Source organism: Micromonospora sp. NPDC049900 (assembly GCF_044461025.1).
GTDB lineage: Bacteria > Actinomycetota > Actinomycetes > Mycobacteriales > Micromonosporaceae > Micromonospora.
Genome location: NZ_JBITKM010000001.1, coordinates 56471 through 113361 on the forward strand (window position 1 = coordinate 56471; position 56891 = coordinate 113361).

Here is a 56891-nt window from a genome sequence, read left to right on the forward strand (position 1 = left end):
AGGCGCCCTCGTGCACGGCCCGGACCTTGTGCAGGAGTGGCGGGAACGCAGGTCGAAGTCACCGGAACCGGCGGACCGGGTACTGCGGCACTACCCCAAGTGGTGGTGACCACGACCGTCAGAGGTATTCCGACGAGGCTGGCCCCGAGAGCAGCATCCGGTGATCGGGCGATCACGGTCGAGAGGTGCGGCGTCGACTGTCCGGTTGACGAACCGCCGCAGAGGCAAGCGAGTGAGGCGTGATTGCCGAATGAGATCTAATGATCTCGTGCCCAAACTCTTCGATTCTTCACTCAGCAACCACCTGCGCTATCCGCTGTGGCTCTTCGCGTTGCCGGTGGTCCTCTACGGGGTCTTCATCGCCTATGTGCTGGTTGAACGCGGCGACATCATTCCGGCTGTGCTGTTGATGCTCAGCTACGTGCACGCGATCCTGCTGGGGCGGGTTCGTCTGGCGAAGAGTCTTGTCACCCGGGGAAAGGTGAGACCCGAGGACCTGGGCTGAGTCGCACCGCTCGCGGCGCGACTCAGCACGACGTCCCGTCCGTCAGCTCCCGAAGATCGGCTGGCGGTACACCTTGTGCTGGGCGGCTTGGGCGACCGGGCGGACGACGAGACGATCCACGTTGACGTGGCCGGGAAGCGCCACCGTCAGGGCGATGCACTCGGCGACGTCCTCGGCCACCAGCGGTCGGTCCACGCCCGCGTACACGGCGGCGGCCTTGTCCGCGTCGCCGTCGAACCGGTTGACCGCGAACTCGTCCGTGCGGACCATGCCCGGTGCGATCTCGATGACCCGCACCGGTTCACCGCAGAGTTCCAGCCGGAGCGTCTCCACCAGCGCGTGTTCCGCGTGCTTGGCGGCGGTGTAGGTGCCGCCGGACTCGTAGGTCACGTGCGCGGCCGTCGAGGTCACGGTCACGATGGTCGGTGCGTCGGAGGCGCGCAGCAGCGGTAGCAGCGCCTGGGTCACGTACAGCATGCCCAGAACGTTGATCTCGAAGCTCCGCATCAGGTCGGCGGGCGAGGTGGTGGCCAGTGGGTCGGCGCCCACCGCCCCGCCCGCGTTGTTGACCAGGAGGTCGCAGCGGTCCAGCCCGGCGGCGAGGGCCTGGACGGACGCCTGGTCGGTGACGTCGAGCGCGACGGCCCGCCCACCGATCTCGGCCGCCAGTGCTTCGAGTCGGTCCAACCGGCGGGCCGCCACCACGACGAAGAATCCGTCCTTGGCCAGTCGGCGTGCCGTGGCCGCCCCGATCCCGCTGCTGGCGCCCGTCACCACCGCGGTGCGCTTCATGGTGTTCTCCTTCATCAACCGGTGACGAAGTCTATCTTCGCGTTGATCGCCTCGGCCTTGGCGATGGCGTCGAGCGCGTCCGTGCCGGAGGCCAGGATGTAGCCGTTGCTACAGTCCGCGACCGTCAACAGCGGTGCGACCTCGTCGCCGGGGTTCTTGGTGATGACCACGGCGGTGTCCTCGGCGCCCAGCTCGAACAGGTACGGCATGAAGACCCGGGCCGACTCGCCGGGCGGGATGCGGCGTACCGTCGCCGGGATGTCCTCGCTGACGGCGATCGACGTGATCGGTCCCGGTTTCGGGGTCAGGAAGAGTGCGACCGCGCCCCCGATTGGTGCGGGCGATTCGAGCGGAAGTTCGTCGATGCCCAGCGGCACCGTCAGGAACATGCGGTTGAGGTCCAGGCCGAACGCGCGTCGCACCAGCTCCGGCGCGCCGCTGCCGGCCAGGCGCGCGTGGGATTCGAGCACCCGGGGTCCGTTCGGGGTGAGCACGAACTCGCTGTGCGACGGCCCCTCGGTGACGCCGACGGCGTCCAGGAGCTTCGCGGTGAGTTCCCGGAGTTCCGCGAGGTAGGGCACGGCGACCCGGCTCGGCGTGCTGACCTCCCACTCGACGAACCGGTCGTTCATCCGGTATTCGGAGTAGCCGATGGTGAGGTGCCGGCCCTCGAAGGAGAACGAGTCGACGCTCACCACCGGGCCGGAGAGGAACTCCTCGGCCATCGGGGCGGTGATGCCGGCGGCGGCCAGCTCCGACATGGCCACGGCCACCTGTTCCGGGGTGCCGACCTCCTTGATGTGCAGGCTCGCCGCCCCGTCGATCGGCTTGAGGACGATCTTCCCGCCGACCTGCTCCAGGAACGCGACCGCCTCCTGGACCGAGTTGACCACCTGGTAGCGGACGTGCTCGACGTCGGCCTTGGCCAGGCACTCCCGGGTGAGCGACTTGTCCTTGAGCGCGCGGGCGGTGAACTCGGTGACGCCGGGCAGGCCGAACCTGTCCACCACGTAGCCGGAGGAGATCGCGGCGACCTCGGTCGTGGTCATCACGCGGTCGAACGGGCGCTCGGCGTGCAGTGGGCTGAGCGATGCGTGGATGGCCGGACCGTCGTCCAGCGGGGCGTGGACGACCCGCTCGGTGTGCGCCAGGATGGACGGCTCGTACTTGCCCTCCTCGTGCACCAGCACGACGTCGATGCCGAGTTCCTTGGCGCCGTGGATCGGCGCGGGCATCCCACCGATGACGGCGACGCGATACTTGCCCATGATCGTCCTCCTGGTGTCCGGGTCAGCTTGCATAGCAGCGGCGCAGCCAGCGGGCGGTGTCCGCCGGACCGGGTCGGAACGCCCGACGGCGGTGCAGCACCCGGTAGTTGTCGAAGATCAGGAAGTCGCCGGGGCGCAGCACGAACGCCTCGGACCGCGCCTGGTCGAGGGCTCGTACCCACCGGTCGAGGGCGGCGGTCGCCGCGGGCGTGGTCGGGGAGACCGTGCCCCGGTCGAACCGGGCGCGGGTGCCCTCGTAGCTCTGCTCCAGCAGCGCGGTGTCCCGTAGCGGTGCCGTCTCGTCGTTGGAGGCGGGCGGGCCCACGGTGAACTGGGCCGACTGCAACTCCTGGACGGTGGCCCCGTCCAGCGCGGCCACGGCCTCCTCGATGGCGAGCACCTCGGTCGGCACCTGCTCGTCGTTGCGGACCGCATAGAAGCTGAGGTAGCGCGGGACGTACCGGCGCGGGTCGACGCCCTTGCCGCCGAAGGGCAGGTGCGGGTTGTCGGTGTGCCAGGAGAACTCCGAATCCGCCCCCCACGAACTGGTGGTGCCCGCCGCCGCCGGGTTCGGGGCCACGTTGCGGATGTATCGGCCGGTGTTCTCGTAGTCGACCGCGAACGGCGTCAGCGAGAGCAGTTGCAGCAGACCGAAGTGCAGGGCGTTGGTCACCGCCATCGCGGGTTCGGCGGTGAAGCCGTCGCGCGGCGTGGCCGGGAACTCCTGCTGCGGCAGGTTGCCGATGGTCAGGACGTGTGAACCGGTGGCCGGGTAGAACGTCAGTGCCTGGAGGATCTCGCCGGGCAGGTGGGTCTGCAGGGCGTGTGCGCCGATACCGGCGAGGATCGCCTCGTGGGCGTCCGAGTCCAGTTCGATGTCGCAGACCGCAGCCGTGAGTTCCTTGGCGAGCAGGTCACGGGTCCGGTCGTTGAGATGGTGACGGGCCACCCGGAGTGCGCGGGTCATCTACGGCTCCGATCATGAGGGGTCGCCGCGAATCCCCAGCTCGCGGTCGGATCGGGTGCCACGCCCAGTCGTCGGGCACCCGAGACCTCACGATGCCGCACGGCGACAGGGGGTAACAACGCCGTCGCGGAGGCCAGAAGTGGCCAGGCACCTTGCTGCCGTCTCCGGCCACCGGCAGGAGACGGGGAGTCCTACGGAGCGCCGTCGCCCGGCACGACCGGGGAGCGTACGGCGCCCCAGCGGACCGACAACCGTGTCGCCGCCCGCTCCGCGCGGATCTCCATGGCGTCGCCGACGACCACCGCGCGGTCCACCACCACGGCGGTCCCGTCGAGGGCGATCGTCGTCCGTTCGCTGACGAAGACCGGGCTGCCGGCAGGCTGGCGCAGGTGCCCGGCAGCCGGCGCGGCGAGCAGGGACGGCACGATCCGTTCCGAGGCGCGCAGGATGGCGACCCCGGCGTCGGCCAGCGCGGCGTAGAGCGACGTCCGGACGAAGTCGCGGTCCCGGATCGCCGTCCCGTACGGCGGCCGGACCCAGGAGACCTGGTGGATGGCGGGACGACCGTTGAGCAGGCGCAGCCGTTCCAACCGCAGTGCCCGCTCGCCGCCACCGTCGCCGAACCGATCGACCACCCAGGCCGGCGGTCGGCGCATCGCACCGGACAACACCTGGGTCACCACGTCGTGGCCCTGCTCGCGCAGGTCCTCGGTGAAGCTGCGCAGCGTGTCCACGCGATAGGCGGCCTGGACCGGGGTGACGTAGGTGCCCCGCCCGGCCTGCTGCACGATGAGTCCCTCGTCGGACAGCTCCTGGAGAGCCTGACGCAACGTCATCAGCGTGACGCCGTAGTGCGCGCTCAGGTCACGCTGCGCCGGCAGCGCCTCGCCGGGCTCGTACTCGCCCTGCCGGATCCGGGCCGCCAGGTCGGCCGCGATCTGCCGGTAGCGCGCGGACGGTCGACCACCCACCGTCGCCTCACCCATGGGCGTCTCCCGTCCCTGCGGCCGTACCGGTGCCCAGTGTGGCCCACGGTCGACGACCGGCCGCAGCGGGCACCGGCCCGGCGCGCGGTCACCCGGGGATCGGTACGCCCACGCCGTCCAACGCCGCCCGGAACTCCGCGACCACGGCCCCGACCTGTGCGGGGTCCGCGCCGTCGAGCACCATCCGCATCAGTGCCGAGGCCACCACGACACCGTCGGCGGCCTCGGCCGCCTCCACCGCGTGTGCGGGCCGCGAGATGCCGAAGCCGAGCAGCACCGGCAGGTCGGTCAGGGCCCGCAGGTCGCGGGCGAGCCGGGCGGCGTCCTCGGCGAGCCGGTCGCGCTCGCCGGTGGTGCCCATCACCGAGACGGCGTAGACGAAGCGGCGACTGCGCCGCGCGATGGTGGCCAGCCGAGGGGCGGGGGTGGTGGGCGCGGCGAGCAGGACCAGGTCCACCCCGGCCGCCGTGGCACCGGCCGCCAGCTCGTCCACCTCGTCGATCGGCACGTCGGGCACGATCAGCCCGCTGACCCCGGCCGCCGCGAGGTCCGCGCAGAACGCCGGGTCGTGCATCACCAGGTTGTAATAGGTCATGGCGATCAGCGGTACGTCGACGTGCACCCCGGCGAGATCGTCGAGGATCGACCGCACCGTGGCCCCCTGTTGCAGGGCTCGGTAGGACGCCTGTTGGATCGTCGGCCCGTCGAGGATCGGGTCGGAGAACGGGAGCCCGATCTCGATCATGTCCGCGCCGCTGTGGGCGTACGCCTCGACGTACCCGGTCCAGTCGGGTCGGATGCCCCCGGTCACGTACGGAACCAGCAGCTTGCCGCTCATGCGCTCTCCCGGATGGTGTGCATGTCCTTGTCGCCACGGCCGGAGAGCGCGACCAGCACGGTGCTGAAGGGTGGCAGCTCGCCGCTCTCCGCGGCGCGGATCACCCAGGCGATGGCGTGGGCCGACTCCAGGGCGGGCAGGATCCCCTCGGTGCGGGCCAGCCGCCGGACCGCCGGGATGACCTCGGCGTCGTTGACGGTGACGTACCGCGCCCGGCCGGAGTCGTTGAGGAAGGCGTGCTCCGGACCCACGCCCGGGTAGTCGAGCCCGGCCGCGATCGAGTGCGCCTCGCTGACCTGGCCGTGCTCGTCCTGGAGGACGTACGAGCGGAACCCGTGCAGCACGCCGACCCGGCCGAACGCGACCGCCGCCCCACCCTCGGCCTCCACGCCGACGAGCCGGGCCGGGGTGTCGACGAAGCCGGCGAAGGTGCCGGCGGCGTTCGAGCCGCCACCGATGCAGGCGACCACGTAGTCGGGCACACCGGTGCGCAGCTCGGCGGCGCACTGGGCGCGCGCCTCCTCGCCGATCACCCGCTGCAACTCCCGCACGATCCACGGGTACGGGTGCGGGCCCATCACCGAGCCGATGCAGTAGTGGGTGTCGTCGACCCGGGTGACCCACTGCCGCAGCGCCTCACTGGTGGCGTCCTTCAGGGTGCGACTGCCGCCGGTGACCGGAACGACCTCGGCACCGAGCAGCTCCATCCGGAAGACGTTGAGCGCCTGACGCTCGACGTCCTTGGCCCCCATGTAGACGGTCGCCTTCAGGCCGAGCAACGCGGCGGCGGTGGCCGTGGCGACGCCGTGCTGGCCCGCGCCGGTCTCGGCGATCAGCCGCGTCTTGCCCATCCGGCGGGCCAGCAGGGCCTGGCCGAGCACGTTGTTGATTTTGTGCGAGCCGGTGTGGGCGAGGTCCTCCCGTTTCAGCAGCACGTTGATGCCGAGTTCCGCGGAGAGCCGCCAGGCCGGGGTGAGCGCGGTCGGGCGTCCGGCGTGTACCGCGAGCAGGCGGTCGAGGTCACTGCGGAAGCGCTGGTCCGCCCACGCCTCCCGGAACGCCGCCTCCAGCTCGGTGCAGGCGGGGATCAGTGACTCGGGGACGAACCGGCCCCCGTGCCCGCCGAATCTGCCGCGCTCGCCGGGATCAGCCATGACGCTGCCGTTGGGCAGCACGGTCAGATCGGTCATCTGGACTCCAACTGTTCTAGAACTGTTGGAGTCAGGATGGCACACCCGGCCGTCCGGACGGAAGCCCGGTTCACCGCGAGGCCACGCCGTCCGGGTCGCGTGGACGTGCCCGACGTCCGGGCGGGGCGCTGTCCCGAGGCGTACCCGGATCGTCGTCGTCCGGGTGGCCACGCATGGTCCGCAGCGGCGAGAGGTAGACCGGCAGGACGGCGACCAGGCTGAGCACGGCCCCGACCCAGAGTGCCTCCCGGAGCCCGACGTGCTCGGCGAGGAACCCCCCGAGGAACGAACCGACCGGCATGGCCCCGAAGATCAGGAAGCGGATCGTGGCGTTCATCCGGCCCTGCAACTGCGGCGGACACAGTTGCTGCCGGATGGCCATGCTGTTCACGTTGTTGATGACCAGGCCGGTGGAGACCAACGCGTTGCCCGCCCCGGCGAGCCAGAGCCGCCAGTCGGCGTCGGCGAGCGGCACGACCAGACCGGCGACACCGGCCACGGCCATCCCGACCCAGACCGCCGGCCCCGGCCCGATCCGGGCGCTGACCCGCCGGACGACGAACGCCCCGACCAACCCGCCGATCCCGCCGACGGCGAACCACAGGCCGACCGTCCCGGGAGCGATGCGCAACTGCTGGGCGAGCAGCACCACCACCACGGTCCCGGTGACGAAGACCCCGAGGTTGAACAGGGCGCCCGAGACGGCGAGCGCACGCAGGGACCGGTGCCCGAAGACGAACGACAGCCCCTGTCGGATCTCCCGCACCAGGTGGCGGTCGGTGCCACGGGCGGGAACGGCCTCCCGCATCCGGATCAGCGTCAGGACCACCGCCGAGGCCAGATAACCGCCCGCGACGGTGAGCACCGCGAGCGGCGCTCCCAGCCACTGGGTCAGGTAGCCGCCGAGGGTGGGACCGCCGACCTGCGCCACGGACCGGGTGCTCTCCAGCTTCGCGTTGCCCTCCACCAGTTGCCCGCGTTCCAGCAGCAGCGGCAGGTAGCTCACGTACGCGGTCTCGAACAGCAGCGTCCCCACGCTCACCCCCAGCGCGACCACGTACAACTGGGCCAGGGAGAGCACGTCCAGGTAGGCGGCCACCGGCACCCAGGCCAACAGCAGACCGCGCCCGAGGTTCGCCGCGATCATGACGGGGCGCTTGCGCCGCCGATCGACCCACGCCCCGGCGGGCAGGCCGACCACGAGGAACGCCACGGTCTGGAACGTCGCCAGCAGCCCGGCCTCGAACGCGGTGGCGTCCAGGGCCAGGATCGCCACCAGGGGCAGGCCGACCCGGCTGAAGTGCGCGCCGAACTGCCCCAGCGTCTGCGTGACCCACAGCAGCCGGAAGTCGTGGTGCCGCAGGAGCGTCACGTGTGGAACTGGATCTGCTGGTCCACCAGGACACAGGTGGCGACCGCCGACTCGGCGTCCGCGCCGGTGGCGAGCACGTAGCCGGAGCTGCAGTCGGCGAGCGTCTGGATCGGGGTGATCACGTCGCCCGGATTCTTGTGCACGACCGCGCCGACCGGTACGTCGACCAGCTCACCGAGCAGCGGGAGGTACACGTCGGTCAACTCGCCGGGCGGTACCCGCTTGACCACCGCCGGGATGTCCTCGGCGACCGTGACGGCGCGGATCTCACCGGGCTCGGGCCGCAGGAACCGGATGGCGGCACCCGCCGTGGGCTGCGGAGACTCGGCGGGCAACGCGTCGATGCCCAACGGTACGGTCAGCCACATCCGGGCCAGGTCCAGGCCGTAGGCCCGGCGGACCAGCTCCGGGATGGCGTGGCCGCCCATCCGGGCGTGCGACTCCAGCACGCGGGGACCTCGCTCGGTCAGGACGAACTCGCTGTGCGAGGGGCCCTCGGTGAGTTCGACCGCGTCCAGCAGGCGCACGGTGAGGTCCCGAAGCTCCGGCAGGTACGGCTCGACGAGCCGGCTCGGCACGCTGACCTGCCACTCCACGTGGTACGAGTTGACCAGGTACTCGGAGTAGCCGACGGGCAGGTGCCGACCGGCGTAGGAGAACGACTCCACGCTCACCACCGGCCCGGAGAGGAACTCCTCGGCGAGCACCGAGGTGTTCCCGGCCTCGGTGTGCACGCGCCAGGCGTGGCCGAGTTCAGCGGCGTCCGCCACCCGCAGGATGTTCCGGCTGGCCGCGCCGTCCACCGGCTTGAGCACGACGGGTCCGCCGACCGCCGCGAGGAAGTCCCGCGCCTCGCGTTCGGAGCGCACCACCCGGTACCGGACCGGGCTCAGGTCGTACTTGGCGAGCCGCTCGCGCATCAGCGCCTTGTCCTTGAGTAGGCGGGCCGTCTTCTCCGAGGTGCCGGGCAGGCCGAGGCCGTCCACCACGTGTCCGGTGGGCACACCCCACGGCTCGGAGACGGTCAGCACCCGGTCGAAGGGGCGCTCGGAGTGCAGCGGGCGCAGCACGTCGAGCATCGCCTCGCCGTCGGCCAGCGGGGCGTGCACGATCCGCTCGCAGTGCGGGCGGATCGACTCCTCGTACTGCCCGGGTTGGTGTACCAGGACGATGTCGACGCCCAGGTCCCGGGCTCCCTTGATCGGGGCGGGACGGCCTCCGATCACCGCTACTCTGAACATCGCGTTCCGCACCTTCTCGTGGGTTGAGGGGTCATCGCTGTCGGTTCAGGAGAGGCCGAGCTGGTCGGCGAGCAGCGCGGCGACGATGTCGTTGCCCTCGTCGGTGAGGTGGGCCCGGTCGACGTACAGCCAGGACTTGTCGGTCACCGCCGCGCGCAGGACCGGGTTGAGGTTCACGAAACGGACGCCCTGCCGCTCGCAGGCCGGTGCCAGCGCGTCGGCGTACCGCTGCCCGGCCGCCACCGAGGAGACGTCGCCGTAGAGGGCCTCCCAGGTGCCCAGCTTGGAGATCCGGTCCAACTCGTCGAAGATCAGCTTCTCCTCGGGCGCGGGCTCGGCCCGCAACCAGGTGGCCATCGGCTGCAACACGAAGGAGACCCGCGCCCCGGTGGCGGCGGCGAGCACCTGCCAGCTCGCGAGGTGCCGACCGACCAGGTCGACCGCGCTGGCGATCGCCTCGTCGAGCTCGGGACGGACCTCGTCCGGCGACGGCCAGGAGGGTACGGCCGACCTGGCCCGACGACCGAAGCTCCGCGACGTCTTGCGGTGCCGGGCCCGTACCTCCTCCATCTGCTCGAAGAACTCGCCGCAGAAGTAGAACGGCCCCTGGTCGGCGCGGTGCATCTCGACCAGCCGGGACATCACCAGCGTGTTGAAGCCGCTGAGGATGACGATCTCCTCGACCGGCGGCAGCAGGTGCCGGTAGAGCAGGAACAGCAGCAGTTCCTGGGTCGAGTTGTAGCAGTGCCCGGCATAGGTAAGCCACGGACGGGACGAGGCGTGCTTCGTCCACAACCGCGAGGCCATCGTGGTCGCGTCGCTGGTGGAGCCGTACCCGAGCGGGACGGAACCGCCGACCAGCAGGCGGACCGGCCCGTCGGGCAGAGTACTGCCGACCGAGGCCTGCTCGTCGACGCCGTGCGAGATGCGGAAGCCCAGCCGGTCGGTGTTGATCGCCTCCGACCGGTAGTCCGGCCGGTTGAAGTACATCAGGTAGGGGAGGTACTGGGTCTCCCCACGGGACGCGAAGTCGTCGTACTGCACCATCTGCGGCGTCAGGATCTCGCGCTGGAGTTTCACGTCGGGTTCTCCTTGTCGGATGGGGAGGGCAGAGGTGCGGGGGTCACCAGAGCGGACTGATGTCGGTCCGGCCCGACTGGTCGGAGTCCGCCACCTCGTCGGCGAGGATCCCGAGCTGAGCGATCCTGACGCCGGCCTGGAAGCGGCTCGACACGTTGAGGCCCTTGAGGATCGAGGAGATGTGCCGTCGACAGGTACGCAGCGCCATGCCCAGCCGGTTGGCGATGGCCTCGTCCTTGAGGCCGGCGGCCATCAGCCGGAGGATGGCCATCCGGGTGCCGAGCGACACCTCGTCCATCTGGTCCTCGGCGAGTTCGAGCGGGACCGCGTTGGCCCAGAGGTGGGTGAACGTGCGGTGCAGGTACTCCACCACCAGGTCGTCGGAGATGACGGCGGCGGCGTGTTCCGCCGATCCCGGTGCGTCGACGGGGACGAACGCCACCCGGCGGTCGAAGATGATCAGACGTTCGAAGCTCGCCGCCGTGGTGCGGATGCCGCCGCCGTACGCCGCGACCGCCTTGGCCCGCGCCGCGAGACCCGGATTCGCGCGGGCGGTGTGGTGGTACACGAACTGACACCGCAGGCCACGGACGAGGATCGAGGTCACCGACGCCTCGGAGGCGCTGAACCGGTCCGTCGACCGGGGACCTCCCGGGCGCAGCGAGAGGATCTCGGTGGCGCAGCGCAGAACCGCTGAGTCGATCTCGTCGCGGATCGCCTTCTCACCCTGGACGACCCGTACGCCGTCGTGCTGCCGGCCGTTCTCGGCCAGCCGCCGGCCGATCGACTGGAGCACCCGGCTGTTGGCGGCCATCGCCTGTTCCCGCTGCCGGATCTCGTCGGTGAGCGGCGCGTTGAGAATGCTCAACGCGACGTCGGGATGGACCGCGGTCAGGCCACCGTCCTCGTCCCGGGAGAGCAGACGGCGCCGGACCAGGTTCTCGCAGGCGCGCGCCCACTCGCCCGAGCCGACGCCGATCTCCGGCGGCGGACGGTCGGCGTGCAGCCGACTGCCCAGCACCGCGTGTTCGTACGCGGCGGACTCGGCGCTGTCGAGCGGGCCACGCTGCTGGTGGAGGCAGGACACCGAGGTGCTCATCGGGGCGTCAGTGGGCCGACGGCAGGTCCGACCGGCTGGGCACACACTCCAACCAGAGCTGGCCCGCCGTACGCCGGATCGCCTTCTCCACGTCGTCGGTGGCCGCGCCGGAGAACCGGAACCGCGCGCCGACGTGCTCGTAGCCGCCGGCTCTCGGGATCTCGGTGCCGACGGTCGGGATCACCCGGGCGTAGGGCCATTCGGCCTCCGGCAGGTCGAGTTCCGCGACGGTGATCCGGCAGGGCGCGGGCACCGGCGTCGGCACCAGCAGCCATCCGCCGACCCGCTGGTCGGTGATCTGCCGGACGGTCGGGGCGCGCCCGAGTTGGATGTGGATCGCCGCTTCCATCAGGTCCACGCCGTGCACCTCGCGCCAGACGAACGGGATCTCGGCGCCACCCACCCGGGAGCCGGCTTCCAGGAAGTTGATCCGGACGGTGCCGTCGGCCTCGGTGCCGACGAACGCCTCCATGTGGAACACCCACGGTGCGTCGCCGAAGGCGGCGCAGGCGTCGGCGAGGAACTCGCCGAGCGGCCCGAGCAGGTCGGCGTCGTCCACCTCCACCGAGCCGAGCACGTCCCCGGCGGCGAACTCCATGCAGGTGTTCACATAGCGCGACGCTCGCCAGGGACCGAGCGCGGAGCCGGTCCACAGGCCGTCGATGTGGAAGACCTGGTCCGGGCAGAAGGTCTGCACCATCCGGGGTTCGGGCGGCAGTCGGTCGAGCATGGACAGGTCGTCGACCGAGTTCAGCCGCAGCACGTCCCGGCTCGCCGTGCCCCGGCGGGGTTTGACGATCAACGGCCAGCCGTGGGAGTCCGCGAACCGCACCACGGCCTGCGTGTCCGGCGCATCGGCGAACGCCGGGATGGCGACGCCGCCGTTCACGACGGTCTGCGCCATCACCAGCTTGTCGCGGAACCGGGCCAGCCGGTCGGGCCGGTCACCGGCCACCGCCAGGCGGGCGCGCAGCTCGGCCGCGGTGTCCAGGTCGCCCTCGTTGAGCGCGATGATGCGTTCGGGGACGCCGAAACGCGCGATCAGCCCGTCGGCGGCGGCGCTCACCAACTCCAGGCGGTCGGTGGCGGCGACCAGCGCCACGGCCGAGGCCGACGCGGGTACGGCGGCCGTGGCCAGTTCGGTGCAGACGTACGTGACGTGGTGCAGGTCGTGGTCGAGGTGTTCCGCGTACCCCGCATAGTGATCGCGCCAACGGTGAATGACCAGAATGTGCGGCTTCATCGGACGTGCTCCTCGCCTGTTTCGTCGATCCACGATTCGAACAGGTGGCGAATTCGCCACCGAACACGTAGTCAAGGAAGTCGCTCGGCGGCACGCAGTAATTGCCCGACGTTGCCGGAATCGACTATTGCGGTACGGTTGCCTCCGTCCGGTCGAACGCCATGCTCGCCGCGAGGCCGATCAGCACGCTGCCCATCATGTAGCGCTGGGCCCGCAGCCAGGCCGGCTTCCGGGCGAGGAAGGCGGCGACCGAACCTGCGGTGAGCACGATGAGGCAGTTCACGGTCAGTGCCACCGTGATCTGGATCAGCCCCAGGGAGAGGCTCTGCGCCGCGATGTCGCCCTTGGCCGGGTCGACGAACTGCGGGAGAAGCGACACGTAGAGCACCGCGATCTTGGGGTTGAGCAGATTGGTCATCAGGCCCATCGTGAACAGCTTCCGGGGCCGGTCCTCGGGCAGGTCCCGGGGCGCGAAGGCGGACTGGCCACCGGGCTTGAGCGCGTTCCAGGCCAGCCACAGCAGGTAGCCGGCGCCCGCGATCTTGATCGCCGTGTAGAGCGCGGGCACCAGCGCGAACACCGCCGAGACACCGGTCACCGCGGCGAGCAGGTAGACGAAGAAGCCGACCGCGACCCCGAGCAGGGAGATCAGGCCGGCCGGGCGGCCCTGGGTGATCGACCGGGACACCAGATAGATCATGTTCGGCCCGGGGGTGAGCACCATTGCCAGGGCGACGGCGGCGATGCCCAGCCCCGCGTTGAGGTCGATCACGTGTTTTCTCCCGCTTCGGACAATGGGCAGCCGAAATCACAGCGGCCGTTCGTGGAAATCCCAGTAGGTGTTCAGCTCCGGCTGCAATTTTCTGCGCAGCGGATCGCGAAACACCCGGAAGAATATACCAACCGGAACGAATATCAGGAGATAGGCCAGGGTCCACAGGAGTCTCATGATCATCCTCGTCGGTGCGGAAGCGGTCGGTCAGTCCAGGGCGATCTCGTCGCGCCAGTCGCCCTGCTCCCGCCATTCGGGCTGGTCGGCCTTGTGCAGGAGGAAGCTGCCCATGGCGAGCAGATCGATGTTGGTGCGCATGAAGCACTGGTAGGCGTCGTGCGGAGTGGCCACGATCGGCTCGCCCCGGACGTTGAACGAGGTGTTCACCAGCACCGGGCAGCCGGTGATCTGCTTGAACGAGGTCAACAGCCGGTGGTAGGCCGGATTGGAGTGGGCGGTGACCGTCTGCACCCGCGCCGAATGGTCCACGTGGGTCACCGCCGGAATCGCCGACCGACGCACCTTGAGCCGATCCAGCCCGGTCGTCGCCGACTCCGACACCTCCCGGCGCTGCTGCTGCGCGACCGGCGCCACGATCAGCATGTACGGGCTCTCCTGGGTCAGGTCGAAGTACTCCTCGACGTCCTCGGCCAGGACCGAGGGCGCGAACGGCCGGAACGACTCACGGAACTTGATCTTCAAGTTCATCGTCGACTGCATGTCGGCGTCACGCGGGTCGCCGATGATCGACCGCGCGCCCAGAGCCCGGGGTCCGAACTCCATCCGGCCCTGGAACCAGCCGACGATCTTGCCGGTGGCCAGCTCCTCCGCCACGTGCTTGGCGATCGCATCCTCGGCCAGCCGGGTGTACGGCACACCCAGACCGTCCAGGAAGCGGGCGATCTCCTCGTCGTCGTACGCGGGACCGAGCAGCGCGGAGGACATGCCGTCACCGCCCCCGGCGAGGTGGGCGCGGGGCGCACCCGACTCCGTCGCCACCAGCAGGGCGGCACCCAACGCGCCCCCGGCGTCACCGGCGGCGGGCTGCACCCACACCGAGTCGAAGAGGCGCTCCCGGACGACCTTGCCGTTCGCCACGCAGTTCAGCGCCACGCCGCCGGCCAGACACAGGTCGGTCTCACCGGTCAGGTCGCGTGCGGTCCGCGCCAGCCGGGTCACCACCTCCTCGGTCACCAGTTGCACCGAGGCGGCCAGGTCGAACTCGCGCTCGGTCAACGGGCTCTCCGGCTCGCGCCGGGGACCACCGAACAGCCGCTCGAACCCGCGACCGGTCATGACGCGACCGCGCAGGAACTCGAAGTTGCGCATGTTCAGCCGGAACGAACCGTCGTCCTTGACGTCGATCAGGTGCTGCCGGATCACGTCGGCGTAGCGCGGCACACCGTACGGCGCCAGCCCCATCAGCTTGTACTCGCCCGAGTCGACCTTGAACCCGCAGAAGTAGGTGAAGGCCGAGTAGAGCATCCCCAACGAGTGCGGATACCGGATCTCCGCCACCTGACGCAGCTCGCTGCCCCGCCCGTGCCACAGGGTGGTGGTCGCCCACTCGCCGACGCCGTCGATGCAGAGCACCGCCGCCGACTCGTACGGGCTGGGCAGGAACGCGGAGGCCGCGTGGGACTCGTGGTGTCGTCGTACGCTGATCTGCGGCACCTCGGCCGACCCCAGCGCCGCCAACGACCGGCGTACCTCGCCGACGGTGTCCCGCTTCCAGGACATCCACTCCGGCATGACCCGGGTGAACGCCTCCAGCGAGAACGGAGCCGAACCGGCGAAGCTGGTCAGCACCCGGCGGAACTTCAGCTCCGGGTCCTCGTAGTAGGCGACGGCGTCCACGTCGCGCAGCGTGACGCCGCCCTCGGCCAGGCAGTACCGGACGGCCTCGGCCGGGAAGGCCGGGTCGTGGCGCTTGCGGGTGAACCGCTCCTCCTGGGCGGCGGCGACGGGCGTGCCGTCCCGCACCAGCACCGCCGCGCTGTCGTGGTAGTAGGCGGACAACCCCAGAACCAGCTTTCCCACTGGCGTTCCCCTCGGTCGTGGGTGTGGGTGGGTGGACGGTCAGATGGCGGCGAGTGACCTGCTGGCCTTTCGGGCGCGGCGAAACGCCCGGCGGGCCAGCAGACCCGTCGGTGGGTTGAGCGAGCGGAAGCCGGTGCGTACCCGGTCCCAGACCTCGGTGACCGCCTGCGCGCCGTGCGAGACCGGCAGCGAGGCGAGATAGGTGTCGACGGCGTCGGCGGCCCAGGCGGAGTGCCCGGTGGCGACGTTGTCGATGGTGTTGTGGATGTCCACGAACTTCGTGGAGAAGCCGTACCTCTTCAGCGCCTGACGGGCCCGCCGGTAGGTGCCGCCGACGCCGGACAGCTCCATGGCCAGGTTCAACCCGAGGATCTCCGGCAGGAACGTACGCGGGAAGCGCCCGATACTCAGCCAGTAGACCGGGAGTTCGAAGGACTCGTCCCGGAACCCGTCCCACTCGGCGAACTCCCGCGACGCCGTCGGCGGCACGTGGACGTCCATCTCGGCGAGCACCTCCCGGTAGATCAACGGGTGGTTCATCCGGGGCACGCCGTTGCCGAGCTCGTCCCAGTAGGTCTCGAACAGGAAGTAGCCCTGCTCCGACGCCGCATGTTCGTAGTCGGTGAACCCCTGGAGCCAGGCACCGTCGATCAAGGTCAACGGGGCCAACTGCACGGTGGAGTCGACGAGATCCTCCCGCGTCGGCATCGGCGTGCCGGCCGACTCCTCGAAGTCACGCCCCTGCCGGTCGTGCTGCTCGACGAGCCAGGGACGCAGGCCCTCCCGTCCCCACACGTCGGGCAGGCGCTGCGGGTCCGACGCCATGTTGTGCCGGGACCGCGCCAGCCAGCCCCGCACGTAGTCGACGGCGAACCGGCGGACGGCCGGGGTGTCCGTCCGTTGCTGGAGCAGGTGGTACGCCTCCCGGACGTCACCCGGCTCCCGGTCGTCCGCGACCGAACCGACCGTGACCGAGGCCAGCACTGTCGGGGACACCGTGGGCGCCTGCTGGACCGGCCCGGGTCGAGCCCGCTCCGGCTGCCCGGTGGGGAGTGAGTCGATCCACCGGCGGATGACGACCAGGTCGGCCGGGGAGAACACCCGGAACATCGGGCCCCGCTCCCCGACGAGACCGTTGACCAGCGGGCTCTGCGCGGAGCGGCCCGGCTTGACCAGGCGGCTGGCGGCCAGTTCGGCCAGCAGCCCGCTCGGATCCGTGCGGGCCTCCGCCAACCAACTCGACAGCGAACGGTCCGCCACGGTGAAGTCCCGGTGGTAGACCGCGCCCTCGCGCGCCCGATGGCGGAGCAACTCGGCCATCTCGTACGCCGGGTCGAGGGCCTCCGCCAGCTCCGCGTACAGAGTCGTGCTCCACCTGCGCAGCACGGTGAACGCCCACCGGAAACCGGCGGTCACCCGGGCCAGCTCCCCGTCGGCGAAGCCGTGCTCGACGACGTCCCGGCACAGCTCCAGCCCGGTCCGCGGATCGCCGTCCCGGGCGGCGGACGGGTCGACGGCACTCCAGTCCACGAGTTGTGGATGCGCCTGACGCACCAGCCGCAACGCGGGCAGCAGTCCGACCGTACGCAGACACAGGTCGGCGCCGAGGATCTCGGGGCGGAACTCGACCGGTCTCCGGCTCATCGCCAGCAGGATCGCGGGCAGGTAGAAGTGGTGGTCGGCCACCCGAGGGTCGTGCGCCAGCCGGGCCACCGGCACCGCGTGCTCGGACAGGTGCAGGTGGCGGAGCAGGGCCAGGTAGACGCTGCCGCGCGAGTCCTGCGGCCGACCGACGCCGACGTCGGAGGCGTACAGGGTCAGGATGCGCAGCGTCGTCGCCTCGTCGGCGTTCCCGGGCGCACTCTGCCACTGCAACCAGGCCCCGGACCGCAGCGCGAGCGGCGCCGCCGCCAGGGCGGTGCGGCGGACCAGGGACTCGGTGGCCAGCGGAGCCGGGGCGGTGGAGACCAACTCCTCGAACCGGCGGGACTCGGCGGTCGACCAGCGCACCGCCTCGTCCCGAAGCCCGTCAAGTGCTGCCGGCAGCGACTCCTGGTCGGCGAGGTCGCCGACCTCGGACCGCAGCCGGGCGACGAACGGGTCACCCGGAAAGGAGGTCTCCGGGTCGACCGCGATGACGAAGAGTTCGCGGGACCGGGCCTGATGATCAATCGGTCGGGCCGCCTGCCGGTCCGACTCACCGTCTTCTTTCGTTGACACTGCCAGCTCCTGGCTCTATCCGTGTCTGCTATCCCGAAACAAATTGGTAATCAAATGTCCGGACGGAGTTCGACGGCACGGAGGGCCCGCGCGACGAACATGTCACGTGTCGCCACGGGAAGGTGTCGCCGTCTCGGGAAGCTAGAACATCGGGTAGATGGAGGCGTCGTTCTTCGGCTTCTTCTTGCGTCCGAAGATCTTGTTAAGAATTCTGCGCACCACGTTCATCTTTCTGTCCTCACCTGAGGCGGGCCCGTGTCGGCCCTAGGACGAGAAATGCAACTGTTCGGCCAACAGCCGGGCCACCAGGTCCAAACCGTGGTCGGTCATGTGGGCTCGGTTGACAAACAGCCAGTCGTCGTCCTTGACGCTGGTCGCGAGGAGGGGGTTGATGTCCAGGAATTCCACGCCGATCTTCTCGCAGCCCAGTTGCAGCAGCTCGGCATATCTGCGGGCCGAATCCCTGGTGGCGATGTCACCGAACAGCTCCCAGAAGTTCGAGATCCGGTCCAGCTCGTCGAAGAGTCGCTTCTCCTGTGGTGCCGCCGACTCGCGTACCCAGGTGGCGAGCGGTTGCAGCACGAAGGCGATCCTGGTGTCGGTCGCGGCGGCGAGCTGCTTCCACGACTCCAGATGCCGCACGGTCAGCGCTGCGGCGTCCGCGATGCGTACCTCCAGCGGACGGACCGGTTCGTCGTCTCCGGCCGACGGGGCGGCAGGGCCGAACGGGTGCGTCCGGTGCTGGGACCTGAGCTTGTCCATCTGTCCGAAGAAGTCGCCGCAGTTGAAGAACGCGCCGTCGTCGCCGCGCTGGGCGGCGGGCAGGCGGGCCAGGGCGAGGTTGTTGAGCCCGGACACGATGACGATCTCCTCCACCGGCGGCAGCAGGTGCCGATAGAAGAGGAAGAGCAACAGCTCCTGGGCGGAGGAATGACTGCGTCCCGCGAAGTTCAACCAGGGCAGCGAGGGTGCGTGGGCGGCCCACAGTCGCGAGGCGAGTGTCGCCTGATCGCTGGTGGCTCCGATGCCCATCGCCATGGAACTGCCGGCCAACAGCCGGATCGGGCCGTCGGTCGGCTCCCCACCCGCCGACGCGTGGCTGTCCATGCCGTGCGAGATGCGGAAACCGAGGCGATCCGTATTGATGACCCGGGACCGGTAGTGCACGCGGTGAAAATGCATCACATAGGACATCCAGCGGGCCTGACCGCGTTGGTCGAAATCGTCGTAAACAAGCATCTGCGGGGTCAACTCGGAGCGCGCCGAGCTTGGACAACGCACTGTTCCCCCAATAGAGAGAATTATCCGGCCGCGGCCCCCAACCCATCTACGGCCGTTGTTGCGTGAGTACGGTAACACGCTCAGTGGTGGAGGAAAAAGGGTCGACCACGGGAATTATTGCCTGTCTGGTTTATCCTGGCTTGAGTGGAGGATTCCCGAACCAGCAAACATTGAACTGATCTCAGCGACTTTGCGCGTAGGTATTTGTGTTCGAAACGAGGTGCCCCGATTGTGGCGGCGGCCGTGTCGAGTGAGGTCAGACGGCCTTTCGGGTGTTCTCGGACTGTAGTGCACCACCACCGTTCTCGGGGGGTGGGATGCGCGGGTCGACGCGGCTGCGGCGGCGGCCGGATCGTTCGGCCGAATGATGTACGCCACTGTCCGCCGGTCGCCCTGCGGCGGCGGTCCGCGCAGGACTCGCCGCACCTCGCACGAGAGAGGCCCTGGCCGGCGAGAATGCCGATCAGGGCCTCACATCTGTCGGGGTGGCCGGATTCGAACCGACGACCTCTTCGTCCCGAACGAAGCGCGCTACCAAGCTGCGCCACACCCCGAGGCGTGCGGACAAATACTAGCCCACCCGCCCCAGGGGTCAAACTCGGTACCCCCGGGGCGGGGAGGTCAGCGCGGGATCAGGGTGAGCAGGCTGGCCTCGGGCGGGCAGGCGAACCGCACCGGGGCGGTCGGATGGGTGCCGAGGCCGGCGGAGACGTGTAGCCAGGAGTCCGAGCCGGGCCAGCGGTGCAGGCCCTTGGCCATCGACCGGGGCAGCCCGCAGTTGGTCACCAGCGCGCCCACACCCGGTACGCACACCTGGCCGCCGTGGGTGTGCCCGGCGAGCAGCAGCCCGAAGCCGTCGGCGGCCATCTCGTCGAGCAGAGCCGGCTCGGGGGAGTGGGTCAGCGCGATGGAGAGGTCGGCCGAGGCGGAGACCGGACCGGCCACGGAGGGGTAGTCGTCGCGTTCGATGTGCGGGTCGTCCACACCGACCATGTCGATCGCCCGGCCGCCGGCCTTGAGCGTGCCCCGTCGGTTGTTCAGGTCGGTCCACCCGGCCCCGGTGAAGACGTCGCGCAGGTCCTCGTAGGGCAGCTCGACGCCCTCGGTGTACTCCCGGTCGGGCAGGAAGTAGCTGAACGGGTTCTTCAACACCGGGCCGGTGTAGTCGTTGGAGCCGAAGACGAAGGCACCCGGGTAGTCGAGCAGCGGTTGCAGCGCCCGCAGGACGCCCGGCACCGCCCCCGGGTGGGCCATGTTGTCCCCGGTGACCACGACCAGGTCGGGGTCGAGGGCGGCCAACGAGGCCACCCAGTTCTGTTTGCGTACCTGGTTGGGGGTCATGTGCAGGTCGGAGAGGTGCAGGACGCGCAGCGGCTCGGTGCCGGTCGGCAGCACCGGGACGTCGAAGCGCCGGAGGGTGAACATGTTGCGCTCGACGAGGGACGCGTACGCCAGGGCGGCGGCGCCCGTCGCGACAGTGGCGGTCGCGAGCCGGAATAGTGTGCGCTTTCGCATGCCGATCAGGGTAGTTTGGGCGACCATGAGCACGCTGAAGGACCGTCTGACCGCCGACATGCGCGCCGCCCTCAAGGCCCGCGACGAGCTGACCACCTCCACCCTGCGGATGGCCCTGGCCGCCGTGGGCACGGCCGAGGTCTCCGGCAAGGCCAAGCGTGAGCTCAGTGACGACGAGGTGCTGGGTGTGCTGACCAAGGAGGCCAAGAAGCGTCGCGAGGCGGCCACCGCCTTCGCCGACGCGGGTCGCGCCGAGCAGGCCGCCAAGGAGACCGCCGAGGGCGAGGTGCTGGAGCGCTACCTGCCGAAGCAGCTCTCCGACGCCGAGCTGACCGAGTTGGTCGCGGGGGCACTCGCCACGGGCGGGTTCACCGGCAAGGCGCAGATGGGGCCGGCCATGAAGGCGGCCCAGGCCGCGACGGCCGGCCGGGCCGAGGGTGGTCGGGTCGCCGCCGAGGTACGCCGACAGCTCGGCCTCTGACACCTCACCGGCCGGTACGCGCCGGGCGGCGCTACGGCTGACCACGCCCGACGACGCGGAACGGGCGGGCAACCCCTCCAGGGTTGCCCGCCCGTTCGCGTGCGGTCTCGGCGGTGATCAGCCGCCCGGTCGGCCCGGCGGTCTACCGGGGCTGCTCGGCGTACCACCCGGAGGGCCGTTGCCGGCGTCGTTGTTGCCGCCACCACCACCGGCGCTGACCAGGATCGTCACGATGCCGTTCTTGATGGTGCGACCGTCCGGGCTGGTGCCGGCTGCGGTGCCCGCCGCGCATTCCGAGGCGACCCGGTTGCTGGAGACCACCGGCTGGAACCCGGCACCGGAGATGCGGGATCTGGCCTCGTCGACGGAGAGGCACTTGACGCCGGGGATGCTGCGCTGGTCGCCTTCGGCGATCTTCCTGCCGGGCGGGTCGAAGTTGATCCTCTTCTTGCCCTTCATGGCGTCCCGCAGCGTCTCGTTGACCGGCGGGTTGATGCCGTCCGGCTGGTTGTGCCTCATCTTGACGTTGGTCTGCGGCCAGTCCGGGTCGGCCATGATGCCGGCGACCGCATACTGCTTGGTCATCGCGACCAGGGAGGCGGACTTCTCGCCGTCGGTGGTGCCGGACTTGCCGGCGACCGGCGCGTCGACGAGAGCCTTGGTCTGCGGGGACGTCCGGCTGCTACCGCACTTGGTGGTGGGGGAGTTGTCGCCGACCGGGCAGCGGGCCGCGTCCACGGCCGCCCGGGCCACGTCCGTGCTGATCCGCTTCTCGCAGCGCGGGTTCGCCACGTCCAGCTTGTTGTCGTCGATGTCGCGGATCTCCTGCACCGGGATCGGCTCGCAGTACTTGCCGTCGGCGGCCAGCGTGGCGTAGGAGTTGGCCAACTCCAGCGGGGTGACCTGCGAGACGCCCAGCGTGAAGGCGCCCCACTGGTTCGCCGACTCCTTGGTTCGCGCGAGGTCCGCGTCCTCGCGCTCCCGGAACTGGATGCCGAGACGCTTGGCCACGTCCACCACGTTCGCCGCGCCCACCTGCTGCTGCAGCGGGACGAAGTAGGTGTTGGTCGAGGCGGAGAACGCGCTCCACATGTCCTTCACGCCACCGGGCTGCTTGTTCGAGTTGGTCGGGCAGTAGAAGTGCGTGCCCTCGCAGGCGGCCGGGCTGCTGGGGCTGATGATGTACTCGGACTTGAACTGCTGCGGGGCGTTGATGGTGTAGCTGAGCGGGATGCCCTTCTCCAGCGCGGCCACGATCGTGAAGATCTTGAAGACCGAGCCGGCCTGGTAGCCGGTGATCCCGTCGCCGCCGGTGAGCAGCGGGTTGACCGTGTTCGGGTAGTTGCCGCGCTTACCGTTCTCGCGTTGCTTGGGTTCGCTGTGCGGCAGGTTCTTCGGCTTGTTCGGGTTGTCCAGCTTGTAGTTGCGGTTGACCGAGAGCGCCCGGACCCGGCCGGTGCCGGGCTCGACCACCGCGATCATCGCGGCTTCCTTGGACTTCACCGACTTGGCCTTGCGGACCGCCTTGTCGGCACCGTCCTGGGCCTGCTTGTCCAGGGTGGTGACGATCGTGTAGCCGCCGCTCTTGAGGAGCCGCTCCCGGTCGTACGTGGTCGAGCCGAACGTCTCCTGCGACAGCCACCAGCGGTAGAAGTAGTCGCAGAAGAAGCCCCAGGCGTTCTTGTTGGTGGCGACGCAGCCGTTCGGTGCCCGCTTGCCCTTCACCACCAGCTTGGCGGCCTTGGCCTTGTCGGCGTCCTCCTGGCTGACGGCGCCGGTCTTGACCATGTTGTCGATCACGTAGTTGCGCCGGGCCTCCGCCAGCGGGTGGCCGCCCTTGGTGGTCGGGTCGAACGAGGTCGGCGCCTTGACCAGACCGGCCAGCATGGCGGCCTCGTCGATCGTCAGGTCCTTCGGCGGCTTGTTGAAGTAGACCTGGCTGGCGGCGTAGACGCCGTAGGTGCCGTTGCCGAACGCGGCGAGGTTGAGGTAGCGCTCCAGGATCTGGTCCTTGGTGAGCGTCTTCTCGATCTGCAACGCGTAGTTCATCTCGCGCAGCTTGCGGGCGCTGGTGTCCTCCGTCGCGGCGACCACGTCGGCCGGGTGCGTCGCCGAGTACGCGATGCTCATCCGGACGTACTGCATGGTCAGCGTCGAGGCGCCCTGCCGGTCGTTGCTGGCGGAGCTGTTGTTGACGAACGCGCGGGCGACGCCGTTGAGGTCGACTCCGTTGTGGTTGTAGAAGTCGTGGTCCTCGGCGGCGATGATCGCGTTGCGCATGTTCTCGCCGATGTCGTCGAACGTGATGTCGCGCCGGTTCTCGTCGTACATCGTGGCCAGTGGTGTCTTCTTGTCACTGGCCAGCAGGTAGCTGATCTGGGGGGCGCGGGACACCGTCAGTTCCTTCGGCAGCGCGCCGAAGGTCTCCGCGCCGGCCTTGGCGGCCAGGCCAGACATCGCCACCGCGGGGAATGCCGCCGCGGCGACCACCACGCCGGCCAACAACCCGCAGATGAGCAGCGATGCGGCGTTGGTCAGAATGTTGTGGTCACGTTTCCGCATCCAGGTCACCTCGACAGGGTACGCGAACAGGTAACGAGGGGCGCTGGGGCGTCTTTTCCCCATTTCCTGCGCGCGCCGTCCTCGTTGTGCTAGACGCGTGGCACCGGAGATCTGGTTGCCTGTGATCCGTGCCGAGTCTCCTCTGGACGAGGGGTGACGCGCAGCGTTTTCGCGGACTCCGGTGGGGTAAGCGGGGGTCCCGAGCCCGAGAAGCCGGGAGTGTCCGGAATGATGGATTTAGCCGACAACGTTGCGTAATCGGGTGACTACAGAGCATGATGGTTGCGGCGACAGCGCCACATGTCGTCTGTGCCGCCTTGGGGTAAGGCGTGCCGGACGACCGGGGGGAATTGCCGGCTGGCCCGCGACGGCGTCGGTAGTACTGCAAGGGGGGACGAGTACAGATGGGCATGATCACTGACTGGCCGTCGTTGGCGGCATGTCAGAACGGGGACCCGGACGCGTTGTTCGTACAGGGCGCCGAACAGAACGTGGCCAAGCGGATCTGCCGGAGTTGCCCAGTCCGCTACGAGTGCCTGGCCGACGCGTTGGACAACCGGATCGAGTTCGGCGTCTGGGGTGGCATGACCGAACGCGAACGCCGGGCACTGCTGCGCCGGCACCCGCAGGTGACGAGCTGGCGCAAGATGTTCGAGGCGGCGATGAAGAAGAACGCCAAGGACAAGGCCGGCAAGGACAAGATCCTCGCCACCACCTGACCGGCGCGATCAGGAGCGGCTGATCGCCGCTGCGATCGTCCGCAGCCCGTCGACGTCGTGCACGTCGGCGGGCTGTGCCGTCACCGAGACGGTCGGCACCTGCGGGAACGCCTCGGTGAACCGTGCCGCCACGTGCTGCTCGCGTACCGCCTGCTCGGCCAGGGCCGCGTGGGCGCGCAACACCTCGACGACGCCCTCGTGACCCCCGGTCGAGGCCAACCGGTCGGCGGCGGCCCGGCTGTCCGACGCGTCCAACCCGGTGTCGGCCGGGCGGTGCACCCGGTTGAGCACGAGGCCGGCCAGCGGCATCCTCTCCTCCCTCAGCCGCCCGGCGAAGTAGGCGGCCTCCCGGACCGCGTCCGGCTCCGGCGTCGCGACCAGCAGGAACGCCGTCTCGCTGGCCTGGAGGATGCGGTACGTCTGTTCGGCCCGCTGCCGGAACCCGCCGAACATCGAGTCGAGCGCGGCCACGAAGCCGGACAGATCAGTCAGCAACTGCGCGCCGAGGATCTTCTGGACCACCCGGGAGAACATCCCGAACGAGGCGGTGACCAGGCTGAACATGCTGCGTCCGCCGGTCCGTGCCGGGGCCAGCAGCAGGCGCAGCATCCGCCCGTCGAGGAACCGGGACAGCCGGGCCGGCGCGTCCAGGAAGTCCAGCGCCGACCGTGACGGCGGCGTGTCCACCACGATCAGGTCCCAGTCGCCGCGCGCGTGCAACTGGCCCAGCTTCTCCATCGCCATGTACTCCTGCGTACCGGCGAAGGTGGAACTCATCGCCTGGTAGAAGGGGTTGGCGAAGATCTCCGCCGCCTTCGACGGGTCGGTGTGCGCGAGCACCACGTCGTCGAAGGTGCGCTTCATGTCGAGCATCATGGCGTGCAACTCGCCGCCGCTGGCCTCGACGTCGATGCCCTTGACCTGCCGGGGTGTGTTGTCCAGCTCGGTCAGGCCGAGCGACTGGGCCAGCCGCCGGGCCGGGTCGATGGTGAGCACCACCGTCCGGCGACCGTGTCGCTCGGCCGCGCGGAGCGCGAGCGCGGCGGCCGTGGTCGTCTTACCCACCCCGCCCGCACCGCAGCAGACCACGATCCGTACGCCGGGATCGGCCAGGATCCGGTCGACGTCCAGCAGCGGCGCGGCGTTGTCGGAAGGCACCATTCGAGCGTATCGGCCCGACCCGGTCCGCGCGGCGGGCCGAGGTCAGGTGTGAGTCAATCGCCCCGCACCAGAGCGGCGGCGAGCACGTCCAGGCCGGCGCGGTCCACCCCGTCGGGCAGCAGCGGCAGCTCCACCAGGGGCACGTCGAGTTCCGCCAGATCGGCGCGGAGCGAGTCCTCCAGCTCGCGGCGGACGGCCTGGTCGCGTGCCTCGTCGCGCAGCCCGTCCAGGGTTCGCCGGTCGGCGGGCAGACCGGCGGCGCGCAGCCCCCGCGCAAGCTCCGCCTCGGTGACGATCCGTCCCGCCGGCAGCGGCGACCGGGTCCCGTTGACGATCACCCGACCCACCCCGAACCCGAGCGAGGCCAGCTCGGCGATGGCGTCGACGGTCTCCTGGACCGGCATCTCCTCCAACAGCGTCACCACGTGCACGGCGGTCATCGGCGACCGCAGCAGCACCGAGACGCTCTCGCTCTGGGTCTTGATCGGGCCGACCTTGGCCAGTCGGGCGGTCTCCGCGGTCACGTTCAGGAAGCGGCCGATCCGGCCGGTCGGCGGGGCGTCCAGCACCACCGCGTCGTACACCCGCCGTTGCTCGACCCGGCGGGTCGTGGCCTCCTTGACCTTGCCGGTGAGCAGCACGTCGCGGAGGCCGGGGGCGATGGTGGTGGCGAAGTCGATCGCGCCGAGCTTGCGTAGTGCCCGGCCGGCGGCGCCCAGCTTGTAGAACATGTCCAGGTACTCCAGCAGCGCTTCCTCGGCGTCCACCGCGAGCGCCCACACCTCACCGCCGTCCGCCGCGTCCGCCAGGTGTCGCTCGGCGTACGGCAGCGGGTCGGTGCCGAAGAGCTGGGCGATGCCCTGCCGCCCCTCCACCTCGACCAGCAGCGTGCGCCGCCCACCGGCGGCCAGGGCCAGGGCCAGGGCGGCGGCCACGCTGGTCTTGCCCGTGCCGCCCTTGCCGGTCACCACGTGCAGGCGGGCGGGCCACTCCGTACCGGCCCGGTCGGCCGGGCGCTGCGCTGCTGCCACCGGCCGAGCCTATCCAGCGGGCCGGCTCAGGCGACCTCGCAGACCCACCAGCCGCTCTTCCGGATCACCGTGAAGCGCAGGTCCTGGTCGGCGATCTTCTCGTCGGCCGTGGTCACCGTCACGGTGGTGGTGACGGTGGCCCGGTCCCCGGTCTCGTTGTCGACCTTCGGGGTGTCCCAGCGGAACCGGGGGCTCTGGTGCGCCGACACGTACTGCTCGACCTCAGCGACCTTCGCCCGGATCTTGTCCTGGTCGCGGGCGCCGGTGCAGACCAGCCGGGTCGCCTTGGCGGCATCGCGTTCCTGGTAGACCGCGGTGAGGAAGTCGTCGACCGCGACCGACGGATCCTGGGCGCCCTCGCCGGACTCGGCGTTGCGCACGGTCAGGAACGCCGCCACACCGCCGCCCGCGCAGAGCAGCAGCACCACGGCCAGCGCGATCGAGGCCACCAGCGCGCCGCCGCGTCTGCGGGACGGCGCGGCCGGCGGCGGGTACGGCGGATAGCCGCCGGACGACGCCGCAGCCGGTCCCGGACCGGCCGGCGAGGAGGGGGCGACCGGCGAGCCGGCCGGCAGCGGGTCGGTGGGGCCGGTCGGGCCGCCGGTGGGTGGCTGGGTCATCGCGTACCCCCGGGTGCGGCGCACCGCCGCGCGACGGCGACGGGCGTGGGATGGGGCGGCCGGGCCGGGCGCCCGTCCAGACGGGAAGGGTAACGGTCCATCGGTCGGGTGCGGGGGTCCCGGTGTCACCCGTGCGGGCCGCGCGATCAGCTTCCTGCTGATGAGGTGTCGCAAATGTGACGAAAGGCCACTGGGCGCGCGCGTCCTGTTGATGGGACCGCCGCAGCGGTCCTACCGTCGCTCCGGCACGCCCTGAAAGGGCTGGCCGCAGCGGCGCCGGACCGGCCGGCGGCGCCGTGACCAGGTACGACGCCCGGAGGCAGTGCATGCGCGAGATCGACAACACCCCCCGAGTCCAGTTCTCCGCCGGGGGGCGCCGGGGCAGCCGGACGGCCGGCGGCGACTCCTCCGGCCGGCTGCCGGTCAACGAGCGGTCGTACCGGCGCACCGTCGACCCGGTCGGGATGGTCGAGCCGGCCGGCGGGCGCGACGACGAGGTCCCCGGCTACGTCATCCACCTGCCCGTCCGGGTGGCCGACCTGGCCGCCGCGACCGCGCTGGCCGCCCGGGTGGCGACGTCGCTGAACTTCCTGCCCGAGCTGGACGCGGGAGAGACCGAGGTGTCGACCGCCGACGACCAGAACAACCGGCACCAGGTCTTCTGCGACCTGCTGCTGCCCGACCGCAGCCGATGCCCGCAGCCGTACGATCACAAGGGCCTCTGTGGCGAGCTGTCGATCGCCCCCGAGCAGCGTCCCGCCGCGGAGCAGTGGCCGACCTCCGAGCAGCGTCCCGCGTCCTGACCGGCCGGCGGACCGTAGGCTGTGCCCCGAAGTGTCCATGCCACCGAGGGAGCTCTCCACCGATGCAGAAGTGGGAATACGCCACGGTCCCGCTGCTGGTCCACGCGACCAAGCAGATCCTCGACAACTGGGGTGAGGACGGCTGGGAACTGGTCTCCGTCGTACCCGGGCCGAACCCGGAGCAGCTTGTCGCCTATCTCAAGCGCCCGAAGGCGTGACGCGGTGAGCAACGGACCGCACGGGAAGTTGGCCGAACTCGGGCTGGAACTGCCGGAGGTGGTGCCGCCGGTGGCGAGCTACGTGCCGGCGGTGCAGTCCGGCCAGCACGTGTACGTCTCCGGGCAGCTCCCGATGGCCGAGGGCAAGCTGCTGGCCACCGGCAAGGTCGGCGCCGGTGTCTCCGCCGACCAGGCCAGACAGCTCGCCGAGCGGTGCGCCCTCAACGCGCTCGCCGCGATCGACTCGCTGGTCGGCCTGGAGAACGTCGTCAAGATCGTCAAGTTGACCGGTTTCGTGGCGAGCGCCCCCGGCTTCACCGGTCAGCCCGGCGTCATCAACGGCGCGTCAGATCTGTTCGGCGCGGTGTTCGGCGAGGCCGGTCGGCACGCCCGGTCGGCCGTCGGCGTGGCCGAGTTGCCGCTCGACGCGCCGGTCGAGGTCGAGGTCATCGTCGAGGTCGCCTGACCCGACGTCACCGTGATCTTGCGGTTCCGCCCGGACGAAGGCCCCTAACGAGGGCGAATCGGGGAGCGGAACCGCAAGATCGCGGAGGTGCGCCCCCGGGGTCGTACGATCGCAGCCATGGGAGGGCATGTGACGGGGGCGGTGACCGCCCTCGCCAGCGAGTTGCCGGGGTGGGTGACGCTGCTGCGGGCACCCAATCCGGGGCCGATGACGCTGGACGGCACCAACACCTGGCTGCTGCGCGCCCCGGGCGCGGAGTACGGCGTGGTGGTCGACCCGGGACCGGCCGACGAGGCACACCTGGCCGCGATCGCCCAGTGGGGGCCGGTCGGCCTGGTGCTGATCACCCACGGGCACCCGGACCACACCGAGGGCTCGCCGCGCCTGCGTGACCTGCTCGGCGGGGCACCGGTACGCGCCGCCGACCCGGCGCACAGCATCGGCGGACCGCCGCTCGACGCCGCCGGTGAGGTGGCCGGGCACGGGCTGACGATCCGACTCGTACCCACTCCCGGGCACACCGCCGACTCGGTCTGCTTCCTGGCCGAGCACGGCGACCGGCAGGTGGTGCTCACCGGCGACACCATCCTGGGCCGGGGCACCACCGTGGTCGCCCACCCGGACGGCCACCTCGGTGACTACCTGGCCAGCCTGGAACTGCTCTCGACGTACCGGGGGATCCCGGCGTTGCCGGGCCACGGTCCGGCGCTGGCCGACTGCGGTGCCGCCGCCGACTTCTACCTCGCCCACCGGCGGGCCCGCCTGGACCAGGTCCGGGCGGCGCGCGACGGCGGAGCGCGGACCCCGGCCGAGGTGGTCGCCGTCGTCTACGCCGACGTGGACCGGTCGCTGTGGTGGGCGGCGGAGTGGTCCGTGCGCGCCCAACTGGAGTACCTGGACCGGGAATCCGAGGGTGACGCCGCGAGGTTGGACCGACCGTGACCTGTCCGGTGTGCGGAACCGTCGCGGTGCCCGGCGCCCGGTTCTGCCACAACTGCGGTGCCGCGCTGCCGGCCGCCGCCACCCTGCCCGCCGCCGAGCGTCGGGTGGTCACCGTGCTCTTCGGCGACCTGTCCGACTTCACCTCCTGGTCCGAGGACCTCGACCCGGAACGCGTCGGCGCGGTCACCGACCGGGTGCTGGCCGCCCTCGCGGGTGCGGTGAAGACCTTCGGCGGGCACGTCGACAAACTCACCGGTGACGGGATCATGGCGGTCTTCGGTGCTCCGGTCGCGCACGAGGACGACGCCGAACGCGCCGTCCGGGCCGCCCTGTCCATGCAGCGCGCGGTCCGTCGGGTGCTCGACGACGAGCGCGGCGGCGGTGCGCCGCTGGGGCTGCGGGTCGGGCTGAACACCGGTGACGTGATCGCCGGCATCCAGGCCGCCATCGAGTACACCGTCATCGGCGACACGGTGAACACCGCCGCGCGGCTGGCCGACGCCGCCGCCGTCGGCGCGGTCTACGCCGGGGCGCGGACCGCGGCGGCCACCCGGCACGTCGCCAGTTGGCGGGCGCTGCGACCGTTGCGGCTCAAGGGCAAGCGCGAGCCGGTCGAGGCGTACGAGCTGCTCGGTCTGCTGGACGCGCCGGGCACCCGCTCCGGCCTCGGCGACGAGGCACCCTTCGTGGGCCGGGAGACCGAGGTCGGCCGGGTCGCCGGTCGACTGGCCGAGGTGATCGACCGGGGTGAGCCCCGGGTGCTGCTGATGACCGCCGAGGCCGGGATCGGCAAGTCCCGGTTCGCCGCCGAGGTGGAGCGCCTGGCCGCCGGCTACGACGTGGGCGCCGGACGGTACGCCGCGCACACCGGCGCCCGGGTCCTCTCGGTACGCTGCGCCGCCTTCGGCGAACGCCGTCGGCTCGCCCCCCTGGCCGACCTGGTACGCGCCGCCACCGGCCTGCCCAACGACACGGCCACCGCGGTCACCCGGGCCGCCGTGGAGGAGCGGCTGCGTCGACTCGGGCAGCGCCTCAGCCGCTCCCGCACCGCGCCCGCCCCGGTCGCCGTGGACCAGTTGCTGGCCCTGCTCGGATACGCCGAACTACCCGCCGCCGGCCACACCGACCAGAGCGAGTGGACCGGCACCCAACCGCCGCCCGACGCCGAGGCGGTGCCCAACGCGGTGGCCGACCTGCTCAGCGCGCTCGCCGAGGAGGCACCGCTGATGGTGGTGGTGGACGACCTGCACGACGCCACCGCGGAGACCATCGGCGCGCTGGAGGTCACCCTGTCCCGGCTCAACGGGCCGATCCTCGTGCTGCTGCTCGGGCGGCCGGAGCTGGTGCGTACCGCCGGCACGCTGGCCCGGGTCGCGGACGCCGAGGTGCAGCCGTTGCCGCCGCTGCGCGGCGCCGACGCGTCCCGGCTGCTCACCAGCTACCTCGGTGGCGGGCGGCTGACGCAGGCCGACGCCGACCGGCTGCTCGCCACCGCCCAGGGCAACCCGTTCTATCTGGCCGAGCTGGTCACCCTGCTGATGGAGCGCGGCGCGCTGACCGCCGGTGCGCGCAACGACTGGCGGCTGGCACCCGGCTCGCTCGGCAGCCGACTGCTCTCCCGGGACCTCGCGGCGGTGCTCGCGGCCCGGATCGACGCGTTGCCCGCCGAGGCCCGTTCGGTGCTGCGGGACGCGGCGGTGGTCGGGGACACGGTGCCCGAGGGGGCGTTGCAGGCGCTGCGCGAGCAGCGGGCCGGACGCGACGGCCGACCGGGCGCGGTGGTCGCGCTCGACCTGGACCGGGCCGTGGAGGAGCTGCTGCAACGCCGGATGCTGCACCGCACCCGCACCGGGTACGCCTTCGCCACCCCGTTGATGCGGGAGGCCGCGTACGCCGGGATCAGCAAGGCGGAGCTGGCCGAGCGGCACGCGGCGCTGGCCCGGTGGGCGAGCCCGGCGGCCAGTGTCAGCAGTGGCCTGGGCGGCCCCGACCTGGTCGCGACCGGCGCCACGGCCGGTCCGAGCGGCTTCACCGAGGCGGCCCGGGACGACTTCGTGGCGCAGCACGTCGAGCGGGCCACCGCGTTGGCCGACGCGGTCACGTTGCGCCCGGATGCTCCGGCCCGGGCGGTCGCCCCGCTCGGGGTCGCCGCGCTCGGCCGGGCCACCCGCCGCGCTCTGCACGAGGGCGAGCCGGCTCTCGCCGTCGAGTACGCCGAACGCGCCGCCGAACTGGCCCGCGTGGACGGCGTACCGGCCTCCGACCGGGTGGTGCACGCGCGGGCACTGCTCCAGGTCGGTCGGGTGGCCGACGCGCTGGCCTCGGCCGAGAAGATCGCCGCCAACGCCGGGGACCAGGCGACCACCCGGGTCAGCGCGTTGCTGCTCGCCGGGCAGGCCCAGCAGGCCATGGGTGACCTGCGGCGGGCCGAGACCTGCTGGCGCGAGGCGTTGCAGGTGGCCACCGACGCGGACCTGCCGAGCCTGCGGGCGTCGGCCATGCGTCGACTGGGCATGGCCGACTTCCTCGCCGGACGGCTCGGCGAGGCGAGTAGCCGGTTGGCCGCCGCGTACCAGGTCAGCCTGGCGGTGCAGGACCGCCGGGGGCAGGCGTGGTCGTTGCAGAACCTGGCCTGGGTGACCACCACCCGGGGCGACTTCGCGGGTACGGACGCGGTGCTCGGTCGGGCCGCCCGACTCTTCGCCGAACTCAAGGATCCGTACGGGCGGGCGTGGTTGCGCGGCACCACCGCCTTCGCCCGACTGCTCGCCGGTCGGCTGAGCGAGGCGCGTCGGCTGGCCCGGATCTTCCTGCCCTTCGGGGAACGGGTCGGCGAGGCGTGGGCGGTGGGCACCCTGCGGGCGGTCGACGCGTACGCCAACGCGGAGTTGGGCGAACTGCTCGACGCGGACCGGGAGGCCCGGCGGGCGTACCGCGAGTTCGCCGCCGCCTCCGACGAGTGGGGGCAGGGTTTCGCGCTCGTCGTCCGGGGTGTGGTGGCGCGTGGCCTCGGCGAGCCCGAACACGCTGCCGACCTGCTCACCGACGCGCTGGAGTACGCCGGCCGGACGGCTCATCCGCTGCTCACCGGCATGGCCGGCACGCTGCGCGGCTTCGTGGCGCTGGACATGGGCGACGTGGCCGGCGCCGAGCAGTACGCGCGATCGGTGCTGACCAGTGTGGAGCCGCACAACCCGCAGGCGCCCGCGCAGGTGGGGCCCCGGGTGCTGCTGGCGACGGCCCGGTTGGCGGCCGGTGACTCCGGCACTGCGGTCGGACTGCTCGCCCCGGTGGCCACCGCCGCCGCCACCTCGCCGTCGCTGCTGTTCTCCCGTCGACAGTCGATGGCGCGTTACGCCTCGGCACTGCTCGCGCACGGACAGTGCGAGCAGGCGCTGGTCTGGGCCCGCCGGGCGGCGGCCACGCCGGCCGAGGACGTCCGCAGCCAGGTGGTCGCGGCCCGGGTACGCGCCGAGGCGCTGGCCGCCTGCGGCCGGTCGGCGGAGGCGTTGACCAGTGCCGAGGAGGCGGTACGCCTGTCGTTCGCCACCGAGCAGCGCAGCGAGCGCGCCGATTCCGAGGCGCTGTACACCCGGTTGCGCGACGCGCGCTGAGCCACGCCGCCGGCTTGTCGACATGGTGTGGTCCGGCCGGTTCTGTCGGTTCCGGTGATGTCGTCTGTCGGGGCCGACCGCTAGCGTGCACGGTGCACGCGGCGGTCAACATGGGCGGTCGTGCCGTCAAGGGGGAGGGCTCAGATGAGGCTGCCGCGCTCGGTCGCCGGCTGGACGATCGCGGTGTTCGGCGTGTTGGCGCTGGTGATGGGGGCGGTCGGGCTGCTCTGGCCGGAGGCCCTGCTCGGGATGCTCGGCTTCGAGATCCCGGCGACCCGGGCGCCCGGCGACTACACCGGCGTGTTCGTGACCGCCTCGTCGATGGCCTCGTTCAACATGGGGGTCTACTACCTGCTCGCCACCGCCACCGAGTGGCGGGCGTTCTACCGCTTCACGGTGGTGTTCCGGTTGGTCACGTTCACCGTGTTCACACTCGCGGTGCTGGCCGACGTGGCGCCCGGCCGGTTCTTCGGCGTGGCGGCGTGGGAGGCCGTGGGTGCGCTGGCCACTGCCGCCGGCCTCTGGTGGGACTCCCGGCGCAGTGCGGAAACCTCGCCGGAGCGGTCGCCCGCCGATGCGGTTCACTGAGCCGCCGGTCCAGTTGGGTATTTTCGAAACCGTGACCGACACCCCGCCCGGCGCCCTGCCGACGCCCATCGTGCCTGGTCTGACTGATTTGCAGGTCTTTGCCCGGGGAGGCTACGCGACCGTCTACCGGGCCACCCAGATCTCGGTGGACCGCGAGGTCGCGGTCAAGGTCGAGAACCGCACCCTGGCCAGTGACCGGGACCAGGCCCGCTTCCTGCGCGAGGCGCGGGCAGCCGGTCGGATGTCGTCGCACCCGCACGTGGTGGATCTCTTCGACGTCGGGGTCACCATCGACCAGCACCCCTACCTGATCATGGAACTCTGCGACGGGTCGTACGCCGAACGGATGCGTACCTCGCCGCTGGGCGCCGCCGAGGCGCGGGACCTCGGCATCAAGATCGCGGACGCGCTCGCCCACTCGCACGCGGCTGGGGTGCTGCACCGCGACGTCAAGCCGGCCAACATCCTCTACTCGCACTTCAACTCGGCCGTCCTGGCCGACTTCGGGCTGGCCGTGGTCGCCGAGATGCGCGACGCCACGGTCGCCCTGGAGGTGCTCACCCCGGCGTACGCCCCGCCGGAGATGTTCAGCCACAGCCCGCCCTCACCCGCGGTGGACGTCTACGCGCTCTGCGCCACCCTCTACGCGGTGATGCACGGCCGTCCGCCCCGCTGGCAGACCGAACGCAACCCGAGCCTGGTCACCGTGCTGGAGATGTTCCACCAGCCGATTCCCGGCATCCCCGGCATCCCGGAGGAGCTGGTCGACGTGCTCCGCGCCGGGATGGCCAACGACCCGGCGGACCGCCCCTCCGTCGTTCAGTTGCACGACATGCTGGTCGGCCTGCAACTGGAGGGTTCCGGCCCGCCGAGCCCGCCGATCGGCCTGCTCGGCGGCGGATTCCAGGGCGGTCCGCGGAGCACGGGTACGGCACCCGACGCCGGGGCCACCGGCACCTCCACCGAGCGCAGCCGGGGACGGCGCTGGTTCCTGGGCGCCACCGGCGTGGTCGCGCTGGCCGCCTCGGCGGGGGTCGGCGCCTGGGCGGCCGGTGGATTCCCGCCCGGCCAGCCCACCGTGCCGAACCGGCCCATCACGACCGGGGTGCACCGTCCGGGCTGCGCCACCCTGCCCGAGGTGCTGCCGGAGGGCGCCCGGTGCGCGGAGGAGTTGGAGTGCTTCGGCCCGGTGCAGGTACGCGCCCAGCGGGCCGAGGCCGACCAGGTGTCGTGCGACACCCGGCACACCTGGGAGAGCTACGCCGAGGGGGAGTTGCCCCGCGCGCTGTTCGACGCCGACCACGACGAGATCGTGACGGACCCGGGCGTTCGCAAGGTCTGCAACACGGAGACGTTCCGGCTGGTCAGCGGCATGGACAAGCCCACCGGGTGGAACCTGGAGGTGCTGCCGCCAGCCGACGCGCAGACCGACGCCACCTACCGCTGCCTGGCCGGGCGGGGTCTGGACGGGCTGGCGTCGCCCACGATCACCGGCGGCTGAGCGAGGTCAGTGGCTCGCGTCGCGGCGGTAGCGGTCCCGCATCGCCCGGACTGCCTCCCGGTCGCCCAACGTCTCCAGGGTGTCCGCGTCGATGCCGGGTGCGTGGGCCATCGGGTGGACCGGCGGGGCCGGAGGCGGGGTGTCGACCGGGCGGGCCTGCCGGGCGGCGGTGACCGCCACTCCGCTGACGATGGCGAGCAGCACGCAGCCCAGGGCCATCGCGACTCCCAGCAGATCCTGCCGGGGCCCGACGATCAGTGTCACCAACAGCCACAGCGATCCGAGTGCGGCGACCACCGCCACGGTGCGCGCGTCAGGTCCGGGGATGCGTCTCACGCGTCCAGAATGTCGGAGATTGCCGATCTGTCAACAGCAGATGGTCGAGCGCCTGCGTAACACCTGATAACTCCAGCTTACGGGATTCGGGAATCGTGACATCGGCGCCTGCATTGTCGGACATGTTGCTGTTCATTGGACCGCATCCATCGTTCGACGTCTCTAGAGTGGCGGAGGTCGAGTCCGACTCGACCTGTCCCGTATCCCACCGGAAGGCGTCCACATGCCACGACCAATCCGGAACCTCGCCGCCGCAGGGCTCGTCGGCGCGCTGCTCGCCGGAGCGGCGGTCGTACCCGCCAGTGCCGCACCCGCCACGATCGGTGCGGGCATCGTCACCGTCGCCCACCGCACCAGCCTGCTGGAGCGGCTGCGGGTCGACCGCGTGCCCACGCCCAGGCTGGACTGGTACGAGTGCTACGACTACGCCGAGTGCGCCACTGTCGACCTGCCGTTGGACTACGACCAGCCGAAGGGTGACACGACCGAGATCGCGGTCCTGCGGGTCAAGGCGCGGGACCAGAAGCGCAAGATCGGCAGCCTCTTCGTGAACCCCGGCGGCCCGGGCGGTTCGAGCACCAGCTTCGCCCTCGCCGCGCCGTACGTCTTCGGTGACGACGTGCTCGACCGGTTCGACATCGTCGGCGTCGACCCGCGTGGAGTGGGCGCCAGCGAGCAGCTCCGGTGCTTCCGGTCGGTCAAGGACCAGGCCCGGGCGTACGAGGGGGCGAACGTCGCCTTCCCGTACACGAAGGCCGAGGAGAAGGCGTACGTCGCCGCCGCGATCAGGATCGGCAAGGGCTGCTCGACCACCGGCAAGCCGCTCAGCGGCGCGATGTCGACCGCCGAGGTCGCCCGCGACATGGACGTGCTGCGGCGGGCGGTCGGCGACCGGAAGCTGTCCTACGTCGGCTTCAGCTACGGCAGTGTGCTGGGGCAGTACTACGCGAACATGTTCCCGGACCGGGTGCGGGCCGTCGCGATCGACGGTGTGCTCGACCCGACGGCGTGGTTCGGCGCCGGTGCCTCCGGGAACCTGGGCCAGGAGGACCGGATGCGCAGTGCGCAGGGCGCGCACCTGGCGCTCCGCGAGATCCTCACGCGCTGCAAGACCGCCGGTGTGGACGCCTGCCCGCTGGCCTCCGGTGACCCGGCCGCCCTGTTCGAGCTGGTGGCGAAGCGACTCAAGGCCAAGCCGTTGGTGCTGGAGGATCCGGACCTGGGCGAGTACACCTTCACCTACGCCGACTTCGTCGCCTTCATCGCGAGCTCCCTCTACGGCCCGTACGGGTACATGGACGTCGCCTACCTCACCCAGGAATTGCTGGTCCTGACCGACCCGTCGGCGACGAACGCGTCACGTACGCAGGCACGTACCTCGCTGCTGCGACGGGCCGAGAAGGCTCGGGAGTCGGCCCGCGCCTACGACTTCCCGTACGAGAACGGTCTGGAGACCTTCCTCGGGGTGGACTGCACCGACGCCAACCACCCGAAGGACGCCGCCTCCTGGGCGGCTCGGGCCGCCAAGGCCGACAAGCGCGACCCGTACTTCGGTCGGTACTGGACCTGGATCACCGCCCCCTGTGCCCGGGACACCTGGACGGTGCGCGACGAGGACCGCTTCACCGGTCCGTTCGACCGGCGGACCGCCAACCCGGTCCTGGTCGTCGGCAACTACTGGGACCCGGCCACCAACTACAACGGTGCCGTCGCCTCCGCGAGGCTGCTGCCGAACAGCCGCCTGCTGTCCAGCGACAACTGGGGCCACACCGCGTACGGCTCGTCGGCCTGCGCGACCGGCGCCATCGACGCGTACCTGCTGCGGCTCACGCTGCCGAAGAAGGGCACCGTCTGCCACGGTGACATCCAGCCGTTCGAGGAGCTGCCGGAGTCGGCGGCCTCCGTCCGGGTCGACATCTCCAAGGAGGACCTGGCGGCCAGGGGCGCGCCGCGCCGCGGTGAGCCGAAGCAACTCCCGCCGGTGGTCGTGCCGATGCCGGCCCTCGGCGCGCCGACGGCGCGCTGAGGTCGCGACACACCTTCCGGGGTGCGGCGGGCAGTCGGATGCCCGCCGCACCCCGGTGCGTTTCGCGGCGGCGTCGACTGGCAGACACTCGCTACTTTCGGTGGCATGACAACTTCGGAAGGTAGTGAGGTGATCCATGGTCGGACGGTTCTCCACCACCCGGTTCCGCTCGGTCGCCACCACCCTCGCGGTCGCCCTGACGCTGTTTCTGGGTGCGGCGGCCGGTTGTGACAGCCAGCAGGAGCCGGAACTGCCCTCGGTGCAGGAGAAGCTCCGCGAGTCCCACATCTGGGAGCAGAACGTGCTGCGGATCGGAGTGGCGACCAACGAGCCGCTGATGGGCGACGTCCGCGACGGCGGGCACGTCGGCTTCGACGTCGAGATCGCCCGCTACGTCGCCGCCTCGCTCGGCTTCGAGGGCGACCAGCGGATCGAGTTCGTGTCGGTCTCCACCGAGGACCGGATCCCCGCCCTCCAGGGCGGCATGGTCGACCTGGTGGTGTCCAGCTTCTCCATCACCGAGGAGCGCAAGAAGGAGGTCAGCTTCGCCGGGCCGTACCTGGTGACCACGCAGGAGGTGCTGGTCCCGAGCCGACACCGGGACACCATCCGGACCATCGAGGACCTGCGGAACCCGGAGTTCCAGATCTGCACCAGCGGTGGCTCCACCACCGAGGCGGAGCTGGAACAGCACCAGGTGCGCGCGGTGGTGGTGAAGGACGTCGGCGACTGCGTCGAGGGCATCCTGGACGGCCGGTACGACGCGGTCAGCTCGGACGAGACGATCCTCGCCGGTTTCGTCGCCCGGTATCCGACCGAGTTCGAGATCGTGGACATGCCCTTCGGCACCAGCGAACTGCTCGGCATCGGCGTGCCCATCGGCGACCCCGCGTTGCGCGACCTGGTGGCGTACTTCCTCGACAAGAGCTACCGGCAGGGACGCAACGGGGAGATCAGCCCGTGGCAGGTCGCGTACAACCGGACGCTGGGCCCGTGGCTGCGGACGGAGAAGCGGCAACCACAACCGCTCGACGTACCCCGACTGGTCGACTTCGACGACAAGGTGCCGGGGCGATGAGCACGCCGGCGGCGACCACCGGCAACGCCCCGGACGCCGACCGGCCGGTGCCGTACCAGGTGACGCCCTCCGTCCCGGCGGATCCGCCGGTGGACGACCGCGCCATGCCGGACGGTCTCGCCAAGTCGAGTGGGCGCGCGGAGGTCGGCGTGGACCGGAGCGAGCGCCGGGCCCGGGCCAGCCAGTCGTTCTGGACGGCGGTGGTCGGCGTACCGGCGGTCTTCTCGGTGCTCCGGCTCGGCGTCGAGGCCGGCGGCGAGTTGCAGACGACGCTGCTGCTGGTGGCCAACGTGGGGCCGGTCAACATGCTGGCCGGCTTCCTCACCACGGCGGCCCGCCTGCTCTGCACCGCGCTGGTGGCGGTGTTCGCGCTCGGCGGGGTGCTCGCGGCCAGCCGGGAGGCCACCGCCCGCCGCTCGCTCTTCGCCCGCTGGATGGACGTCACACCGAGCTGGTTCATCGCGGCGAGCTTCCTGATGGCCCTGGTCACCTGGCCGCTGCTGTACCTGCCGCTGCTGCTGCCGACCCTGGCGGCGGCGTTCGGGCTCGCGCCGGTCCGCCTGCACGAGCGTCCGGCGGTCCGCGCGCTGACGATCACGGCGGCGTACGCGGGCTATCTGTGGTTGCTCGTCCCCACCTTGCGCGACGCGTGGCGGCAGGCCGAACCGCTGCCGATCGTGCTGCTGGTGGTGCCGCCGTTGCTGGCGCTCTTCGTCGCCGGGCCGCTGCCCCGGGTGGTGCTGCGGGCCTTCGCCCCACTGAGTCAGGCCGCCGTGCTGGTGGTGCTGGTCTGGGCGGCGTTGCCCGTGATCAGCACACCGGTGCTGCCGCTCACCGTGACCACCGTCGGAGCCACCCCCGAGGTCACCGAGGAGATCCGGGGGCACGTGGTGACCACCGACGATGTGCACATGGTGATCCTCCAGGAGCGGGGCGGCGTCCGGTACGTGCCCGTCGACTTCGTACGCGAACAGGTGCTCTGCCCCGCCGAGGAGGAACTGCCCCGCTACCGGCTGTGGATCCACGACTTCCACGTCGAGGACTCGCTGCTGGAAGGGCTGGGCCGACGGGTACGCCCGGTGCACCGGGTGGACGCGGCCTGTCGGTGAGCGCCCGACTCAGTACGACTTGTCCTGGCCGAGCACGTGCTGCGCGACGAAGTTGAGGATCATCTCGCGGCTGACCGGGGCGATGCGACCGGCCCGTACCGCCCCGAGCAGCGTGGCCACCCCGTACTCGGTGGTCATGCCGGCACCGCCGAGCGCCTGCACGGCGGTGTCGACCGCGAGCGCGGCGGCCTCGCCGGAGGCGTACTTGGCCATGTTGGCGGAGATGCCGGCCTCCAGGTCTCGGCCCGCGTCGTAGAGCGCCGCCGCCTTCTGGATCATCAACCGGGCCAGCTCCACCTGGACCGCCGCGTGTGCCAGGGGATGGGACACGCCCTGGTGCGTACCGATGGTGCGACCACCCCAGACCGTGCGGGTGGCGGTGTACTCCGAGGCGCGCTCGATGGCGTACCGGCCGGTGCCGGCGCCCATCGCGGCGACGGTGATGCGTTCCGGGTTGAGCCCGGAGAACAACGCCGGCAGTCCGGCGTCGAGCGACCCGCCGACCAACGCGTCGGCGGGCAGCCGGACCTCGTCCAGATAGAGCAGGAACTGGTTCTCCGGGGAGAGGATCTCCATGTCCAGCTTGGACCAGGTCACGCCGGGGGCGTCGGTCGGCACGATGAACAGGGCCGGCTTCAACCGTTGCCCGGCACCGTCGGTGGCGGTGTCGTCCCCGGCCCGGGCCACCACGAGGACGTGCCCGGCCTCGTCGACGCCCGAGATGTAGCACTTGCGGCCGGAGAGGACCCAGTCGTCGCCGTCGCGGCGGGCGACGGTGCCGAGGCGGTGGAAGTTCGATCCGGCCTCCGGCTCGGTGATCGCGAACACGATCTTCCGGGAGCCGTCGGCCAGGCCGGGTAGGTGGTGTTTGCGCTGGTCCTCGGTGCCGTGCCGGGCGATGACCGTGGCCGCGATGGCGGGGGAGACCACCAGCAGCAGCAACGGGCAGCCGGTGGCGGCCAACTCCTCGCAGACGATGGCCAGGTCGGTGATGCCGCCGCCCCCGCCGCCGTACTCGGTGGGGATGTTGACGCCGAGGTAGCCGAGCTGTCCGGCCTCGTGCCACAGCTCGTCGGTGTGCTCGCCGGCCTTTGCCTTCGCCACGAAGTAGCGGTGCCCGTACCGCCGACCGAGCGACCGGACGGCGTCGCGGAGCTGCTCCTGCTCCGGGCTGAGGTCGAAGTTCATGACGATGCCTCCTCGATGGGGGTGACCACGGCCAGCACCGCACCCGTCTCGACCTGACCGCCCGCCGTGACCGGAAGCTCGGTGACCACGCCGTCGGTCGGGGCGAGCACGGGGTGTTCCAGCTTCATCGCTTCCAGGGTCAGCAGCAGGTCACCGGCGGCGACCCGCCGTCCGACCTCGACGTGCACCCGGGCCACCGCCCCGGGCAGCGGAGCGAGCAGCGACCCGGCGGCCAGCTCCGCGCCGGGTGCCGGGAAGCGCGGCAGCTCGGTCAGGCCCGCCGCACCGTCCGGGCCGTCCACGAAGACCACCGCGCCGGTCAGGTGCACCCGGTACGCCCGGCGCACCCCGTCGACGTCGAACACCACCCGGTCCGGGCCTGCCCCGACCAGCGTGACCTCCGGCGCACTGCTCTCCGGTGACCCGGTCTCCGACGACGTGGACCACTCGGCGAGCGAGCCGTCCCGGTCCAGCCGGTACCGCACCTCGACCTCCCCGTCCGGGCCGGTGAACCGGGCGACCTGCGGAAAGGCGGGTACGTTGCGCCATCCCGAGGGCAGTCCGGCCAGCACCGGTGCGGCGGCGCGACGCGCCGCCGCCGAGGCCAGCGCGGCGGCGAGCGCGACCAGCGGCACCTCGCCGGGCGGCAGCAGCGGGGCGAAGACCTCGGGATGCCGCTCCAGGAACCCGGTGTCGACCGCCATCGCGCCGAACTCCCGACTGCGCAGCACCCGCACCAGCAGGTCCCGGTTGGTGGTCACCCCGTGCAGTTCGGCGCGGGCCAGCGCGGCGGCCAGCGTACGGGCGGCCTCGGCACGGGTGGGCGCCCAGGCGACCAACTTGGCCAGCATCGAGTCGTAGTGCACCTGCACCGCCGAGCCGTTCCGCACCCCGGAGTCGAGCCGCACCCCACGCGTCGGAGCGAACTCGCCGACCACCCCGGGGATCGCGAACCGGTGCAGGGTGCCGGTGACCGGCAGGAAACCCTGGGCCGGGTCCTCGGCGCAGAGCCGCACCTCGATCGCGTGGCCCTCGACCGGCGGCGTCACCGCCAGCGGCAGCGGCTCGCCCTCGGCCACCAGCAGTTGCAGCCGGACCAGGTCCAGTCCGGTGACCGCCTCGGTCACCGGGTGCTCCACCTGGAGACGGGTGTTCATCTCCAGGAAGTGGAAGTCGCCGTCCGGGGCGAGCAGGAACTCCACCGTGCCCGCGCCGACGTAGTCGACGGCCCGGCCCGCAGCCACCGCCGCCGCGTGCAGCCGGTCCCGCAGCTCTGGGGCGAGCACCGCCGGAGCCTCCTCGACGATCTTCTGGTGCCGCCGCTGGATCGAACAGTCCCGTTCGCCGAGCGCCAGCACGGTGCCGTGCCGGTCGCCGACGATCTGCACCTCGACGTGGCGACCCCGCTCGACGTAGCGCTCGATGAAGACCGTGCCGTCGCCGAACGCCGACGCCGCCTCGCGGCCCGCGCTCGCCACCGCCTCGGCGAGACCGTCGGCGTCCCGGACGACCCGCATGCCGCGCCCGCCACCACCGGCGGACGCCTTCACCAGCACCGGAAAGTCGGTGACCTGGTCCGGGTCGGTCCAGGTGGGCAGCATCGGCACGCCCGCCTCGGCGAGCAACGCCTTGGCGGCGAGCTTGTCACCCATCGCCGCGATCGCCTTCGCCGAGGGGCCGATCCAGGTCAGCCCGGCGTCGGTCACCGCTGCCGCGACGTCGGCGTTCTCGGCGAGGAAGCCGTAGCCCGGGTGGACGGCGTCCGCGCCGGACCGGCGGGCCGCCGCCAGGATCAGGTCGATCCGCAGGTACGTCTCGGCGGGCGTGTTCCCCGGCAGGCGTACCGCCCGGTCGGCCTCGCCGACGAAGGGCGCGTCGGCGTCCGCGTCGGAGTGCACCGCGACCGTCTCCACGCCGAGCAGCCGACAGGTGGCGATGATCCGGCGGGCGATCTCGCCCCGGTTGGCGACCAGAAGCCTGGTGATCATGGCAGCAGAGCCTTTCTCGCGCTCATCGGGCCGGCCTTTCGTTCGCGACTGCGGGACTCCGCTGCGCTGCGTTCCTCGCGCTCACGGGTGTCACATCCGGAACACGCCGAAGCCGGCGGCACCGCGCACCGGTGCGTTGTGCACTGCCGACAGGCAGAGCCCGAGGACGGTACGGGTGTCTCGAGGGTCGATCACCCCGTCGTCGTAGAGCCGCCCGGAGAGGAACAGCGCGCCGGACTGGGACTCGATCTGCTGCTCGACCATCATCCGCATGGCGGCGTCGGAGTCCTCGTCGAACTCACGCCCCCGAGCGGCGGCGGCCTGCCGGGCCACGATGGACAGCACCCCGGCCAACTGGGCCGGACCCATCACTGCAGACTTCGCGTTCGGCCAGGTGAACAGGAACCTCGGTTCGTACGCCCGGCCGCACATGCCGTAGTTCCCGGCCCCGTACGAGGCGCCCAGGTTGACCGTCAGGTGCGGCACCGTCGAGTTCGACACCGCGTTGATCATGAGCGCGCCGTGCTTGATGATGCCGCGCTGCTCGTACTCGGTGCCGACCATGTAGCCGGTGGTGTTCTGTAGGAAGATCAGCGGGGTGTCGGCGGCGTTGGCGAGCTGGATGAACTGCGTCGCCTTCTGCGCCTCCTCGCTGAACAGCACCCCCCGGGCGTTCGCCAGGATGCCGACCGGGTACCCGTGCAGTTCACCCCACCCGGTGACCAGAGCCGTGCCGTACGCCGGCTTGAACTCGTCGAACTCGCTGCCGTCGAGCAGCCGGGCGAGCACCTCGCGCGGATCGAACGGCACCTTGAGATCGGCGCTGACGATGCCGAGCAACTCCTCCGGATCGTGCCGGGGCGGACGCGGATGCGCGGTACGCGGCCCCGGCCCCTGCTTGCGCCAGTTCAACCGGCGGACACACTGCCGGGCCAGCCGGATGCCGTCCCGCTCGTCGGCGGCGAGGAAGTCGGCCAGACCGCTACGGGTGGCGTGCATCGCCGCACCACCCAGCGACTCGTCGTCGGCGTCCTCCCCGGTGGCCATCTTCACCAGCGGCGGCCCGGCCAGGTAGACCTGCGAACGCTCCCGGATCATGATGGTGAAGTCCGACATCCCGGGCACGTACGCGCCACCGGCGGTGGCGTTGCCGAAGACCACGCTGACCGTGGGGATCTTCTCGGCCGAGAGCCGGGTCAGGTCACGGAACACCCGCCCGCCCGGAATGAAGATCTCCGCCTGGGTGGGCAGGTCCGCGCCGGCCGACTCGACCAGGTTCACCATCGGCAGCCGGTTGGCCAGGGCGATCTCCCCGGCCCGCCGGGTCTTCGCCAGCGACCACGGATTCACCGCACCGCCGCGGACGGTCGGGTCGTTCGCCACGATCAGGCACTCGACGCCCTCGACCACCCCGATCCCGGTCACCACGCTGGCCCCGACCGGGAAGTCCGTGCCGTACGCGGCCACCGGCGACAACTCCAGGAACGGGCTGTCCCGATCCAGCAGCAGCTCGATGCGCTCGCGGGGGAGCAGCTTGCCGCGCGCGTGGTGCCGGGTCACGTACTTCTCGCCGCCACCGGCCCGTGCCTGGTCGAGCGCGGCGTCCAGCTCGGCGATCCGGTCCCGCAACGCCTCCCGGTTGGCCCGGTGGATCGGCGAGGTGAGGTCGACCGTGCTCTCCAACGTGGTCATAGGCCGATGCCCTTCGCGACGATCTCGTTCATGATCTCGGTGGTGCCGCCGCCGATGCCGAGGATCCGGGCGTCCCGGTAGTGCCGCTCCACCTCGGCGTCGCGCAGGTAGCCGAAGCCGCCATGCAGTTGCAGGGCCTGGTCGACCACCCAGTCGCTCGCCGCCACGGCCACGTTCTTGGCCATCGCCACCTCGGTCACCACCGGCTCCCCGGCGACGACCCGGGCGGCCACCTCGTGCACGTACGCCCGGGCGGCCTCGGCGCGGGTGTGCATCTCGGCCAGCCGGTGCCGGACCACCTGTCGACCGACCAGCGGACGACCGAACGTGGACCGGTCCCGGCACCAGCGCACGCTCAACTCCACGCAGCGCTGCGCGATCGCGTACGCCTGCGTGGCCAGGGAGAGCCGCTCGGCGGCGAAGTGCTGCATGATCGCGAGGAAGGCGGTGCCCTCCTCGCCGATCCGGTTCCCCACCGGGACGCGTACGTCGACGAAGGAGAGTTCGGCGGTGTCCGAGCAGTGCCAGCCGAGCTTCTCCAGCCGTCGCCCGACGGTGAACCCGGGCATGCCCTTCTCGATCACCAGCAGGCTCAACTCGCCGTTGCCCGGTGGGCCGGTCCGCACCGCCGTGGTCACGAAGTCCGCCCGCACACCGCTGGTGATGTACGTCTTCGCGCCGTTGACCACGTAGTGCTCGCCGTCGCGGCGGGCGTGGGTGCGGATCCCGGCGACGTCGGAGCCGGTCTCCGGCTCGGTGACGGCGAGCGCACCGATCGTCGTACCGGCGAGCGTCGGCCGGACGTACCGGTCGACCAGGTCGTCAGCGGCCGGCGGGCGCTCGGCCGGCGGACCGGCCGCGCCCGGGAGGGTGCCGCCGAGCCGGCCGCCGGCCGCCGCGACCATGTGCGGCACCGCGATGCCGTGCGTGAACAGGGCCGCGACCAGCCCCGACGATCCGCCGGAGCGGATGATCTCCTCGGTGACGACGATCGAGTCGAGCAGGTCGCCGCCGCTGCCGCCGACCGACTCGGGGAACCCGATGCCGAGCAGCCCGGTCCGCGCGGCGGCGACGTGCAACGTGCGCGGCACCTCACCGACCTTCTCCCAGTCGGCCAGGTGCGGCAGCACCTCCCGGGTCACGAAGGTCCGGGTCAGCTCGCGCAACTGACGCCGCTCCGGCGTGTCCACGATGGTCACGCCTGCGGCCCCCCGACCGAGGCCGACCCGGTGGCCGAGGCCGGTCCGGTGGCCGAGGCCGACTCGGTGGGCGAGGCCGGTCCGGTGGGCAGCTCCGCCGGTAGGTCGACCACCCGGGCACGGAGCAGCTCACCGAGCGCCTTGGCCTGCGGGTCGAACCGGGTCGAGCCGGCCACACCGGGTCCGAGCAGCCCTTCGATCACGAAGTTGACGGCGCGCAGGTTCGGCAGCTCGTACCGCCGGACGGTCAGCGGGGCGGTCTCCGGCAGCAGTTCGGCCAGCCGGGCCACGGTCAGCCAACCGCGCAGCCACGCCCAGGTCGCGTCGGTACGCGCCCACACGCCGAGGTTCGCGTCACCGCCCTTGTCGCCCGAACGCGCCCCGACCAACTCCCCGAGCGCCCCCCGCCGCACCGCTCCACTCGGATGAAAGGAAGGGCCCCCTGCTATCGCCTGGTGTATAGCAGGGGACCCTTCCTTACATCGCAGCGGCGGTGGGGCGATCTGCCGGCGGGTGCCGTCGGGCAGTACGGCGACGTGGGTGACCGCGTCCTGCGACACCGCATCGGTGGTGCAGACGCCGTACGGGGTGGCGTCGCCGGGCAGCGTGGTCAGCGTGCAGCCGGGGTACGAGGCCAGCGCCAACTCCACCGCCGCCGCCGAGAAGGCCCGCCCGGCCCGCGTCCGGTCGACGTCCCGCAGGTGTACGTGCAGCAGTGCGCTCGCCACCTCGGTGTCGGTCGCGTCCGGGTGGTCGGTACGGGCCAACCGGAACTCCAGCCCGTCGGTGCCGACCGCCGCTTCCAGTTGCGCCCGGACCAGGGCCGCCTTCGCCTCGATGTCCAGCCCGCAGAGCACGAACGTCATCGAGTTGCGGAAACCGCCGAGGTTGTTGACGCCCACCTTCAGCGTCTCCGGCGGTGGCGTGCCCCGGACGCCGGAGACGCGTACCCGGTCCGGCCCGTCCTGGCGCAGCTCGATCGTGTCGAGCCGGGTTACCACGTCCGGTCCGAGGTACTCGGGTCCACCGATCTCGTAGAGCAGTTGCGCGGTGACCGTCTCGACGGTGACCGCGCCACCGGTGTCGGGATGCTTGGTGAGCACCGACGAGCCGTCGCGACGCAGCTCGGCGACGGGAAAGCCGGGCCGGTGACCGCCGTCGGGCAGCTCGGTGAAGAAGCTGTAGTTGCCGCCGGTTACCTGCGCCCCGCACTCGACCAGGTGCCCGGCCACGGTGGCGCCGGCCAGCGCGTCCAGGTCGTCGTGCGTCCAGCCGAAGTGGGCCACAGCCGGGCCGACCACCAGGGCGGCGTCGGTGACCCGACCGGTGACCACCACGTCCGCCCCGGCGTCGAGGCAGGCGGCGATACCGAACGCCCCGAGGTACGCGTTCGCGGTGAGCGCGTCCGGGCGGGCCAGCGCGTCGCCCTCGACGTACCCGACCCGCACGGGCAGCCCGAGCCGGTCGGCGAGGGAGCGGATCGCGGCGGCCAACCCGGCCGGGTGGAGTCCGCCGGCGTTGGTGACCAGCCTGACCCGGCGGTCCATCGCGGTGCCGAGGCAGCCTTCGAGCTGTCGCAGGAACGTCCTGGCGTACCCCAGGTCGGGGTCACGCATCCGGTCCCGGCCGAGGATCAGCATGGTCAACTCGGCCAGGTAGTCGCCGGTCAGCACGTCCAGCTCGCCGCCGTCGAGCATCTCCTGCCAGGCGGAGAACCGGTCGCCGTAGAAGCCGGACGCGTTGCCGACCCGCAGCACGTCGGCGCGGGGCCGCCGGTCGGCCGCGCTCACGCGGCGGCTCCGGCCTGGTCGCCCCCCGGCGACCGGGGCGTGGGGGCGGGGCCGGGTGGGCCGGCGAACGCCTGTGCCACGTCCAGCCACGCGTCGGCGACCGGCCCGTCGGCGACCAGGGCGGTGTCGGCGCGGTGCCGCCGCCGGGTCACCAGCAGGCAGAAGTCGTGCGCCGGGCCGGTGACCCGGTCGGTCGCGTCGGGCGGACCGAAGGCCCAGGTCTCCCCGGCCGGTGCCCGCAGCTCGACCCGGACCGGCGCCGTCGGCACCGTCCGGCCGTGCGCGGCGAAGCTGTGCCCGACGGTACGGGAGCCCAGGTACGCGATGTGTCGCAGCCGGGCGGTGGCCGGCCGGGAGACGCCCAGCGCGTCAGCGACGTCCTCGCCGTGCGCCCAGGTCTCCATGATCCGGGCGGTGGCCATCGAGGCGGGCGACATCCGGGTGCCGTACCAGGGCAGTCGCTGCCCGGCCGGAGCGGCGGCGAGCGACGCCGCGAGCGTCCTGCGGCCGACCCGCCAGCGGCTCAGCAGCACCTCCGGCGGGGCGAGGAACGCCTCCGCGCCCGCGTCGACCAGGCGGGTCGGATCCGGGGCGGCGACGACCGAGGCGTGGAACGCGTCCGGATCGGTCGCGGCCAGGTGGGACACGTGGTCGGTCCAGGCCAGGTGAGCGATCTGGTGGGCGACCGTCCAGCCCGCCGCCGGAGTCGGCCGTTCCCACTCCGCCTCGGGCAGGGGCGCGACGAGCACGTCGAGCTGCGCGGACTCGGCGGCCAGGTCGGTGAGCAGGACGGCCAGGTCGACCATGGTGCCTCCGGTGGGGGATCAGTCCCGCTCGTCTTCCGGCCGGTGGTCGGCGGGCGTGAGCAGGGCGGTGAACTGGTGTTTCCAGGCGTGCAGCAGGGCGGCCCGGCGGGCCGAGTCGTCACTGAGCAGGTTGGCCACACCGAGCCCCCGGAGCAGGTCGAGGGTGGCCTGCACCGCTTCGCGTACGCCCGGTCGTCGCTCGTCGACGCCGAGCAGTTCGACGGTCAGTCGGTGCATCTCCCGCCCGACCCGGGTCTCCAGCGGCAGCAGCGCGGCTCGCAGTTCGGCGTCGGTGCGGGCAGCCACCCAGAGTTCGAGGGCGGCCACGAAGAGCGGCCCGGTGAAGGCGGCGGCGAGCAGGTCGACCACCCGGTCCAGCCGACGGGGGCCGGCCGGCAGCGCCTCCGCCTCGGCCCGCAGCTCCGCCGCCCGGCGTTCGGTCAGGTGTGCCACGGCGGCGGTGACCAGGGCGGCTCTGGTCGGGTAGTGGTGCAGTTGGGCGCCTCGGGAGACCCCGGCCCGGGCCGCCACCACCGTGGTCGTCGTGCCGGACCAGCCGTGCTCGACCAGGCACTCGACGGTCGCCTCCAGCAGCCGGGCCCGGGTGGCACGGCTGCGCTGCTGTTGAGGGACGCGGGTCGATGCGGTGGGCACGGGCACAGCCTGCCGTCCGCAAAACAAACAGTCAAGACTGACTTTTTCACCGCGCGGTGTGCCCCGGTATGCGGTCAACGGAGGCGATCCCGGACACGACACCGCCCGGCCGCAGGTGGGCGACCGGGCGGTGGAGGAAAGAGGGGGTCAGACCCGCGCGCGGCGGGCCAGACGCTCCGGGTCGAGGATGATGATGCTCTTGCCGTCCAGCCGGAGCCAGCCCCGCGAGGCGAAGTCGGCCAGCGCCTTGTTGACCGTCTCGCGGGAGGCGCCGACGAGCTGGGCGATCTCCTCCTGGGTCAGGTCGTGCGTCACGCGCAGCACGCCACCGTCGCGGGTGCCGAAGCGGCCGGCCATCTGGAGCAGGTTCTTGGCGACCCGGCCGGGCACGTCGGTGAAGATCAGGTCGGCCAGGGCGTCGTTGGTCCGGCGCAGCCGGCGGGCGAGCACGCGCAGCAACTGCTCGGCGATCTCCGGCCGGTTGTTCAGCCACGGGCGCAGCGCCTGCTTGCGCAGCCGGGCCAGACGGCTGTCGGTCACCGCGGTGGCGGTCGCCGTACGCGGACCCGGATCGAACAGCGACAGCTCGCCGACCATGTCCGACGGGCCCATCACCGCGATCAGGTTCTGCCGGCCGTCCGCAGCCCGTCGCCCGACCTTGATCTTGCCGGACAGCAGGATGTAGAGACTGTCGCCGGGCTCGCCCTCGTTGAACACGACCTCGCCCTTGCGGACCTCGATCGTCTCCATCTCCTTGGCGAGCGCCTCGGCAGCCTCCGGGTCGACTCCCTGGAAGATCCCGCTGCGGGCCAGTACCTCGTCCATCGCGCACCTCCGGTTGCGCGTGCCGTCTGTCGGCTGGGTCGCCGTCCGCTGATCCCTCGCGCGCCGACCAGTCTAGGCGCACGTGAGCAGGAATCAGAGGTGCACCCCTGGAATCTTGATCGTTGGGCGTAACCTTCCCGTGTCGGTCGCCCGGTACCATCGCTCGCCCGCGCGGGCCGGCGACGACCGGCGAGGTCGCCGGTCGTAGGGTCACGGCGTGCTGAACGAGCCCCAGGTGACCACCCGTCACGAGGACGGAAGGGACATTCCGCTCCTCGTGTGGCGTGCCGTGCGGCCGTTACGGGCGGTCGGCACCGGCCCGCTCGGCGGCGGGCTCGGCCTACGAAGGTGGGTGCTGAACGCGACCGTGCCGATGTCGTACGACCGGGACGACCCCGCCGAGCACCTGGCCGGCATGGCCCGGCGGCTCGGCCTCGACGGAGCCGGGGTGGGCCTGCTGACCGGCGTCGACGTGACCGAGGTGATCGCCCGGACCGACACCGGCGTGCAGGTCTGGGCCACGGTGGGCCTGGGCACGCCGGTGCCCGCGGCGGCGCCCGACGTGGCGGCCCCCGCACAACGGGTCGGCACCGTCAACATCGTGGTGTACGTGCCGGCCCGGCTCGGCGACGCGGCTCTGGTCAACGCGGTGGCCACGGCGACCGAGGCGAAGGCGCAGGCGATCGCCGACCTCGGCCTGCCCGGCACCGGCACCCCGACGGACGCGGTCACCGTGCTCTGCCCGCCGGACGGGCCGGTCAGTGCGTACGGCGGCCCGCGCTCGACCTGGGGAGCCCCGCTGGCCCGCGCGGTGCACGCCGCGGTGTCGGCGGTCGGCGCCGACACCGTCGTCCCATGGTCGGATCGGCTCCGGGGCTGAATCCTCCACCCGATCGGCCGTCGTCGTGGTGTTTCCCGCCCGGTAGGGTCGCCCCCGATGTATGCTCGCGCCCCCCTCGCGCGCAGACGCCGTGCCTCCGAGGCGTCGCGTCCGCGCCACCACGCCTTCTCCGCCTCACGTCCGTTCGGCCGTGCCTTCTCCGCCTCACGTCCGTTCGGCCGTGCCTTCTCCGCCTCACGTCCGTTCGGCCGTGCCTTCTCCGCCTCACGTCCGTTCGGCCGTGCCTCCTCCGCCTCACGTCCGCTGGGCCGTGCCTTCGGGGCGCCGCGTCCACGCCGCCGTTCCCTGGCCGCGCTCGGTGCGCTGCTCGCCGTGCTGCTGGTCGCCGGTTGTGCCGATCTCGGTCAGGAGCCGGTCTGGCAGCCGGGCGCGGGCGGCGGTGCCACCGGCGGGCCGGTCGAGTCGACCCCGCCCGAGGTCAAGACCATCTCCCTCTCCGCCACCGGCGACATCGTGATGGGCAACGCGCCCAACCGGCTGCCGCCGAACGGCGGGAAGGGCTTCTTCGACTCGGTCAAGAAGGCGATCTCCGCCGACGTGGCGATGGGCAACCTGGAAGAGCCGTTGACGGTGGACACCGGCACCGGCAAGTGCGGGGCCGACTCGACCCGGTGCTTCCAGTTCCGGGCGCCGCCGGAGTACGCCGCCCACCTCGCCGACGCCGGGTTCGACCTGCTCAACCAGGCCAACAACCACGGCTACGACTTCGGGCCAAAGGGGTACGAGAACACCCAGAAGGCGCTGGAGGAGCACGATCTGGCGCACACCGGCGCGCCCGACCAGATCACCGTGGTCGAGGCCGACGGCGTGAAGGTCGCGGTCGCCGGCTTCTCGTCGTACCGCTGGTCGAACAGCCTGATCGACATCCCTTCCGCGAAGAAGGTGATCGAGAAGGCCGCCACCATGGCCGACATCGTGGTGGTGCAGGTGCACATGGGGGCCGAGGGCTCGGAGATGACCCGCACCCGTCCGGGCACCGAGATGTTCCTCGGCGAGAACCGGGGCGACCCGATCAAGTTCTCCCGCGCGATGATCGACTCCGGCGCCGACCTGATCGTCGGCCACGGCCCGCACGTGCTGCGGGGCATGGAGTTCTACAAGGGCCGACTGATCGCGTACAGCCTGGGCAACTTCGCCGGTGGCGGCAACATGCTGAGCAACAACGGCCGCCTCGGCTGGGGCGGGGTGCTCAAGGTGACCCTCGAACCGGACGGCACCTGGTCCGGCGGGTCGTTCGTCTCGACGTACATGAACGGGATCGGCAAGCCGACCATGGACCCGGACGACCGGGGCCTCGGCCTGCTCCGGGACCTGACCAAGCTCGACTTCCCGGAGACCGGTGCCCGGTTCACCAAGGCGGGCAAGATCAGCCCGCCGGACGAGGGCTGATCACCGGCTCGCACGTGTGGGCCGACCGGAGCGTCGGCGCGGCGACGTAGGCTGGCCGTCGTGACCAGAAGCGCCACCGAGACCGACCTGGGTTGTACGCGTCGGGCGCGGCGGATCGGCCGCGTGCTGACCGAGACGCATCCCGACGCCCACTGTGAGCTGAACCACGGCAACGCGCTGGAGTTGGCCGTCGCCACCATCCTCTCGGCCCAGTGCACCGACAAGAAGGTCAACGAGGTCACGCCGAAGCTCTTCGCCCGCTACCCGAGCGCCGCCGACTACGCCGGGGCGAACCGGGACGAGATGGAGGAGATGATCCGGCCGACCGGCTTCTACCGCAACAAGACCACCTCGTTAATCCACCTCGGCCAGGCCCTCGTCGACCGGTACGACGGCCGGGTGCCGGGTCGGCTGGCCGACCTGGTGACCCTGCCCGGGATCGGCCGCAAGACCGCCAACGTCATCCTCGGCAACGCCTTCGACGTGCCCGGCATCACCGTCGACACGCACTTCCAGCGGCTGGTCCAGCGGTGGCGACTGACCACCGAGACCGATCCGGTCAAGATCGAGCACGCGATCGGGGCGATGTATCCGAAGCGCGACTGGACCATGCTGTCGCACCGGATCATTTTCCACGGCCGACGGGTCTGCCACGCCCGCAAGCCCGCCTGCGGCGCGTGCACGCTGGCGAAGCTCTGCCCGTCGTACGGCACCGGCCCGACCGAGGCAGCCGCCGCCGCGAAGCTGCTCAAGGGCCCCCGGGCCCGTGACCTGGCCGTCGCCGCCGGAGTCGACCCCGAGTTGGTGCCGGTGCAGGCGGTCCGGGCGGAGGCGCCGTGACCCGTCGACTGGCCCTGCTGGCCCTGCCACTGCTGCTGGTCGGCACCGTGGCGTGCACGCCGGAGGACGACCAGCCCTCCGCCGCCGGACCGGGGACGAGCACCAGCCGACCGTCCCCGTTCGAGGACTGTGCGGCCCTCGCGGCCGAGCCCGGCACCACCGGCGACGACGCCCCGCAGGGTGACCGGCTGCCCGAGCTGACCCTCACCTGCTTCACCGGCGGCGCACCGGTCGCCGTGCGTGACATCCCCGGACCGGCCCTGATCAACGTCTGGGCCTCCTGGTGTCAGCCCTGCCGTAAGGAACTGCCCGCCTTCCAGCGGCTCAGCGAGCAGACCCAGGGGCAACTACAGGTGATCGGGGTGAACACCCAGGACAGCCGCAGCGCCGCGCAGTCGATCGGCGAGGACTTCGGCGTACGGTTCCCGATGCTGTTCGACCAGGGCAAGGCGTTCCAACGCGCGCTGGAACGCAACGCGTTCCCGATGACGGTGTTCGTCGGCGCCGACGGGGGCGTCCGGCACATCGACACCTCGGGCGCGCTCGACGACGCCCGACTCGCCGACCTCGTTCAGCAGCACCTCGACATCGCGGTGCCGGCATGAGCGAGGTGCCCGCCGGCGTGAGCCCGGCCCGGGAGGCGGCCGGTGCGCCACGACCGGTGCCGGACTGGCTGGACCCGCTGCTGGTCCGGCTCGGCACCGCACGTATGGAGGACTTCACCCAGGTCCGCACCCCGGAGCAGGGCGGCCGGGAGAGCGCCGTACTCGTGCTGCTCGGTGAGGACGCCGAGACCGGGCCGGACGTACTGGTGCTCCAGCGGGCCGCCACGTTGCGTAACCACGCCGGTCAACCGGCGTTTCCCGGCGGTGCGGCCGACCCGGGTGACGCCGACGCCGCCGCCACCGCCCTGCGCGAGGCCAACGAGGAGGTCGGTCTCGACCCGGCGAGCGTCACCCTGCTCGCCGAGCTGCCGAGACTGTGGATCCCGGTCAGCGAGTTCGTGGTGACGCCGGTGCTCGCCTGGTGGCACGCGCCGCACCGGGTGCACCCCCGGGAACCGGCCGAGGTGGCGCACGTGGCCCGCCTGCCGGTCACCGAACTGGTCGACCCGGACAACCGGGTCCGGGTACGCCACTCCAGCGGCTGGGTCGGCCCCGCCTTCTCGGTCCGCGGCATGCTGGTCTGGGGCTTCACCGCCGGGGTGCTGGCCGCGCTGCTGGAGATGGGCGGCTGGAGCCGACCGTGGCCGCACGGACGGGTGATCGACCTGCCTCCGTCGGGTGCCTCGCCCGCCCCCTCGGCCGGCACCGACGAGGTGGACGAGAGCGCGATCCGCTGACCGCACGGTCACCTTGCGCAAGCGATCGTCATCCCGCGAGCCCTCGGCCCGTACGCTTGACCCGTGTCGGCCGTTGATCTCGTTCTGCTGTTACTCATGCTCGTCTTCGCGATCAGCGGATACCGGCAGGGGTTCGTCATCGGGGTGCTCTCGTTCTCCGGGTTCTTCCTCGGAGCTCTGATCGGGCTTCAGATCGGGCCGATGTTCGCCCGGCAGTTCGTCGACAGCGGCACCCGGGTGCTGATCTCGCTCGTCGCAATTTTCGGCCTGGCGGTGATCGGCCAGGCGCTCGCCGGATGGCTCGGCTCCCACCTACGCCGCACCATCGCCAGTGACGTGGGTCGACGGCTCGACGACATCGGCGGTGCCTTCGTCTCGCTCTTCGCGGTGCTCATGGTCGCCTGGCTGGTGGCGGTGCCGCTCGGCTCCTCCTCACTGCCGTGGCTCGCCGCCTCGGTCCGCAGCAGCGCGCTGCTCAACGTGGTCGACCAGGTGATGCCCGACCAGGCCCAGCAACTCTCCACCGCGCTGCGGGACACCGTCGACACCAACGGCTTCCCGGACGTGTTCGACGGCCTGCGTCGTACCCAGGCCCGGCAGGTCGAGCCACCCGACCCGGCACTGGCCGGATCGCCGGTGGTGGCCAACGGCCAACAGTCGGTGGTCAAGGTGCTCGGCTCGGCGAAGAGCTGCTCCCGCCGCATCGAGGGCTCCGGCTTCGTGTACGCCGACGACCGGGTGATGACCAACGCGCACGTGGTCGCCGGCACCGACTCGGTCGCGGTGGAACTGCGTGGCGAGCGGTACGAGGGCACCGTCGTCGTCTACGACCCGAACCGCGACCTGGCCGTGCTGTACGTGCCCAACCTGCCCGGCCCGTCCATGCGGTTCGCCGCCGGCAACACCACCTCCGGCGCGGACGCCATCGTGCTCGGTTTCCCGTTGGACGGGCCGTACAACGCCCAGTCGGCGCGGATCCGCGAGGTCGACCGGATCACCGGCCCGGACATCTACTCCTCGGGGGACGTGACCCGGGAGATCTACACGATCCGGGCGCTGGTGCGCAGCGGCAACTCCGGCGGGCCACTGGTCTCCTCGAACGGCCTGGTACTCGGAGTGATCTTCGCGGCGGCTGCGTACGACCCGAACACCGGCTTCGCGGTGACCGCCGCCGAGGCCCGGCCGGTGGCGCTGGCGGGTGCGGAGCGTACCCGGGGCGTGGGCACCGGCGAGTGCACCTGACGGTCAGCCGTCGGACGGCGACCGTCGGGCCCGGAGCGTGAAGGCCATGGTGGTGGCGGTGACCACCGCCGCACCGAGCAGCCATCCGGCGACCACGTCGCTGGTCCAGTGCACCCCGAGCGCGACCCGACTGAACCCGGTGACCAGGGCGATGGCGAGTGCGGCGGACCAGACCGCCGCCCGGCCCGCCGACCGCACCCGGGGCAGGAACACCACGAGCAGCACACCGGCGGCCAGCGCCGCGTTCAGCGCGTGGCCCGACGGGAAGGACAGTCCGGGGGCCAGCGCCACCGGCTCGGGCAGATCCGGTCGCGGACGGCCCACCACGAGCTTGAGCAGCGGTCCGAGCAGGCCGCCGAGCACCATGGTGGTGGTGACCCAGACGGCCAGCCGCCGCGCGCCCCGGTAGGCCAGCCAGACCACCAGACACAACGCCCCGGCACGCAGCGGCATCGGTGCGAACACGTCCGTCCAGAGGCTCATCACCGACACCCAGGCGGGGTGGTCGCGGGCGAAGCCGTGCAGGTCGGCGGTGATCGCCGCGTCCAGGCGGCGCAGCGGCGACCAGCCGCCCGCCACCAGCATGGCGAGCAGTGCGAACGGCACCAGCATCGACAGGCCGGAGACGGTGTGGCCGGGACGCAGGCCCGACGGGCCGTCCGCCGGACCCGCCGGGTCGCGGATTGGCGGGGGCGCGGTCGTGCGCCGGCCTGAGGCACTCACGCCGACGGTTGTACCCCGCCGAGCGGGATCGAAGACCCGGGATCGCCGGATTGCCCGGCGGCGTCGCTCAGCGCTTCCGCAGCCGGCGCACCATCAGCGCCGCGCCGGTGACCAGGGCGACGAGGATCGCCGAGCCGACCCAGAGGCGTACCGGACCGGTGTCGGTGGCGGTCCCGGCGGCACGCGCCCGCCACCGGGTCTCCTGCTGTGACCCGGTGAGGCCGAGCTGCTCGGCGTCCGGCTCGCCGACCGGCACCGAGCCGGGGGCCGGACCGAAGCCGGTCACCCCGGGCGAGTCGTTGTCGTCCAGCGGGTTGTCGCCGACCAGCGGTACGTCCGCGGTCAGCGCCGCGATCGGGTCGACCAGGCCGTACCCGAACCGGTCGTCGCGCCCGGTGGGCCCGATGTCCCTGGCGGTGACCAGCAGCCGGTTCACCACGTCCCCGGCGGACATCTGCGGGTACCGGGCCCGGACCAGGGCGGCGGTGGCGGCGACCAGCGGGGCGGCGAAGCTGGTGCCCTGCACCCGCCAGTACCCCTGTGGCGGCCGGGCGCCGACCAGGCCGCTGGCCGGGGCGGTGAGGACGGTGGCGCGACCGGTGATCGCACCGCTCCACAGGTTGTCGCTGTTGCGTTCCAACCCGGAGA

Annotated in this window: 52 protein-coding genes and 1 tRNA gene (2 of these 53 running past the window's edge); 20 read left to right on the forward strand and 33 right to left on the reverse strand. The window is 71.6% G+C overall.

What is annotated here, in order from left to right; all coding sequences use genetic code 11:
• Together ACIBMZ_RS00255 and ACIBMZ_RS00260 are read left to right on the forward strand one after the other, a co-directional pair.
• Positions 1-109, forward strand: partial view of a hypothetical protein gene (locus ACIBMZ_RS00255; protein WP_396689668.1) — the end only. 122 nt of this gene lie to the left of the window's left edge; 109 of the gene's 231 nt are visible here — the last part of the coding sequence; its start codon lies beyond the left edge, outside the window; its stop codon occupies positions 107-109.
• A 159-nt stretch (positions 110-268) separates the two neighbouring features.
• Complete coding sequence (locus tag ACIBMZ_RS00260) at positions 269-505, forward strand: hypothetical protein (protein ID WP_396689670.1); 237 nt, start codon at positions 269-271, stop codon at positions 503-505.
• A gap of 42 nt (positions 506-547) precedes the next feature.
• On the opposite strand, the gene ACIBMZ_RS00265 is transcribed toward ACIBMZ_RS00260, so the two are convergent.
• From ACIBMZ_RS00265 to ACIBMZ_RS00350, 18 genes are all read right to left on the reverse strand, one after another.
• On the reverse strand, positions 548-1297 hold the full coding sequence (locus ACIBMZ_RS00265) for an SDR family oxidoreductase (RefSeq protein ID WP_396689672.1): 750 nt from the start codon (positions 1295-1297) through the stop codon (positions 548-550).
• Positions 1298-1311: 14 nt separating this feature from the next.
• Positions 1312-2565, reverse strand: a complete 1254-nt coding sequence (locus ACIBMZ_RS00270; RefSeq protein ID WP_396689674.1) for an ATP-grasp domain-containing protein — start codon at positions 2563-2565, stop codon at positions 1312-1314.
• 22 nt (positions 2566-2587) lie between these two features.
• Positions 2588-3532: a TauD/TfdA family dioxygenase gene (locus tag ACIBMZ_RS00275; RefSeq protein WP_396689676.1), complete on the reverse strand. Its 945-nt coding sequence runs from the start codon at positions 3530-3532 to the stop codon at positions 2588-2590.
• A gap of 191 nt (positions 3533-3723) precedes the next feature.
• Entirely contained in the window at positions 3724-4518 is a 795-nt protein-coding gene (locus ACIBMZ_RS00280; RefSeq protein ID WP_396689678.1) for a GntR family transcriptional regulator, read from the reverse strand.
• 88 nt (positions 4519-4606) lie between these two features.
• Positions 4607-5356: a tryptophan synthase subunit alpha gene (trpA, locus tag ACIBMZ_RS00285; protein WP_396689680.1), complete on the reverse strand. Its 750-nt coding sequence runs from the start codon at positions 5354-5356 to the stop codon at positions 4607-4609.
• The gene (gene trpB / locus ACIBMZ_RS00290) at positions 5353-6546 is read right to left on the reverse strand and encodes a tryptophan synthase subunit beta (RefSeq protein ID WP_396689682.1); all 1194 of its coding nucleotides are present in this window, start codon (positions 6544-6546) and stop codon (positions 5353-5355) included. Before trpB ends, trpA begins: the two co-directional genes overlap by 4 nt.
• Positions 6547-6616: 70 nt before the next feature.
• The gene (locus tag ACIBMZ_RS00295) at positions 6617-7918 is read right to left on the reverse strand and encodes an MFS transporter (protein WP_396689683.1); all 1302 of its coding nucleotides are present in this window, start codon (positions 7916-7918) and stop codon (positions 6617-6619) included.
• Positions 7915-9159, reverse strand: a complete 1245-nt coding sequence (locus ACIBMZ_RS00300) for an ATP-grasp domain-containing protein (RefSeq protein ID WP_396689685.1) — start codon at positions 9157-9159, stop codon at positions 7915-7917. The genes ACIBMZ_RS00295 and ACIBMZ_RS00300 overlap by 4 nt, the downstream gene beginning before the upstream one ends.
• A 45-nt stretch (positions 9160-9204) precedes the next feature.
• Positions 9205-10239 carry an SGNH/GDSL hydrolase family protein gene (locus tag ACIBMZ_RS00305; protein WP_396689687.1) on the reverse strand — a complete coding sequence of 345 codons (1035 nt, stop codon included), beginning with the start codon at positions 10237-10239 and terminating at the stop codon, positions 9205-9207.
• Positions 10240-10282: 43 nt separating this feature from the next.
• A complete protein-coding gene (locus ACIBMZ_RS00310; RefSeq protein WP_396689689.1) occupies positions 10283-11338 on the reverse strand; it encodes a LuxR C-terminal-related transcriptional regulator in 1056 nt (351 codons plus the stop codon).
• Between the two features lie 7 nt (positions 11339-11345).
• Positions 11346-12581, reverse strand: coding sequence for an acetyl-CoA carboxylase biotin carboxylase subunit family protein (locus tag ACIBMZ_RS00315; protein ID WP_396689691.1), 1236 nt, complete (start codon positions 12579-12581; stop codon positions 11346-11348).
• A gap of 124 nt (positions 12582-12705) precedes the next feature.
• Positions 12706-13353, reverse strand: a complete 648-nt coding sequence (locus tag ACIBMZ_RS00320) for a LysE family translocator (RefSeq protein WP_396689693.1) — start codon at positions 13351-13353, stop codon at positions 12706-12708.
• Between the two features lie 36 nt (positions 13354-13389).
• A complete protein-coding gene (locus ACIBMZ_RS00325; RefSeq protein WP_396689695.1) occupies positions 13390-13530 on the reverse strand; it encodes a hypothetical protein in 141 nt (46 codons plus the stop codon).
• Between the two features lie 30 nt (positions 13531-13560).
• Positions 13561-15393, reverse strand: coding sequence for a carbamoyltransferase (locus tag ACIBMZ_RS00330; RefSeq protein ID WP_396689697.1), 1833 nt, complete (start codon positions 15391-15393; stop codon positions 13561-13563).
• A 39-nt stretch (positions 15394-15432) separates the two neighbouring features.
• The gene (locus tag ACIBMZ_RS00335) at positions 15433-17613 is read right to left on the reverse strand and encodes an iron-containing redox enzyme family protein (protein ID WP_396689699.1); all 2181 of its coding nucleotides are present in this window, start codon (positions 17611-17613) and stop codon (positions 15433-15435) included.
• A 264-nt stretch (positions 17614-17877) separates the two neighbouring features.
• A complete protein-coding gene (locus ACIBMZ_RS00340) occupies positions 17878-18795 on the reverse strand; it encodes an Inducer of phenazine A (RefSeq protein WP_396689701.1) in 918 nt (305 codons plus the stop codon).
• Positions 18796-19374: 579 nt separating this feature from the next.
• Positions 19375-19448, reverse strand: a tRNA-Pro gene (locus ACIBMZ_RS00345).
• Between the two features lie 67 nt (positions 19449-19515).
• Positions 19516-20409 (reverse strand): metallophosphoesterase, encoded by an 894-nt coding sequence (locus ACIBMZ_RS00350; RefSeq protein ID WP_396689703.1) that lies wholly within the window; start codon positions 20407-20409, stop codon positions 19516-19518.
• 25 nt (positions 20410-20434) lie between these two features.
• Here ACIBMZ_RS00350 and ACIBMZ_RS00355 point away from each other — a divergent pair, with 25 nt between their 5' ends.
• Positions 20435-20890 (forward strand): GatB/YqeY domain-containing protein, encoded by a 456-nt coding sequence (locus ACIBMZ_RS00355; RefSeq protein WP_396689705.1) that lies wholly within the window; start codon positions 20435-20437, stop codon positions 20888-20890.
• 117 nt (positions 20891-21007) lie between these two features.
• Here ACIBMZ_RS00355 and ACIBMZ_RS00360 read toward each other — a convergent pair whose 3' ends face one another.
• On the reverse strand, positions 21008-23452 hold the full coding sequence (locus tag ACIBMZ_RS00360; protein ID WP_396689707.1) for a penicillin-binding protein: 2445 nt from the start codon (positions 23450-23452) through the stop codon (positions 21008-21010).
• Between the two features lie 404 nt (positions 23453-23856).
• Between ACIBMZ_RS00360 and ACIBMZ_RS00365 the strand changes: the two genes are divergently transcribed.
• Entirely contained in the window at positions 23857-24171 is a 315-nt protein-coding gene (locus ACIBMZ_RS00365) for a WhiB family transcriptional regulator (protein WP_350698672.1), read from the forward strand.
• A 9-nt stretch (positions 24172-24180) separates the two neighbouring features.
• Here the strand turns inward: ACIBMZ_RS00365 and ACIBMZ_RS00370 are convergent, their stop codons facing one another.
• The 3 genes from ACIBMZ_RS00370 to ACIBMZ_RS00380 are packed head-to-tail and all read right to left on the reverse strand — an operon-like array spanning position 24181 to position 26983.
• A complete protein-coding gene (locus tag ACIBMZ_RS00370) occupies positions 24181-25332 on the reverse strand; it encodes an ArsA family ATPase (protein WP_396689709.1) in 1152 nt (383 codons plus the stop codon).
• Positions 25333-25385: 53 nt separating this feature from the next.
• The gene (locus ACIBMZ_RS00375) at positions 25386-26363 is read right to left on the reverse strand and encodes an ArsA-related P-loop ATPase (protein ID WP_396689711.1); all 978 of its coding nucleotides are present in this window, start codon (positions 26361-26363) and stop codon (positions 25386-25388) included.
• A gap of 26 nt (positions 26364-26389) precedes the next feature.
• Positions 26390-26983 (reverse strand): hypothetical protein, encoded by a 594-nt coding sequence (locus ACIBMZ_RS00380; protein ID WP_396689713.1) that lies wholly within the window; start codon positions 26981-26983, stop codon positions 26390-26392.
• A gap of 326 nt (positions 26984-27309) precedes the next feature.
• Here ACIBMZ_RS00380 and ACIBMZ_RS00385 point away from each other — a divergent pair, with 326 nt between their 5' ends.
• From ACIBMZ_RS00385 to ACIBMZ_RS00415, 7 genes are all read left to right on the forward strand, one after another.
• On the forward strand, positions 27310-27786 hold the full coding sequence (locus ACIBMZ_RS00385; RefSeq protein WP_396689714.1) for a hypothetical protein: 477 nt from the start codon (positions 27310-27312) through the stop codon (positions 27784-27786).
• A 62-nt stretch (positions 27787-27848) separates the two neighbouring features.
• Positions 27849-28004, forward strand: coding sequence for a DUF4177 domain-containing protein (locus ACIBMZ_RS00390; RefSeq protein ID WP_013736319.1), 156 nt, complete (start codon positions 27849-27851; stop codon positions 28002-28004).
• A 4-nt stretch (positions 28005-28008) separates the two neighbouring features.
• A complete protein-coding gene (locus ACIBMZ_RS00395) occupies positions 28009-28470 on the forward strand; it encodes a RidA family protein (protein WP_396689715.1) in 462 nt (153 codons plus the stop codon).
• Between the two features lie 117 nt (positions 28471-28587).
• Complete coding sequence (locus tag ACIBMZ_RS00400; RefSeq protein ID WP_396689716.1) at positions 28588-29412, forward strand: MBL fold metallo-hydrolase; 825 nt, start codon at positions 28588-28590, stop codon at positions 29410-29412.
• Positions 29409-33026 (forward strand): adenylate/guanylate cyclase domain-containing protein, encoded by a 3618-nt coding sequence (locus tag ACIBMZ_RS00405; protein ID WP_396689717.1) that lies wholly within the window; start codon positions 29409-29411, stop codon positions 33024-33026. The genes ACIBMZ_RS00400 and ACIBMZ_RS00405 overlap by 4 nt, the downstream gene beginning before the upstream one ends.
• 144 nt (positions 33027-33170) lie before the next feature.
• A complete protein-coding gene (locus tag ACIBMZ_RS00410) occupies positions 33171-33614 on the forward strand; it encodes a hypothetical protein (protein ID WP_396689718.1) in 444 nt (147 codons plus the stop codon).
• Between the two features lie 31 nt (positions 33615-33645).
• Complete coding sequence (locus ACIBMZ_RS00415) at positions 33646-35115, forward strand: serine/threonine-protein kinase (protein ID WP_396689719.1); 1470 nt, start codon at positions 33646-33648, stop codon at positions 35113-35115.
• 6 nt (positions 35116-35121) lie between these two features.
• Here ACIBMZ_RS00415 and ACIBMZ_RS00420 read toward each other — a convergent pair whose 3' ends face one another.
• Entirely contained in the window at positions 35122-35451 is a 330-nt protein-coding gene (locus tag ACIBMZ_RS00420; protein WP_396689720.1) for a hypothetical protein, read from the reverse strand.
• Positions 35452-35674: 223 nt separating this feature from the next.
• Here ACIBMZ_RS00420 and ACIBMZ_RS00425 point away from each other — a divergent pair, with 223 nt between their 5' ends.
• The 3 genes from ACIBMZ_RS00425 to ACIBMZ_RS00435 all read left to right on the forward strand — a co-directional run bounded on the left by ACIBMZ_RS00425 (position 35675) and on the right by ACIBMZ_RS00435 (position 39664).
• Entirely contained in the window at positions 35675-37477 is a 1803-nt protein-coding gene (locus ACIBMZ_RS00425; RefSeq protein WP_396689721.1) for an alpha/beta hydrolase, read from the forward strand.
• A 136-nt stretch (positions 37478-37613) separates the two neighbouring features.
• Positions 37614-38555, forward strand: a complete 942-nt coding sequence (locus ACIBMZ_RS00430; protein ID WP_396689722.1) for a transporter substrate-binding domain-containing protein — start codon at positions 37614-37616, stop codon at positions 38553-38555.
• Complete coding sequence (locus ACIBMZ_RS00435) at positions 38552-39664, forward strand: hypothetical protein (RefSeq protein ID WP_396689723.1); 1113 nt, start codon at positions 38552-38554, stop codon at positions 39662-39664. The genes ACIBMZ_RS00430 and ACIBMZ_RS00435 overlap by 4 nt, the downstream gene beginning before the upstream one ends.
• A gap of 9 nt (positions 39665-39673) precedes the next feature.
• Here the strand turns inward: ACIBMZ_RS00435 and ACIBMZ_RS00440 are convergent, their stop codons facing one another.
• The 8 genes from ACIBMZ_RS00440 to ACIBMZ_RS00475 form a co-directional block, all read right to left on the reverse strand.
• On the reverse strand, positions 39674-40852 hold the full coding sequence (locus ACIBMZ_RS00440; protein ID WP_396689724.1) for an acyl-CoA dehydrogenase family protein: 1179 nt from the start codon (positions 40850-40852) through the stop codon (positions 39674-39676).
• Entirely contained in the window at positions 40849-42840 is a 1992-nt protein-coding gene (locus ACIBMZ_RS00445; protein ID WP_396689726.1) for a biotin carboxylase N-terminal domain-containing protein, read from the reverse strand. The genes ACIBMZ_RS00440 and ACIBMZ_RS00445 overlap by 4 nt, the downstream gene beginning before the upstream one ends.
• Positions 42841-42930: 90 nt before the next feature.
• Complete coding sequence (locus tag ACIBMZ_RS00450; protein ID WP_396689728.1) at positions 42931-44532, reverse strand: acyl-CoA carboxylase subunit beta; 1602 nt, start codon at positions 44530-44532, stop codon at positions 42931-42933.
• Positions 44529-45731, reverse strand: coding sequence for an acyl-CoA dehydrogenase family protein (locus ACIBMZ_RS00455; protein ID WP_396689730.1), 1203 nt, complete (start codon positions 45729-45731; stop codon positions 44529-44531). Before ACIBMZ_RS00455 ends, ACIBMZ_RS00450 begins: the two co-directional genes overlap by 4 nt.
• Positions 45728-47428: an acyclic terpene utilization AtuA family protein gene (locus tag ACIBMZ_RS00460; protein WP_396690931.1), complete on the reverse strand. Its 1701-nt coding sequence runs from the start codon at positions 47426-47428 to the stop codon at positions 45728-45730. The genes ACIBMZ_RS00455 and ACIBMZ_RS00460 overlap by 4 nt, the downstream gene beginning before the upstream one ends.
• Before the next feature lie 89 nt (positions 47429-47517).
• Entirely contained in the window at positions 47518-48327 is an 810-nt protein-coding gene (locus ACIBMZ_RS00465; RefSeq protein WP_396689732.1) for a TIGR03084 family metal-binding protein, read from the reverse strand.
• An 18-nt stretch (positions 48328-48345) separates the two neighbouring features.
• On the reverse strand, positions 48346-48981 hold the full coding sequence (locus ACIBMZ_RS00470) for a TetR/AcrR family transcriptional regulator (protein WP_396689734.1): 636 nt from the start codon (positions 48979-48981) through the stop codon (positions 48346-48348).
• Positions 48982-49128: 147 nt separating this feature from the next.
• On the reverse strand, positions 49129-49806 hold the full coding sequence (locus tag ACIBMZ_RS00475; protein ID WP_013736306.1) for a Crp/Fnr family transcriptional regulator: 678 nt from the start codon (positions 49804-49806) through the stop codon (positions 49129-49131).
• A 217-nt stretch (positions 49807-50023) separates the two neighbouring features.
• Between ACIBMZ_RS00475 and ACIBMZ_RS00480 the strand changes: the two genes are divergently transcribed.
• From ACIBMZ_RS00480 to ACIBMZ_RS00505, 6 genes are all read left to right on the forward strand, one after another.
• Positions 50024-50686 (forward strand): adenosylcobinamide amidohydrolase, encoded by a 663-nt coding sequence (locus ACIBMZ_RS00480; protein WP_396689736.1) that lies wholly within the window; start codon positions 50024-50026, stop codon positions 50684-50686.
• Between the two features lie 57 nt (positions 50687-50743).
• Positions 50744-52096, forward strand: coding sequence for a CapA family protein (locus ACIBMZ_RS00485; RefSeq protein ID WP_396689738.1), 1353 nt, complete (start codon positions 50744-50746; stop codon positions 52094-52096).
• A gap of 60 nt (positions 52097-52156) precedes the next feature.
• Entirely contained in the window at positions 52157-52936 is a 780-nt protein-coding gene (gene nth, locus ACIBMZ_RS00490; protein ID WP_396689740.1) for an endonuclease III, read from the forward strand.
• Positions 52933-53541 carry a TlpA family protein disulfide reductase gene (locus ACIBMZ_RS00495; protein ID WP_396689741.1) on the forward strand — a complete coding sequence of 203 codons (609 nt, stop codon included), beginning with the start codon at positions 52933-52935 and terminating at the stop codon, positions 53539-53541. The genes nth and ACIBMZ_RS00495 overlap by 4 nt, the downstream gene beginning before the upstream one ends.
• On the forward strand, positions 53538-54278 hold the full coding sequence (locus tag ACIBMZ_RS00500; RefSeq protein ID WP_396689743.1) for an NUDIX hydrolase: 741 nt from the start codon (positions 53538-53540) through the stop codon (positions 54276-54278). Before ACIBMZ_RS00495 ends, ACIBMZ_RS00500 begins: the two co-directional genes overlap by 4 nt.
• A gap of 63 nt (positions 54279-54341) precedes the next feature.
• Positions 54342-55520: a MarP family serine protease gene (locus tag ACIBMZ_RS00505; RefSeq protein ID WP_396689745.1), complete on the forward strand. Its 1179-nt coding sequence runs from the start codon at positions 54342-54344 to the stop codon at positions 55518-55520.
• Between the two features lie 3 nt (positions 55521-55523).
• On the opposite strand, the gene ACIBMZ_RS00510 is transcribed toward ACIBMZ_RS00505, so the two are convergent.
• Both ACIBMZ_RS00510 and mycP read right to left on the reverse strand, forming a co-directional pair.
• The gene (locus ACIBMZ_RS00510; protein WP_396689747.1) at positions 55524-56243 is read right to left on the reverse strand and encodes a phosphatase PAP2 family protein; all 720 of its coding nucleotides are present in this window, start codon (positions 56241-56243) and stop codon (positions 55524-55526) included.
• A gap of 67 nt (positions 56244-56310) precedes the next feature.
• A protein-coding gene (gene mycP, locus ACIBMZ_RS00515; protein ID WP_396689749.1) for a type VII secretion-associated serine protease mycosin crosses the window boundary here: on the reverse strand, positions 56311-56891 show its 3' end. The gene runs 736 nt beyond the window's last position; the window shows 581 of its 1317 coding nt (coding positions 737-1317); its start codon lies beyond the right edge, outside the window — the gene reads right to left on this strand; the stop codon is at positions 56311-56313.

Bases quoted from the DNA above. Each gene is read 5' to 3' on its own strand.
- ACIBMZ_RS00265 (WP_396689672.1), bottom strand. From the start codon at position 1,297: ATGAAGCGCACCGCGGTGGTGACGGGCGCCAGCAGCGGGATCGGGGCG.
- ACIBMZ_RS00270 (WP_396689674.1), bottom strand. From the start codon at position 2,565: ATGGGCAAGTATCGCGTCGCCGTCATCGGTGGGATGCCCGCGCCGATC.
- ACIBMZ_RS00275 (WP_396689676.1), bottom strand. From the start codon at position 3,532: ATGACCCGCGCACTCCGGGTGGCCCGTCACCATCTCAACGACCGGACC.
- ACIBMZ_RS00280 (WP_396689678.1), bottom strand. From the start codon at position 4,518: ATGGGTGAGGCGACGGTGGGTGGTCGACCGTCCGCGCGCTACCGGCAG.
- trpA (WP_396689680.1), bottom strand. From the start codon at position 5,356: ATGAGCGGCAAGCTGCTGGTTCCGTACGTGACCGGGGGCATCCGACCC.
- trpB (WP_396689682.1), bottom strand. From the start codon at position 6,546: ATGACCGATCTGACCGTGCTGCCCAACGGCAGCGTCATGGCTGATCCC.
- ACIBMZ_RS00300 (WP_396689685.1), bottom strand. From the start codon at position 9,159: ATGTTCAGAGTAGCGGTGATCGGAGGCCGTCCCGCCCCGATCAAGGGA.
- ACIBMZ_RS00310 (WP_396689689.1), bottom strand. From the start codon at position 11,338: ATGAGCACCTCGGTGTCCTGCCTCCACCAGCAGCGTGGCCCGCTCGAC.
- ACIBMZ_RS00315 (WP_396689691.1), bottom strand. From the start codon at position 12,581: ATGAAGCCGCACATTCTGGTCATTCACCGTTGGCGCGATCACTATGCG.
- ACIBMZ_RS00325 (WP_396689695.1), bottom strand. From the start codon at position 13,530: ATGAGACTCCTGTGGACCCTGGCCTATCTCCTGATATTCGTTCCGGTT.
- ACIBMZ_RS00340 (WP_396689701.1), bottom strand. From the start codon at position 18,795: ATGCATTTTCACCGCGTGCACTACCGGTCCCGGGTCATCAATACGGAT.
- ACIBMZ_RS00350 (WP_396689703.1), bottom strand. From the start codon at position 20,409: ATGCGAAAGCGCACACTATTCCGGCTCGCGACCGCCACTGTCGCGACG.
- ACIBMZ_RS00355 (WP_396689705.1), top strand. From the start codon at position 20,435: ATGAGCACGCTGAAGGACCGTCTGACCGCCGACATGCGCGCCGCCCTC.
- ACIBMZ_RS00360 (WP_396689707.1), bottom strand. From the start codon at position 23,452: ATGCGGAAACGTGACCACAACATTCTGACCAACGCCGCATCGCTGCTC.
- ACIBMZ_RS00365 (WP_350698672.1), top strand. From the start codon at position 23,857: ATGGGCATGATCACTGACTGGCCGTCGTTGGCGGCATGTCAGAACGGG.
- ACIBMZ_RS00370 (WP_396689709.1), bottom strand. From the start codon at position 25,332: ATGGTGCCTTCCGACAACGCCGCGCCGCTGCTGGACGTCGACCGGATC.
- ACIBMZ_RS00380 (WP_396689713.1), bottom strand. From the start codon at position 26,983: ATGACCCAGCCACCCACCGGCGGCCCGACCGGCCCCACCGACCCGCTG.
- ACIBMZ_RS00385 (WP_396689714.1), top strand. From the start codon at position 27,310: ATGCGCGAGATCGACAACACCCCCCGAGTCCAGTTCTCCGCCGGGGGG.
- ACIBMZ_RS00390 (WP_013736319.1), top strand. From the start codon at position 27,849: ATGCAGAAGTGGGAATACGCCACGGTCCCGCTGCTGGTCCACGCGACC.
- ACIBMZ_RS00400 (WP_396689716.1), top strand. From the start codon at position 28,588: ATGGGAGGGCATGTGACGGGGGCGGTGACCGCCCTCGCCAGCGAGTTG.
- ACIBMZ_RS00410 (WP_396689718.1), top strand. From the start codon at position 33,171: ATGAGGCTGCCGCGCTCGGTCGCCGGCTGGACGATCGCGGTGTTCGGC.
- ACIBMZ_RS00425 (WP_396689721.1), top strand. From the start codon at position 35,675: ATGCCACGACCAATCCGGAACCTCGCCGCCGCAGGGCTCGTCGGCGCG.
- ACIBMZ_RS00430 (WP_396689722.1), top strand. From the start codon at position 37,614: ATGGTCGGACGGTTCTCCACCACCCGGTTCCGCTCGGTCGCCACCACC.
- ACIBMZ_RS00435 (WP_396689723.1), top strand. From the start codon at position 38,552: ATGAGCACGCCGGCGGCGACCACCGGCAACGCCCCGGACGCCGACCGG.
- ACIBMZ_RS00440 (WP_396689724.1), bottom strand. From the start codon at position 40,852: ATGAACTTCGACCTCAGCCCGGAGCAGGAGCAGCTCCGCGACGCCGTC.
- ACIBMZ_RS00445 (WP_396689726.1), bottom strand. From the start codon at position 42,840: ATGATCACCAGGCTTCTGGTCGCCAACCGGGGCGAGATCGCCCGCCGG.
- ACIBMZ_RS00450 (WP_396689728.1), bottom strand. From the start codon at position 44,532: ATGACCACGTTGGAGAGCACGGTCGACCTCACCTCGCCGATCCACCGG.
- ACIBMZ_RS00460 (WP_396690931.1), bottom strand. From the start codon at position 47,428: ATGCTCGACGGCGGCGAGCTGGACGTGCTGACCGGCGACTACCTGGCC.
- ACIBMZ_RS00465 (WP_396689732.1), bottom strand. From the start codon at position 48,327: ATGGTCGACCTGGCCGTCCTGCTCACCGACCTGGCCGCCGAGTCCGCG.
- ACIBMZ_RS00475 (WP_013736306.1), bottom strand. From the start codon at position 49,806: ATGGACGAGGTACTGGCCCGCAGCGGGATCTTCCAGGGAGTCGACCCG.
- ACIBMZ_RS00485 (WP_396689738.1), top strand. From the start codon at position 50,744: ATGTATGCTCGCGCCCCCCTCGCGCGCAGACGCCGTGCCTCCGAGGCG.
- ACIBMZ_RS00500 (WP_396689743.1), top strand. From the start codon at position 53,538: ATGAGCGAGGTGCCCGCCGGCGTGAGCCCGGCCCGGGAGGCGGCCGGT.